The sequence below is a fragment of the Acutalibacter sp. 1XD8-33 genome (genome assembly GCF_003612555.1).
Taxonomy (GTDB): Bacteria; Bacillota; Clostridia; order Oscillospirales; family Acutalibacteraceae; genus Acutalibacter.
On sequence record NZ_RAZF01000002.1, the window covers coordinates 228,615 to 270,730 of the forward strand.

The 42,116-nt window shown below is 56.7% G+C and carries 36 protein-coding genes, 1 tRNA gene and 1 other RNA gene (1 of these 38 only partly in view); 12 read left to right on the top strand and 26 right to left on the bottom strand.

The annotated features are described in order from the left end of the window. Positions 1-757: the beginning of an NAD-dependent epimerase/dehydratase family protein gene (locus D7X94_RS03000; protein WP_120426215.1), read on the bottom strand. It extends 1,421 nt beyond the left edge of the window; only the first 757 of its 2,178 coding nucleotides appear in the window; it begins with the start codon at positions 755-757; the stop codon falls past the left edge of the window. Between the two features lie 232 nt (positions 758-989). Here D7X94_RS03000 and D7X94_RS03005 point away from each other — a divergent pair, with 232 nt between their 5' ends. After that, positions 990-1,565: an N-acetylmuramoyl-L-alanine amidase family protein gene (locus D7X94_RS03005; protein ID WP_120426216.1), complete on the top strand. Its 576-nt coding sequence runs from the start codon at positions 990-992 to the stop codon at positions 1,563-1,565. Positions 1,566-1,646: 81 nt separating this feature from the next. Here the strand turns inward: D7X94_RS03005 and D7X94_RS18310 are convergent, their stop codons facing one another. Then, entirely contained in the window at positions 1,647-1,814 is a 168-nt protein-coding gene (locus D7X94_RS18310; RefSeq protein WP_158590872.1) for a hypothetical protein, read from the bottom strand. A 77-nt stretch (positions 1,815-1,891) separates the two neighbouring features. Then, positions 1,892-2,071 carry a hypothetical protein gene (locus D7X94_RS03010; RefSeq protein ID WP_147401648.1) on the bottom strand — a complete coding sequence of 60 codons (180 nt, stop codon included), beginning with the start codon at positions 2,069-2,071 and terminating at the stop codon, positions 1,892-1,894. Between the two features lie 586 nt (positions 2,072-2,657). Between D7X94_RS03010 and D7X94_RS03015 the strand changes: the two genes are divergently transcribed. Genes D7X94_RS03015 through tsaD form a run of 3 tightly spaced genes read left to right on the top strand, consistent with a single transcriptional unit; the run spans position 2,658 to position 4,591 of the window. Beyond that, positions 2,658-3,104: an arsenate reductase/protein-tyrosine-phosphatase family protein gene (locus D7X94_RS03015; protein WP_120426218.1), complete on the top strand. Its 447-nt coding sequence runs from the start codon at positions 2,658-2,660 to the stop codon at positions 3,102-3,104. 20 nt (positions 3,105-3,124) lie between these two features. Continuing rightward, positions 3,125-3,547 carry a ribosomal protein S18-alanine N-acetyltransferase gene (gene rimI, locus D7X94_RS03020; RefSeq protein ID WP_243111118.1) on the top strand — a complete coding sequence of 141 codons (423 nt, stop codon included), beginning with the start codon at positions 3,125-3,127 and terminating at the stop codon, positions 3,545-3,547. A gap of 18 nt (positions 3,548-3,565) precedes the next feature. Then, the gene (tsaD, locus tag D7X94_RS03025; RefSeq protein WP_120426220.1) at positions 3,566-4,591 is read left to right on the top strand and encodes a tRNA (adenosine(37)-N6)-threonylcarbamoyltransferase complex transferase subunit TsaD; all 1,026 of its coding nucleotides are present in this window, start codon (positions 3,566-3,568) and stop codon (positions 4,589-4,591) included. Positions 4,592-4,879: 288 nt separating this feature from the next. On the opposite strand, the gene D7X94_RS03030 is transcribed toward tsaD, so the two are convergent. Beyond that, positions 4,880-6,172 carry a glycosyltransferase family 39 protein gene (locus tag D7X94_RS03030; protein ID WP_120426221.1) on the bottom strand — a complete coding sequence of 431 codons (1,293 nt, stop codon included), beginning with the start codon at positions 6,170-6,172 and terminating at the stop codon, positions 4,880-4,882. 463 nt (positions 6,173-6,635) lie between these two features. Next, complete coding sequence (locus D7X94_RS03035) at positions 6,636-7,004, bottom strand: metal-dependent transcriptional regulator (RefSeq protein ID WP_243111120.1); 369 nt, start codon at positions 7,002-7,004, stop codon at positions 6,636-6,638. Between the two features lie 474 nt (positions 7,005-7,478). Between D7X94_RS03035 and D7X94_RS03040 the strand changes: the two genes are divergently transcribed. Both D7X94_RS03040 and D7X94_RS03045 read left to right on the top strand, forming a co-directional pair. Further along, positions 7,479-8,525, top strand: coding sequence for a TRM11 family SAM-dependent methyltransferase (locus D7X94_RS03040; RefSeq protein ID WP_120426222.1), 1,047 nt, complete (start codon positions 7,479-7,481; stop codon positions 8,523-8,525). Between the two features lie 329 nt (positions 8,526-8,854). After that, the gene (locus tag D7X94_RS03045) at positions 8,855-9,637 is read left to right on the top strand and encodes a transglycosylase domain-containing protein (RefSeq protein WP_243111121.1); all 783 of its coding nucleotides are present in this window, start codon (positions 8,855-8,857) and stop codon (positions 9,635-9,637) included. Here D7X94_RS03045 and D7X94_RS03050 read toward each other — a convergent pair. The 7 genes from D7X94_RS03050 to D7X94_RS03080 form a co-directional block, all read right to left on the bottom strand. Beyond that, positions 9,558-10,433 (bottom strand): GNAT family N-acetyltransferase, encoded by an 876-nt coding sequence (locus tag D7X94_RS03050; protein WP_120426224.1) that lies wholly within the window; start codon positions 10,431-10,433, stop codon positions 9,558-9,560. The genes D7X94_RS03045 and D7X94_RS03050 overlap by 80 nt on opposite strands. A gap of 40 nt (positions 10,434-10,473) precedes the next feature. Then, a complete protein-coding gene (gene smpB / locus D7X94_RS03055) occupies positions 10,474-10,941 on the bottom strand; it encodes an SsrA-binding protein SmpB (protein ID WP_120426225.1) in 468 nt (155 codons plus the stop codon). A gap of 14 nt (positions 10,942-10,955) precedes the next feature. Next, positions 10,956-11,555, bottom strand: coding sequence for a recombination mediator RecR (recR, locus tag D7X94_RS03060; protein ID WP_120426226.1), 600 nt, complete (start codon positions 11,553-11,555; stop codon positions 10,956-10,958). Next, a complete protein-coding gene (locus D7X94_RS03065) occupies positions 11,555-11,905 on the bottom strand; it encodes a YbaB/EbfC family nucleoid-associated protein (protein ID WP_120426227.1) in 351 nt (116 codons plus the stop codon). Before D7X94_RS03065 ends, recR begins: the two co-directional genes overlap by 1 nt. Positions 11,906-12,307: 402 nt before the next feature. Continuing rightward, positions 12,308-13,978, bottom strand: a complete 1,671-nt coding sequence (dnaX, locus tag D7X94_RS03070; RefSeq protein ID WP_120426228.1) for a DNA polymerase III subunit gamma/tau — start codon at positions 13,976-13,978, stop codon at positions 12,308-12,310. Positions 13,979-14,047: 69 nt separating this feature from the next. Continuing rightward, positions 14,048-15,049, bottom strand: coding sequence for a tryptophan--tRNA ligase (trpS, locus tag D7X94_RS03075; RefSeq protein ID WP_120426229.1), 1,002 nt, complete (start codon positions 15,047-15,049; stop codon positions 14,048-14,050). A 469-nt stretch (positions 15,050-15,518) separates the two neighbouring features. Next, on the bottom strand, positions 15,519-16,706 hold the full coding sequence (locus tag D7X94_RS03080) for an aminotransferase-like domain-containing protein (protein WP_120426230.1): 1,188 nt from the start codon (positions 16,704-16,706) through the stop codon (positions 15,519-15,521). Positions 16,707-17,089: 383 nt separating this feature from the next. On the opposite strand from D7X94_RS03080, the gene erm reads away from it, so the two are divergent. Then, positions 17,090-17,863 carry a 23S ribosomal RNA methyltransferase Erm gene (erm, locus tag D7X94_RS03085; RefSeq protein WP_158590874.1) on the top strand — a complete coding sequence of 258 codons (774 nt, stop codon included), beginning with the start codon at positions 17,090-17,092 and terminating at the stop codon, positions 17,861-17,863. 39 nt (positions 17,864-17,902) lie between these two features. Here the strand turns inward: erm and D7X94_RS03090 are convergent, their stop codons facing one another. From D7X94_RS03090 to D7X94_RS03130, 8 genes are all read right to left on the bottom strand, one after another. Further along, the gene (locus D7X94_RS03090; RefSeq protein WP_120426232.1) at positions 17,903-19,261 is read right to left on the bottom strand and encodes a PFL family protein; all 1,359 of its coding nucleotides are present in this window, start codon (positions 19,259-19,261) and stop codon (positions 17,903-17,905) included. Beyond that, positions 19,258-19,758: a GNAT family N-acetyltransferase gene (locus D7X94_RS03095; protein ID WP_199714993.1), complete on the bottom strand. Its 501-nt coding sequence runs from the start codon at positions 19,756-19,758 to the stop codon at positions 19,258-19,260. The genes D7X94_RS03090 and D7X94_RS03095 overlap by 4 nt, the downstream gene beginning before the upstream one ends. Positions 19,759-20,102: 344 nt before the next feature. Then, positions 20,103-21,083: a Gfo/Idh/MocA family protein gene (locus D7X94_RS03100; protein WP_120426234.1), complete on the bottom strand. Its 981-nt coding sequence runs from the start codon at positions 21,081-21,083 to the stop codon at positions 20,103-20,105. A 13-nt stretch (positions 21,084-21,096) separates the two neighbouring features. After that, positions 21,097-22,251 carry a Gfo/Idh/MocA family protein gene (locus D7X94_RS03105; RefSeq protein ID WP_120426235.1) on the bottom strand — a complete coding sequence of 385 codons (1,155 nt, stop codon included), beginning with the start codon at positions 22,249-22,251 and terminating at the stop codon, positions 21,097-21,099. Between the two features lie 385 nt (positions 22,252-22,636). Then, entirely contained in the window at positions 22,637-22,918 is a 282-nt protein-coding gene (locus tag D7X94_RS03115; RefSeq protein WP_243111123.1) for an ACT domain-containing protein, read from the bottom strand. Between the two features lie 34 nt (positions 22,919-22,952). Further along, positions 22,953-23,231, bottom strand: a complete 279-nt coding sequence (locus D7X94_RS03120) for a DUF6171 family protein (RefSeq protein ID WP_120426237.1) — start codon at positions 23,229-23,231, stop codon at positions 22,953-22,955. A 104-nt stretch (positions 23,232-23,335) separates the two neighbouring features. Beyond that, positions 23,336-24,814, bottom strand: a complete 1,479-nt coding sequence (locus D7X94_RS03125) for an alpha-N-arabinofuranosidase (protein WP_120426238.1) — start codon at positions 24,812-24,814, stop codon at positions 23,336-23,338. Positions 24,815-25,132: 318 nt separating this feature from the next. Beyond that, complete coding sequence (locus D7X94_RS03130) at positions 25,133-26,287, bottom strand: aldo/keto reductase (RefSeq protein ID WP_120426239.1); 1,155 nt, start codon at positions 26,285-26,287, stop codon at positions 25,133-25,135. A gap of 463 nt (positions 26,288-26,750) precedes the next feature. On the opposite strand from D7X94_RS03130, the gene D7X94_RS03140 reads away from it, so the two are divergent. Next, positions 26,751-28,277 carry a Na+/H+ antiporter NhaC family protein gene (locus tag D7X94_RS03140; protein WP_199714994.1) on the top strand — a complete coding sequence of 509 codons (1,527 nt, stop codon included), beginning with the start codon at positions 26,751-26,753 and terminating at the stop codon, positions 28,275-28,277. 204 nt (positions 28,278-28,481) lie between these two features. Here the strand turns inward: D7X94_RS03140 and D7X94_RS03145 are convergent, their stop codons facing one another. From D7X94_RS03145 to ffs, 3 genes are all read right to left on the bottom strand, one after another. Then, a complete protein-coding gene (locus D7X94_RS03145; protein ID WP_120426241.1) occupies positions 28,482-29,438 on the bottom strand; it encodes a uroporphyrinogen decarboxylase family protein in 957 nt (318 codons plus the stop codon). Then, positions 29,438-29,947 carry a hypothetical protein gene (locus tag D7X94_RS03150; protein WP_120426242.1) on the bottom strand — a complete coding sequence of 170 codons (510 nt, stop codon included), beginning with the start codon at positions 29,945-29,947 and terminating at the stop codon, positions 29,438-29,440. The genes D7X94_RS03145 and D7X94_RS03150 overlap by 1 nt, the downstream gene beginning before the upstream one ends. A 95-nt stretch (positions 29,948-30,042) precedes the next feature. After that, positions 30,043-30,140, bottom strand: an RNA gene (gene ffs / locus D7X94_RS03155) — signal recognition particle sRNA small type. Between the two features lie 393 nt (positions 30,141-30,533). On the opposite strand from ffs, the gene D7X94_RS03160 reads away from it, so the two are divergent. Beyond that, complete coding sequence (locus tag D7X94_RS03160) at positions 30,534-31,664, top strand: aldo/keto reductase (protein WP_120426243.1); 1,131 nt, start codon at positions 30,534-30,536, stop codon at positions 31,662-31,664. A gap of 403 nt (positions 31,665-32,067) precedes the next feature. Here the strand turns inward: D7X94_RS03160 and D7X94_RS03165 are convergent, their stop codons facing one another. Both D7X94_RS03165 and D7X94_RS03170 read right to left on the bottom strand, forming a co-directional pair. Continuing rightward, on the bottom strand, positions 32,068-35,790 hold the full coding sequence (locus D7X94_RS03165) for an S-layer homology domain-containing protein (protein WP_120426244.1): 3,723 nt from the start codon (positions 35,788-35,790) through the stop codon (positions 32,068-32,070). A gap of 201 nt (positions 35,791-35,991) precedes the next feature. After that, positions 35,992-38,310 carry a LuxR C-terminal-related transcriptional regulator gene (locus D7X94_RS03170; protein WP_120426245.1) on the bottom strand — a complete coding sequence of 773 codons (2,319 nt, stop codon included), beginning with the start codon at positions 38,308-38,310 and terminating at the stop codon, positions 35,992-35,994. A 661-nt stretch (positions 38,311-38,971) separates the two neighbouring features. On the opposite strand from D7X94_RS03170, the gene D7X94_RS19765 reads away from it, so the two are divergent. Further along, positions 38,972-39,103: a transposase domain-containing protein gene (locus D7X94_RS19765; RefSeq protein WP_158590875.1), complete on the top strand. Its 132-nt coding sequence runs from the start codon at positions 38,972-38,974 to the stop codon at positions 39,101-39,103. Positions 39,104-39,307: 204 nt separating this feature from the next. On the opposite strand, the gene D7X94_RS03180 is transcribed toward D7X94_RS19765, so the two are convergent. Then, positions 39,308-39,390 (bottom strand) — tRNA-Leu (locus D7X94_RS03180). A gap of 190 nt (positions 39,391-39,580) precedes the next feature. Between D7X94_RS03180 and D7X94_RS03185 the strand changes: the two genes are divergently transcribed. After that, positions 39,581-40,135, top strand: coding sequence for a QueT transporter family protein (locus D7X94_RS03185; RefSeq protein WP_120426247.1), 555 nt, complete (start codon positions 39,581-39,583; stop codon positions 40,133-40,135). Between the two features lie 24 nt (positions 40,136-40,159). Further along, a complete protein-coding gene (locus tag D7X94_RS03190) occupies positions 40,160-41,548 on the top strand; it encodes a TrkH family potassium uptake protein (protein ID WP_120426248.1) in 1,389 nt (462 codons plus the stop codon). Positions 41,549-42,116: the final 568 nt, after the last annotated feature.

Below are 42,116 nucleotides of genomic sequence, written 5' to 3' on the forward strand. Positions count from 1 at the left end.
TACCTCCGCCCATGGCCCCCCGCACCAGCTCAGCCAGCCGGACGCCATTGATCTCTTCCATAGCGGAAATATGATATAAAGACTGACGCAGGGTTGACGCCGAAATGATTTTATATGTCAGTTCCACCGCGTCCTTGAGAAAAATCATGGAGAAAACTTCCCGGTTGCTGCCAAAGACCCTGCCGCTTTTCAGCGCCTCCAGACACACAGAAAAACAAGGGTCATCCTGGGGCCGGCCTTTTTGGGGAACACAGTACAAATTGTCAAACCGCAGAGTTACCATCTCCATACCCTGGTTTCTGCGGTAGTTGGCGCAGATATCCTCTCCCTGGGCAATCGCCATGGCTTTGAAGCCCTTCGGGGAGGCCTTTCGGGATTCCGGCACATTGTTCGGGTAGGATCCGCCATAAACCTCTTGGGAGGAACAATACACAAAGCGGCCCTTTCCCAGCATGGAATACGCGGACAGAATGTTGATCAGGGACGAAGTATACCGCACGGATTCCTGCCGCGCCTTCTGCCAGTCGAAGTTGCTGTCCCATGCGCCCAGAAATACGGTCACATCCGGTTTCACGCTTTCGAAGATGTCCTTCATGCTGTCGTCTTCATAAGAAAAGTCATATCTTTCAAAGACCTTTTTCCGGGACATGCCGTTTTCACGGCGTCCGCTCAGCAGATAGACCCGATCTCCGCTCTTGTTCAGCCTGTCGATCATGGCATCGGCTACCTGACCGCCACCGATCAGTAAAATATCCATATCCACCCCGCCTTCCCGCTACTTCTATCTGTAGTACACAATAGCCAACTATTTTTATAACTATATCATACTCTAAGAAAAATTGCAAGGTATTTTCCTGCCAAACAGCGCTTTGCTCCCTTGGAAAGACCATCTCGGAACCCAAAAGTATGGAAAAAAATTGGGGGCGGGAACTCTAGGGGCCGTGTCGGAATAGAATAGCGTGGTTATCAATTAATAAGGAGGCGGCATCATGCCAATACGCATATTCATCGACCAAGGCCACAACCCTCAGGGCGTGAACGCCGGCGCGGAAGGCAACGGCCTGCGGGAGCAGGACATTACCTATAACGTAGGCGTCATTCTGGCTCAAATGCTCAACAGCGACCCTCGCTTTGAAGCCAGGCTCTCCCGAAACAGCCCCAACGACTCTTTGGGAACCAGCAATGCCACCAGCCTGCAGGCCCGGGTATCCATGGCGAACTCCTGGCCTGCCAACTACTTTATCAGCATCCACTGCAACGCAAACCCCAACCCGGCCATCAACGGCAGCGAGGTGTATGTCTATCAGGCGGGCACCCAGTCTTATTGGCTGGCCCAACACATTCTCAACGGCGTGGTAGACCAGGCCGGCACCCGAGACAATGGGGTACGGGTAAATCCCTCCCTCTATGTGCTGCGGCGCACTTCTATGCCTGCCGTGCTGGTAGAGCTGGGATATCTGACCAATTCCTCTGACGCCCTGAAGCTGCGGGACGACCAGCGAGGCTTTGCCCGAGGCATCTATTACGGACTGCTCAGCTATTTCGGGTTCTCCCGCCCCGCCTGAGTCCTCCTCATGAAAAAGCATATCCCTCCAAACAGAGGGATATGCTTTTTATATATGGGAGTGACGAAAAACTTATGATCGTTAATTCATGGTCCAAAACAGAGCCTGGTCCTTTTTTTCTGTGACCTGGAATACGTCCGCCTTTTCCTGCATGAACCGCTCATAGTTAGCAGCCTGTCTGCGGGTCATATATTCGTGAACATTTTCCTTCCAGCTTTTGTTTATCTTTTTCGTATTGTACTTTTTCATAGTGAATTTCTCCTTATCAATTTATGAAATCTATGTGAATTTCTCTTGCCTCCCAGCGGCATGGCTGAGAGCGCCCTTTAGCTCATGGCCCAAAACAGGGTCTGCGCTTTCTTTTCCGTAGTCTGAAACACGTCCGCCTTTTCCTGCATGAACCGCTCATAATTGGCGGCCTGCCTGCGGGAAATTGCCGCATAGCCATTGTTTCCGCCATCTTTTGTCTGAATCCATTTTTTGCCAGTATAATTGTTGTGTTTCATCATGCTTTCCCCTTTCACAATTTATAAAGTTTATGGAATATTTTTAGCTGATTGTGCTGTTTCGCGCGGACCGGCTTGCAAATTCAAACCCCTCGCCATCAAAACTCTCCAGAAACCGGAAGAAACTCTGTTTCTGCCTGCGCAGACTCATTGCCTCCCGCCTTGCGTCCGGGCTGATTTCCTCGGTCAATGTTTTCCCCAGCATTTTCCTTGAGATTCTCACTGTGCCGCCGCCCGCCTTTCCCTGTGAATTTCTTTTTCTTTCCGCTATGGGTTCATTATATATCCAGCACAGATCAGAATCAACCCTCAATATCCATATAAGTGTCTGGATAATACTGTTCCTATATTTTGCATTTCCATTTCTTTCTCTCTCAACCTTATGGCTCTATTATAAACCTCGTTTATAAATTTGTCAAGCGATTTTTATAAATTTGTTGGAAAATTTTTCTTGTTTATAAATAGTGTAAATTGCTTATACAGAACACAAGAGAGAGGGGTCCTCCTGGAACCGGCAATTTCCTCTGTTGCTTTTTCCCGCTAGGTATACTATAATTATTTGAGTACATGCCGAGGAGGCTCTGCCATGAAAATCCTGTTTGTATGCACAGGCAACACCTGCCGCAGCCCTATGGCTCTGGGGCTGTTCCGGCTTCTGGTCCAGCAAAAAGACACGGCTGGCCGGTTTATCCTGGACAGCGCAGGTCTTTCCGCTGCGGAGGGCCTGCCCGCCAGTAAAAACGCCATACTGGTCTGCCAGGAATTGGGCATTGACATTTCCAGCCATCAGGCCCGGCGGATTTCTGGCAGCGAGCTCGACTTATGGGACACCTTTTTTACCATGTCCCGAACCCACGCCTACATTTTAGAGCAGGCCGGCGCTCCCAGCCAGAAGATCTACGTTCCCAGTTATATCGAGGACCCCTTTGGCCAGGATCTGGACGCCTACCGCCGCTGCCGGGACAAGCTGGCGGAGCAGCTGGAGCTATTCTATCAGCAGACTGCCGCTCCCTTTCTGCGCCTGGAGAGCTAGGCCCTATGGAGATTGTCCCTATGAGCGCTGGCCATCTGGAGGCTGTGGCAGAAATAGAGCGCGTCTGCTTTTCCTCTCCCTGGAGCCGCCAGGCCCTGGCTGAAGAACTATCCAACCCCAATGCCGTATATCTGGTAGCTGTAGATGAAGGCCTTGCGGTGGGATATGGTGGAATGCGCTTTGCCGCCGGAGAATTTTATGTAGATAATATTGCCGTCCTGCCGGAATGCCGCCGCCGGGGAATCGGGCGGCAAATCACCTCCGCTCTCCTTCAGGAGGCCCGCCGCCGGGGCGGATCGTTCCTCTCCCTAGAGGTCCGGCCCTCCAATCAGGCCGCTATAGAGCTATACCTCCGGCTGGGCTTCCTTTTGGAAGGCCGGAGAAAAAATTTTTATACAAAGCCCGCCGAGGACGCGCTCATTTTTACCCGGCGGTTCTTATGAAGAAAGGGTGGATCGCTCATGATCGTGCTGGGGATCGAAACCTCCTGCGATGAAACTGCCGCCGCGCTGGTGGAGGACGGACGCCGAATTCTCTCCTCTGTTGTGGCAAGCCAGATCGCGGAGCACAAAATATATGGCGGTGTGGTACCGGAAATTGCCTCCCGCCGCCACAGCGAAGCCATTTCCGCCGTTACCCAGGAGGCTCTTTCCCAGGCGGGCAAAACCCTGGAGGATGTCTCCGCCGTGGCGGTCACCTATGCTCCGGGGCTCATCGGTGCCTTGCTGGTGGGGGTGAATTTCGCCAAAGCTCTGGCCTTTTCCGCCGGACTGCCTTTGGTCCCCGTCCATCATCTGCGGGGGCATATCGCCGCCAATTATCTGAGCAATCCCCAGCTGGAACCTCCATTCTTATGCCTGGTCGTCTCCGGTGGGCACTCCCATATTGTGCAGGCGGAGACCTACACCCAGCTCCGAGTTTTGGCCCGAACCCGGGACGACGCCGCAGGCGAAGCATTTGACAAAGCTGCTCGGGCCATGGGGATTCCCTATCCCGGTGGGGTGGAGCTGGATAAAATTGCCGAGACAGGGGATGCGTCCGCCTATCGGCTTCCCCGGCCCAAAGTGACGGGTTCGCCTCTGGATTTCAGCTTTTCCGGACTCAAAACAGCCGTGCTGAATCTACTGCACAACGCCGCCCAGCGCGGGGAGGCTGTAAGTGTGCCTGATCTATGTGCCTCCTACCGGAAAGCGGTGGTAGAATACCTGGTGGACCATTTCCGCCTTGCCGCCCGGCAGCCAGGGACAAAGCAGCTTGCCGCCGCCGGGGGCGTTTCTGCCAACCGCCTACTTCGCCGGAATCTATCCTCCCTCAGCCAGGAACTCGGGCTACCTCTCTCCATCCCAGAGCTGAGCCTGTGCGGAGACAATGCCGCCATGATCGCCGCCCAGGGCTTTTATGAGCTGCGGGCCGGGCATACCGCCGGTACGGAGCTGAACGCTTTTGCCCAGAGGGAGATTGGCTTGGACTATAGTAAATTAACTTGAGAATTGCAAAATCAAATTCTTAAGTTAGGCGATTCCGCCGCCTGGTTCAAAAGACTCTTTGGATTCTTTTGAACTTAATTAGCTATACAGCCTATGCTGAGGCCCCGCCAACCCCGGCTTTTGCCGAATTTCGCTTCGCGAAATTCTTCCGAAGAGAACCCGGCTTCCAGGAAGCCGGGTTCTCTTCAAACCGAGGGTTTGCCCTTGGGGGCAAACCCTCGCAAAAGCCGGGACCCGCCTGAGGGCGGACGAAAGCCTTTCACTATTAAGTAAAGAAACCGCAGAGCTTTACATGATCTGTGCGCCGCAGGTATAGGCGTATAGATAAATCCCCAGAAACACCGCCTCCACGCCCAGAACAAGCCCCCGCAGCCGGGGAAATCTTTCCAACAGCGCCGCCGCGAAAATGAAAAACACAAAGCCGCAGGAAAGATATCGCCCCGCGCTGAGCAGCCAGGAGAGGGAGTAGTTGGCCACCAGATAGCAAAAACCGTAGACCAGAAGGCTGGGGGGATTCTCCCTTCTGAAGGCCGAGAGGGCCAGCGTCACGAAGAACACCACAAACAGCACCAGCGTAGGCAGCCAGACTGCCCAGCCCATGGGCTCGCCTATATAATTTCCCAGATAGTACCAAATGTATCCCAGCACCTGGGAAATCCACATCCCGCCCTGGCTCCAGTGCTCCTGGTGGACGGCAAAGGCAAAGGGAGATCCGTCCACATACCAGTTCAGGCCCAGATAGGCCAGAAAACCCAGCAAGGGCATGGCCAGCAGGGGCAAAGAGAGGAGCAGCTTTTTCCAGGATCGCTTCAGGCTCTCCCCCATGGGCGGGCGCAACGGTCCCAGGCTGTTCAGCAGCTCGATTACCGCCGGGACAATTACCAGAACGCCGGTCATGCGGGTAAGCGCCGCCAGAGCCCCCCATATCCCATAAGACAGCCATTTCCGCTTCATGGCATAATAGCACGCCGCCGCAGTGGTAAGCAAGAACAAGCCCTCGGTCATCACTGTGCCAAAAAAGAAGGAAAACGGAAACAGGGACAGAAGCAGAACAGCGTTTTCCGCAACGCTCTTGTTCCACTGATCCGCCGCCAGCCGGTACACCCAGCAACAGCCCAGAGAGTAGCTGAGGACAGATACCGTCACCCCGGCGGCGATGGTATTGGGCACAACCAACCGCACCAGCCGGGTGACCCATACATAGAGGGGGTAGAACACCAGGAAGAGGTGCTCACCGTTCTCCTGGTGGTTGGCGTAGCCCAGGTCCACAAGGTTTCCGTAATGCCGGGCGTCCCACATCTGGAATTTGGAGGGCAGCTCCTCCCAGCTACCCCCCGCCAGCATGGTGCAGGCAATCACCGCCAGCAACAGCAGCAGACGAAGCCCCAGGGCCCAGAGAAAAATTTTCAGCAGCTCCCTCCGAACCGGAGAAACACGCGAACCATCCTCCCCGGATCCTTCAGCCGGGGAGGCCTGCCCCAGGGGCAGGCGGACCGGCACGCCCCAGCCTGCAAAGCAACGTAGCGCTAGAAACAAAAACAGCAGAACTATTGGTGCAGAGAGCAGAATATTTTGCGGCATCACTTGATTCCTCCTGTGTTTTTTGGTATGCTTTTTTAAGACCTTGGGGACGCTGTCTCGCCTGCCGGCTCGGTCGGTTCGCGGCGTGTCTGCCACTGGCAGACGCTCACCCCCAAACCCCACAAACTTTTACCCACTCCTCATTTCATTCGTCGTGAAGATGTTATAATGGGGTAACATTGGCCGGTCCAGCGGGCCTTACGCTGGCGGGGAGTTTGAGGGCGCGCCGCCCTCAAGGTCTTATCCCTTGACCTTAAACTCCTGAGAAGCGTATTTTTGAAGGTGAATTGGCGCGAAGCGCCAAGAGGAAACTTTTTGCAAGAAAAAAAGTTTCCTGGGCCCCGGAACCAGCCAGCTACGGGCGTTCGCACCCAGCCCAGCAAAAGATAAACCGAGCAGAACAAGCGTTTATCTTTTTGACGCACTGACAAGACCCAGCTTTATCCTCTCGTCATTCTTGGCATCAGGCGCCGTCCACGTGCCGCTGGATGGCCCGGAAGGTCTCCTCGCTGATCACGTGCTCTATGCGGCAGGCATCCTCGGCAGCCACCTCCGGCGCCACCCCCAGAGAGGTCAACCAGCGGGTAAAAAGCAGATGCCGCTCGTAGACCGCCTCCGCGATCTCCCGACCCTTAGGCGTGAGGGTGATGAATCCCTCGGCGTCCATTGCGATGCACTCCCGCTCCCGCAGGTGCTTCATGGCTACGCTGACGCTGGGCTTGCTGAACTCCATTTCGGCGGCGATATCGATGGAGCGCACGGAGCCCTTGCGCTGGTGCAGGATCAAAATGGTCTCCAGATAGTTTTCCGAGGATTCCTGTATTTTTTTCAAGGCCGCCATCCTTTCCGTGGTTTTTTCTCTATTATACTTGTTTTTTGTGAATTTTTCAAGGCTGGGTTTGGGGGAGGACATAGAACGTGAGTTTTGAAGTAGTTGAAGGCCTCCGCCGCAAAGGGCGCGGCTACGGCAAGACCTTGGGCCTGCGCAGGTTTCACCTGCCGGTTCGGTCGGTTCGCGGCTTGTCTGCCGCTGGCAGACGCTCACCCCAAACCTGCGCCAGCGTAAGGCCCGCTGGACCGGCCAATATGGCTGGCTTTATCGCACATCACCAGCCAGGGTAAAAGTTTCGTAGACTTCGTTTTACGAAGTCTTACCTTTCTCAAAGGTGGTGGGTTTCTCAGGGGCGACAATCGCCAGTGGCGATTTCTCGTCGCCGACCGAACCGGCAGGTGAGAAAAAAACTGAGCTGCCAGCGGCCAAAACATCGTCCCACAAAACGCCAAATCATCCCACAGGAGGCCTGTCATGCGTTATTTCGGCCAATTCATCCCCGGGGCGGAGCCCATCGTCCGGGAGATCCTTCTGGAGCGCCTGGGCCCGGTCCCCCCACTCTATCTCTCTGGCGGCGCAGTGGAGTTTGAAACCCCTCTGCCCTATAGTGATCTGAACCTGTTTTGCTTTCACAATCTGTTCCAGACGCTGTATGTTTCTTCTGCGGAGCCCAGCCCGGCGGGGCTGGAAAAGTTCCTCCGGGCGCTTCCCGCCGCTCCCGCGGACTGGACCGCCGTCCAGTCCCACGCGGCCAAGTGCCGCAGTTTCCGGCTGGTGGCCTCCTGCAAAAACCAGCTGACCGCCGTGAGCCCCGCCGCCAGATCCGGCGTCGAAAAAAAGCTCCGCCAGGAGAGCGGCCTGAAAATCGACCGCAGCCTGCCGGACAGCGAATTCTGGGCCCTGGTCCGGGGTGACGGCCAGGCCTATTTCCTCAAGCGCCTCTCCCGCCACCGGGCCTACGACAAGCTCCTGCACCCCGGAGAGCTCCACCCCCAGCTGGCCCACATGATGTGCTGGCTGGCCCGGCCAAAGCACACAGATCTTGTGCTGGACCCCTTCTGCGGCTATGGAGCCATCCCCCAGGAGCTCGCCCGCCGCTTTCCCTTCGCCCGCCTGTGCGCCTTTGACCTGGACCCCGCCGCCCTGAAAATCACCCGGGAAAAGCTGCCCAGACGAGAGAATATCCTGGTGGAGAAGCGGGACGCCCTGCGGCTGGCCAAAGTTCTCCCCCAGGGAAGCGTCCACGCTGTAGTCACGGACCCGCCCTGGGGACTATACCAGGACGCGGGCATGGAGCTGGGGGCCTTTTACCGGGAAGTCCTCGCCCAGCTGGACCGGATTCTGGCCCCGGACGGGCGGATCGTCCTTCTCACCGCCGCAAAGCGGGAGCTGGAGGCGGCTTTGGAGGGACGCCCCGGCCTGACCCTCTCCGCCCGGTACGACATTCTGGTCTCCGGGAAAAAGTGCGGGCTCTTCCTGATCGCCAGGGAGAGGCCCGCCTCAAACCTTACAACAATGTAAGCCGCGCAAAGAATTCTAAAGAATTTCCGTAAGGATTTCGCAAGAAAGCTCTGGTATCATTTTCTTATAGTTTTGAGAGTGTGTTTTGGCCTCTGGCAGCTGGGGGTTTCACCCCCAGACCCCTGACCAGCTTAAGGCCAGCTGGACCGGCCAAAGCCGTCCAGGGTAAAAGTTTCTCCCGCCTTTTTAAAGGCAGTAGGGATGGAGGGGGCGAAGCCCCTCCCGCCGGAGCCGCCGAGAGTTCGCTTGCGAACTCTTTTGTGGCGGCGGAGGCCACACAGTATTCCTTTCAAAAACTATACGATTAAGAAATGCAAGGAGTGATACCTGTGAAAGCCAAGAAGAAACTGTCCTTTGTCCTCATCTTCCGCAACGTCTTTGTGACCGTGTTCCTGCTGGGCGTGTGCGCCGCCGGGGCGGTCACCCTGCGGGGGTATTTCCTGTACACCGCCGCCCTGGAGGACCTGCCTCCCCTTCAGGCCGCCCGGCAAGTCCGGGATCAGGAGGGCTTCACCCCTCTGGACCAGCTTCCGGACACCTACCTGGACGCGGTGGTGGCCGCGGAGGACCACCGGTTCTACGAGCACAACGGCGTGGACGTGATCGCCATCGGCCGGGCCGTGCTCAACGATATCAAGAGCTTGTCCCTGGAGGAGGGCGGCAGCACCCTCACCCAGCAGCTAGCCAAGAACCTGTATTTCACCCAGGAGAAGGAATTCACCCGGAAGATCGCCGAGGTGTTCATGGCCTGGGACCTGGAGAGCGAGTTCAGCAAGGACGAGATTCTGGAGCTCTATGTAAACTCCATCTATTTTGGCAGCGGCTGCTACACCGTGGGCGACGCCAGCCGGACCTATTTCGGCAAGGAGCCCGCGAAGATGACCGACGGGGAGGCCACGCTGCTGGCGGGCATTCCCAACGCCCCTTCGGTGTACGACCTCAACGAAAACCCGGATCTGGCCCGCCAGCGCCAGGAGCAGGTGGTGGGGCTGATGGTGAAGTATGCCGGCCTCAGCCAGGACCGGGCGGACCTCATCCTGGAAGGCTCCGCAGAGTATACTCCCGGCAATCCTCCAGCGTCTCAAAGCCTATCTTGCGGTACACCCGATTAGAGATGGGGTTCCGCCGGTCCACAAAGAGAGTGCAGTACTCCATCCCGGCGGCCAGCCTCTCCCGGCAGATTGCCGTCACAGTGTTCTGGGCATAGCCCTTCCCCCGGTGCTCCGGAGGCGTATAGACCCCACTGACGGCGGTGCCGTGGGCCAGCTGGCGGGAGGTCTGGGCCATGGACGCGGCCTCTCCCCCCGGCGGCTCCATAAGCCACAGGGTCCCACGCCGGATCAGCTCCCGGCGCTTCTCCCGGACCTCCTCTCTGTCCGGGTGCTGGTGGAGGGCCTCCTCGTAAAAGGCCAGGGCCCAGCGGGTAACGGTTTCCAGGTCCTCCTCCCGGGCTTTCCGGACCTTGCCCGGGACGGGTTGGGGCTCGATGAGATGCCGCAGCACCAGGATGTCCATGGCGCTCTTCTCCGTGAACTCGCCCCCGAAGCCCTCCAGAAAGGCCCGGCACAGCTCCTCCCGGCCAGTCACCCCGATAAGCTCTTCCCCCGCTTCCCGCAGATATCTCCCCAGCGCCCCGGCGGCTTTCTCCCCCAGGGGAAGGGCCTCCTCTGAGGCGTTCAGACATAGGTTCCAGGGGGCGGCGCGGCCAAAGACCAGTACCGGCTTCCCCGTCTCCTCCCAGCGGCCGAAGAGCAGCCCTGGGCCGCAGGGCCTGTCCCGGTTTGCCATGGCGTTGCCCTGGTTCAGCTGGGTGGCGGCCTCGTATTGCCGGAAAAAGGCTTCGTTATCTCGGAGGAATTTCCCCGGGCTCTCATAGAGTTTGATGTTCATGATCCCTCTTCTTTCCATATATTCTGATTCCCCGGAGCATGTGCTTCCGGGGAATTTTTTAACGGTTCTGTTCCTTCAGGGCGCGCTCAATGTCTCGCTTGACAGCTCTCGCCGCCATATCCGCCCGCTTATCGTAGAGTTTTTTGCCCTTACACAGGCCCAGCTGCACCTTCACCCGCGAGCCCTTGAAATACAGGGAAAGAGGGATCAGAGCATAGCCCTGCTGCTTCACCAGCCCATATAGCCGCATGATCTCCCGCTTATGCAGCAGTAGCCGGCGCACCCGCATAGGGTCCTTATTAAAGATATTCCCAAAATCATACTGGCTGATATGGCAGCCGTTCATCAACATCTCGCCGCCTACCACCGAGCACCAGGAATCCTTCAGATTGGCCCGGCCCTGGCGCAGGGACTTCACCTCTGTGCCCACCAGCTCGATGCCCGCCTCCAGAGTCTCTTCCACAAAATAGTCGTGATAGGCCTTTTTGTTCTGGGCGATGGTTTTCGTCCCAGTTTTTCCAGCCATGCCAGAGCCTCCTCTCAAAGTTCTTTTCTGCTTTCCAAAGACATTTGCAGGGTCACATTGTCGGCGTATTCCAGTTCTCCGCCCACGGGGACGCCATGGCCCAGCCGGGTGACCCGCACGCCCAGGGGCTTCAAGAGCCGGGCGATATACATGGCGGTGGTCTCCCCCTCCAAAGTGGCATTGGTAGCCATGATGACCTCCTTCACCTCCGGGGTAATCCTCTTCAGCAACTCCTGAATCTTCAGCTGCTCCGGGCCAATGCCATCCATGGGAGAAATGGCGCCATGAAGCACATGATAGCGCCCAGTAAAGTCCTTTACCCGTTCCAAGGCGAAAATATCCCTGGGATCCTCCACCACGCAGAGAATGCTTCCATCCCGCTTTTCATCCCGACAGATGGCGCAGAGCTCCCCGTCCGTCAGGTTACAACACACCGGGCAGTAGTGGATTTTCTCGTGGGCGTCGGTGATGGCCTTTACAAAGGCCCGGACCTTCTCCTCCGGCATCCGCAGGATATGGTAGGCCATTCTCTGGGCGGATTTGGGCCCGATTCCCGGCAGGCTCTCCATGGCGTCCATCAGGGCCTCCAGCGGGGCCAGATGATAGGAGGCCATCAGAACACCCCCGGAATCCCCATGCCGCCGGAGACCGCCGAGAGCCGTTCGTCCTTTTCCCTGGCTGCGGCCCGCAGGGCCTCGTTCACGGCGGCGGTGACCAGATCGCCCAGCATTTCTGCGTCGTCCGGGTCGATGACCTCGGGCTTGATCTCCACGGACTTCACCTCTAGCTTTCCGGTGACCGTGGCCTTTACCGCGTCGCCTCCGGCGGCGGCGGAATACTCCTTCTCCTCCAGCTCGGCGGTGATGGCCTCCATCTGCTCCTGCATCTTCTGGGCCTGACGGGCCAGCTGCTGCAGATTGGCGGCTCCCGGCGTATTGTATCCCTGGGGCAGTCTTGCTTTCATGAGAATCGATCCTTTCGTTGAAAATATAGTATTTTTTGAGTATTGGAAGGCCTCCGGCACACCGCGCCAAGCGAGGCAAAATGAGCAGGCTGGGTTTCGCGGTGTGTCATGAGTTTTGCTTCGCAAAACTCTGCCCAGCTGGGTGCGGATGCTCTCAGCTGGCCAGGGGCCTGTCTCACCTGCCGGTTCGGCCGGGTCAGAACGAGAGTTCATTCCTACATGAACTCTTCGCCACTGGCGATTTTCCCCGCCCCTTGACCGCGCAATGTGTTGTGGCTATGCGAAAACCGTAAAACGTTCACGACGAGCAAAGCGAGGAGTGGGTAAAAGTTTTTGATCAAACTTTTTTCAAAAAGTTTGCGGGGTTTTTAGGGGCAGAGCCCCTAAACCGCCGGAGGCCCCTCACGTCTCCTCCACAGGTACGCCGGCCTCCTGGGCCCGGCGGGCCAGCTCCTCCAGGGGGTCCTCCTCCCGGCCACCCTCCTCCGGCTTTTTGTAGGGTCCCAGCTTATAGACCCTTCCGGTCACCCGCTGGACCGCGTCCCGGAGCATGGCCCGGTGTTCCGGCCTGCGCAGCAGCTCGAAGGCGATCCCCGGCGCATCCACCAGCAGATAATCCCCGGTAATATACGCCCTGCTGCCCTCAAAGGCCTTGGCAACGCTCTTGGACGCGCTGCCCACCGCCTGTAGGATCTCCGGCCACGCCCCGAAGCGCTCCGCCTGGGCGGACAGCCCCGCCACGTCCACCTCGTCCCTGGCGGGCCTGGGGGCTTTGGGAGTGGGCTTCTCCTCCGGGGGCTTGGGCGGCGGAGAGGGTTCTTTTTTGGAAGGGGGCTCGGGGGGGCCATCGTCCAGGAGCGCGGCAATTCCGTCCTCCTCCTCTTCCTGGTTGGGCGCGGGGGGATCCTCCCAGGCGGGGACGGCCTGCCTCACAGCAGGCCCGGCGGATTCCAGAGCCTCCAGCCGCCGGAGCATAGCCCCGGGACTCTGGTCCAGTTCCGGAGAGCACAGCCGCACCAGAGCCATCTCCAGCTGGACCCGCTGGTTTCCAAAGCGCATTTTGTTCAGGGCTTCCTCAAATACGTCCAGCCCATGGAGGATATCCGGCAACGTCATAGTCAGGGCCTGCCTCTCCATCAGCCGCCGTTCTTCCCCAGAGGCCTGAATCATCTCTCCCGGGTCCCGCATGGTTTTGCACAGCATGAGCCCCCGAAAATATTCCGCCAGCTCCCCGCACAGGCGGTTCAGGTCCTTGGACTCCCGGTGGAGCCGGTCTACGCCTTCCAAAGCGGCGGCGGGATCCCGGTCCGCCACCGCCTGGGCAAAGGCGCCTAAATACTCCCGGGCGGCCAGGCCCGCCGCTTCGTATACGGTTTCTACCGTTACCTGCCTGCTCCGGCCCAGACATTGGTCCAAAAGGGAAAGGGCATCCCGCAGGGCACCGTCGGCGGTGCGGGCAATAAGCAAGGCCGCGTCCTGGTCCAGCTGGGCGTCCTCCTGGGCGGCAACCTCCTCCAGACGGCCAGCCATCACCTCCGGAGCGATCCGGTGGAAGTCAAAGCGCTGGCACCGGGAAAGGATGGTAGGCAGCAGCCGGTGGACCTCCGTGGTGGCTAGGATAAACACCACATGGGCGGGGGGCTCCTCCAGGGTTTTCAGCAGGGCGTTGAAAGCCTGCACCGAGAGCATGTGCACCTCGTCAATGATATAAACCCGGTATTGGGCGGCGGCAGGGGTAAAATTCGCCTCCTCGATAATGGCCCGTACGCTCTCCACGCCATTGTTGCTGGCCGCGTCGATTTCCACCACGTCGAGAATAGAGCCCTCCTCCAGCCCCCGGCAGATCTCGCATTCTCCACAGGGATCTCCGTCCACAGGATGCAGGCAGTTGACGGCTCTGGCCAGTATTTTGGCGCAGGTGGTTTTCCCCGTTCCCCGGGAGCCGGTGAACAGATAGGCATGGGCGACCCTCCCCCGAGTAAGTTCGCTGCGCAAAGTCACTGTCACCTGGGGCTGGCCTACCACGTCCGCAAAGCGCTGCGGCCGGTATTTCCGATATAGAACCTTATACATGCTCCACCTCCCCGCTCTCTTTGCAGTTGGCACACACGGTCAATACGCGGAAAAACTCGATTCGCGGGCTTATTGCACCAGCCCAACCTTTTTCATTACCTTGGAGAGGGTCCGCTGGGCGATGGCCTGGGCCCGCGGCGCTTGCTCCCGGTAGGTCTGCTCTAAAAAGGCCTTGTCCGCCACGATTTCCCGGTAACGCTCCTGAATGGGCCTCAGCTCGGCGATGACCGCCTCAGCCACAGCGGGCTTGAATTCGCCGTAACCCTTGCCCTCAAATTCCCGCTCGATCTCCTCAAAGGTCTTGCCGGTGACAGCGGCGTAAATACCCATCAGATTGTTCACGCCGTCCTTGCCCTCGCCAAAGCGTACCTCGCTGCCACTGTCTGTCTTGGCCCGCTTGAACTTGCGCATAATGGTGTCCGGGTCGTCCAACACAGAGATATTGCCGTTCTGGTTTTCATCAGATTTGGACATTTTAGAGAGGGGATTCTGCAAAGACATCACTCTGGCTCCGTGCTTGGGAATCATGGGCTCCGGCACGGTAAAGGTGTCCCCGTAGATACCGTTGAATCGCTCGGCAATGTCCCGGGCAATCTCTACATGCTGCTTCTGGTCCGCGCCAACGGGAACATAGTCCGCCTGATAAAGGAGGATATCAGCAGCCATCAGGCAGGGGTAGGTAAAGAGCCCGGCGTTGATATTGTCCGCGTGCTTTGCGGATTTATCCTTGAACTGGGTCATCCGGGAGAGCTCCCCAAACTGGGTGTAGCAATTGAGGATCCAGGCCAGCTCCGCGTGCTGGGGAACTTGGCTCTGAATGAAGAAAACGGTCTTTTCCAGATTCAGCCCCATAGCCAGCAAAAAGGCGTAAGCCTCTTTGGTGTACTTGCGCAGCTCAGCCGGAACCTGGCGCACAGTCAGCGCATGAAGGTCCGCCAGAGCATAGACGCAGTCATAGCCCTCCTCCTGGAGTTTGATGTGGTTGCGCAGAGCCCCCAGATAGTTTCCCAGGGTAAAAGTGCCGGTGCACTGGTACATACTTAAAATTCGCTTTTTCTCTTGGTTCTCCATATACTTTCCGCTCCTTTATTCTTGAGAGACCGCGTGTATCGTTAATTCCCTATATACAGCCGTTTTCTCAGTCATATGATATGATGCCCGAGGGAGGGGCAAAAAGCCCCCGCCCCGGCAGAGTTCTGCTGGGACAGGGGCGAAACGTTCTGCTCCTGCGGTACCACCCGGCCTGACGCGTTTTCCGCGTCCACTCAGCGCGCGCCCAGAGCCTGTGCAAGAGGCGCAGACCTCTTTTGCGCTAGCTTTTTTCACGGAGCGCCACTCCGTCTCGCCTACTCCGCCCGCTCCATGCCCGCGCGTTTCGGTCCGCCCTCAAAAGCCCATTCGGTTAGGGTGTCCCGCCGCGCTCCCACCGATACGCGGCTCTCTGACTGAGCGCCGCCCCAGCCTACTTACACTTTCTCACAGGTTTCTGCTTTCATTATAGCGGACGCCGCCCTGGTTGTCAAGCGGAACGGGAACAATCTCAGGCCATCTCCCGGGCCAGTTTTCCCAAAATCTCGATGCCTTCTCTCAACTGCTCATCTGTGGGCGTGGAGAAATTGATCCGGAAGCTCTGGCAGGCCTCGCTCTCATCCGTCAAAAACGCTGTGCCCGGCACCGCGCATGCCTTTTGCTCCGTACCCCGCCGGATAAATTCCAGCATATCGATGCTTTCTGGCAGGGTGCACCAGGCGAAAAGCCCGCCCTCAAAGGAGTTCCAGCTGATTAAGGGGGCAAAATGCTCCTTCATGGCGGCAGTCAACACGGCGGCCTTTCGGCGGTAGATGTCCCGCAGCCGCTGGAGGTGGGCCTCGTAACCGCATTCCGTCATAAAGCGGTGGCATACGATCTGCGCCCAGATATTGGAGTGTACATCCTCCCCCTGCTTGCAGACCACCATTTTCTGGATGATCTCCCGGGGGCCAATGGCATAGCCCACCCGCATGCCCGGGGAAACTACCTTGGAAAAGGACCCGGCATACATCACCACGCCCTCCTGGTCAAAGGACTTGATGCTGGGCAGGTCCTCCCCGGCAAAACGCAGGTCGCCATAGGGGTTATCCTCCAGAACGAGGACATTGTGGTCCCGGCAGAGCTCATAGACCTTTTTGCGCTTTGGAAGGCTCATGGTGATGCCAGAAGGATTCTGAAAGTTAGGGATGGTATAGAGGTACTTAATGTTCTTCTCTGTATCCAGGGCGTTTTCTAACCCCTCAATGGAAATGCCATCCGCTTCCATGGGAATCCCCCGGAGCTTGGCCTGATAAGAGCGAAAGGTGTTCAGAGATCCAATAAAGCTGGGGGCCTCGCAAAGCACAGTATCGCCCTCATTCAGGAGCGTCTTGGTGAGCAGATCCATCACCTGCTGAGCCCCGCTGGTGATGAGCACCTCATCGCTCTCTTTGCCCACTCCATGCTTTTCAGACATATACTTTTTCAGGTGCTCCCGCAAAGGAGCATACCCCTCGGTCACGCTGTATTGGAGGGCCTCGATAGGCGTGTCCGCCAAAAGGGAAGCGGAGATTTTCCGGATATCCTCATAGGGAAAAGCGTCTGGGGCGGGATTTCCGGCGGATAGGGGGATCATGCCGGGCGTGGAGGAATTCTTCAATATTTCCCGGATGGCCGAGGGCTTGAGGCTCTTGACCCGTTGGGAAAACTCATATTTCATGGTTATCTCTTCTTTCATCGGTTTTCATCAAATTATATTCTTTCCCGGCGAGAATGTCAACTTTTTTACGTTCTGTCGGCTTACAGAGAATTAGCTTTAGAACTGGCAAACTCGGTCCTAAAGTTAGGCGGCTTAGCCCCCTAGTTCAAAATATCTTTTTGAACTTAATGAACTATATGCCCTTGACAAAGCCACCCCGGCCGCTTATAATAAGACCATTCCTACTAGGAGGTCGCACGCTCCATTATGATTATTTGCACCGTCGCGAAATTGAGGAACGAATAAGGCTGGCGAATACAAAGAGCGGCTCTCTTCCGGAGCCGCAGATGTGTTTGCTGTGCCTTTTTTCGGGATTTCTATTTCACGAAAGAGGTGCTTTTTTCATGCCTGAAAATAAAAGACGCAGTCATTCCGCGCCCCTCTGGGCCTCTCAGAATTTTCTCACTAGCGGCCTGGTCATCAGCCGGCTGTTGGATACCGCCCAGATTTTCCCAGAGGACCTGGTTCTGGAGATCGGCCCGGGAAAAGGGCACATCACCCGCCAGCTTCTGGACCGGTGTAGCCAGGTAGCTGCCATAGAGGCCGACCCGGTCCTCTGCACCCGGCTTCGAGAGCGTTTTGCCGGAGAACCCCGCTTTTCCCTGCGCCAGGGAGACTTCCTGCAAACCCCTCTCCCCAAAAGGCCCTATAAGGTATTCGCCAACATTCCCTTTTCCCTGACGACCGCCATTATCCGACGCCTCACCTCCGCCTCCAATCCCCCCGCTGGGATCTGGCTGGTGGTAGAGCTAGGCGCGGCAAAGCGTTTCGCCGGCCAGCCCAGAGAGAACCTGACTTCCTTGAGCCTGCGCCCCTTCTTTCAGGTGCGGGTAGTGGCTGGCATCCCCCGCCGGGAGTTCCACCCGGCTCCCAGAGTAGACGCGGCCCTTTTGGAAATCCTTCCCCGGCAGATGCCGGACCTGCCTTTAAGCGAGCGGGAAGCCTACCGGAAATTTCTGGACCGCAGCTGGAAGCAGGGTCTGGAGAGCACCCTGACAAAACGCCAGATTTCTACCGCCCTGCGGCTGGCAGGCCTGCCCTCGCCAGGAGTGGATCAGAACATGAAATACGTTCAGTGGCTTTGCCTGTTCCGATGCTGGCGGGAGCGGGGCCGGTAATAGGCGGCTTTTTGCCCCAGGCAATCCGCCGGGCCAGGATCAGTTTTTCAGGCTCTGCAGAGGTGCGGGGATTTTCCCGCCTCTGCGGATAAATTTCTCCGGGGAAGCCATGTTTACGGGCATCACCGGGCCCTGGCCCAGCAGCCCCCCAAAGTCCAGCTCCTCTCCCGCCTGCTTGCCTACGGCCGGGATCACCCGCACGGCGGTGGTCTTGCTGTTCACCATACCAATGGCCGCTTCGTCCGCGATAATCCCCGAGATGATCTCCGGCGTCACGTCCCCGGGGATCACAATCATGTCCAAACCCACGGAGCACACCGCCGTCATAGCTTCCAATTTGTTCAGGGTCAAGCAGCCGCTACGAGCGGCGGCGATCATCCCCGCGTCCTCAGTTACCGGGATAAAGGCCCCGGAAAGCCCTCCCACGCTGGAAGATGCCATCACGCCTCCCTTTTTCACCGCGTCGTTCAAGAGGGCCAACGCCGCCGTGGTGCCAAAGCCCCCGCACTGTTCAATGCCCATTCCCTCCAGAATATAGGCCACGCTGTCCCCAATGGCCGGGGTGGGCGCCAGGGACAGATCCACGATGCCGAAGGGCACGTTCAGCCGGCGAGAAGCCTCCTGGGCAACCAACTGCCCCATACGGGTGATCTTGAAGGCTGTGCGCTTGATGAGCTCGGCAATTTCCGTCAGCGTTTTGCCCTCGCCCTCCTTGGCAATTGCCGCCCGCACCACTCCCGGGCCGGAGACGCCTACGTTGATTACGCAGTCCGGCTCGCCGGGCCCATGGAAGGCTCCAGCCATAAAGGGATTGTCCTCCGGAGCGTTGCAGAATACTACCAGCTTAGCCGCGCCGATGCACTCCCGGTCCGCGGTGAGCTCTGCCGCCCGCTTCACGATCCGGCCCATCTTCCCTATGGCGTCCATATTGATGCCCGCCTTTGTGCTGCCTACATTCACTGAAGAGCACACCAGCTCCGTTTCAGAGAGGGCTTGGGGGATACTTTCTATCAGCGCATAGTCTCCGGGGCCGAAGCCCTTCTGCACCAGGGCCGAGTAGCCCCCAATAAAATTCACCCCCACCGTGCGGGCGGCCCGATCCAGGGCTTTGGCGAAGCGAATAGGCGAAGCCCCCGGGCGGGCTCCCGCTACCATGGCGATGGGCGTCACGGAGATCCGCTTGTTGATGATGGGGATACCATACTGACGGCTGATGTCCTCCCCGGTTTTCACCAAATTTTCCGCGTACCGGCAGATTTTGTCATAGACCCGCCGGGCGGCGGCCTCCGGATCCGGTCCGGCGCAGTCCAGAAGGGAAATGCCCATGGTGATAGTGCGCACATCCAGGTTTTCGTTATCGATCATATTGATCGTCTCTAATATCTCATTGGTATTCATGCTTGACTCCCTCTCATGGTAATTTTCGATTGGTCCGGTGGACCCCAGGCCTTTTCCATCACATCCCAGCAGAGCACATCGCCATTTTCCTGGCGCTCCGTCCGGCAGTCCGTCACCCGGTAGCCCCGCTTCCAATAGAGGGCTTCCGCGGGTAGAGAAGCCTCCAGCCAAATTCTCCCCCAGGCCCTGCCGATGGTCCGCTCCGCGAAGTCCAGCAGAGCCCTGCCATAGCCCTTGCCCTGGCACTCCGGCGGCACATAGAGCCGGGTGATTTCGGCTCCGTGGAGAGTGACGGTGCCCACAGCGGTTTCCCCGTCAAACAGCAGCCAGACCTCCCCCGCCAGAATGTCCGGTAGAATCCTCTCGTCCTGGTGCCAGCGGAGGAAGAAATCCACCACGCCCTGGGGGTAATAGTGGGGATACACTGCCCGAATGGTGCGCCGGGCGAGTCCTCCCACCAAAGCCAGGTCCCCGGGGCCCGCTTTTCTGATATCCATGAACCTCTCCTTCCACATATAACGCCGCCGGGCTCCCCACACTTATCTTTCAAAAAGTACACTTTCTAAGAAGCTGTACCGATAGGATTTGTGTTATAGTAAGCACACTTGAAAATCGGTATACCTCTTTTGAGCTGCGTTAACTATACGATTTTCGAGCAAATTCAGTGGGGAGAAGCAATCTGGCGATCGGCAAGTTTTCACAACGCCACTCCCCGGCTGAATTTGCCGGAAAGGGAAATACAAACGCCTATTGGTACGACTTTTTAGAGTATGCGTTAGCCTCCGGGCACACAGTTCGTGCCCTTCGGCGACGCAGGGGCGTTGAATCTCGGCTCTCGCCGCTATCCCCGAAGAGCCCCTAGGACCAGATCCGCCTTCTCCGCGAAATCTAAAGCATCCGCCAAGGGAATCCACCGGCTCTCTGTTTTTCCAGAGCGGAGTAGGTCCACAAAATGGGCGATCTCATGGACGAAGCCCTCCTCCTGAGAATCCTGAAATTCCTCCAGCAGCCGGTTCTGATTGTCAAAAAGCCGCGCCTCCCGGGCACCGTAGAACACGCTCTGCTCAATATATCCCTTTGTCCCGCTGATCCGGGCGGTGGTGTCCATATGTCCCGCAATGGAGGCAAGACATTCGGCCAGAGCCCCGGGATATTCCAGCGTCATGGCCACGGTGGCATCCACCCCGGTAGGCCCTGGCAGCACCGTATAATGGAATTTCTCCGGTGGGGCCTCCAGAATGCCCGTTACATACTCATAGGGGTACACGCCGATGTCCAGCATGGCACCGCCTCCCACCTCCGGGTTCCAGATCCTATGGGACCGGGATTGTTCTGTACAGGGGTTACAGAAGCAGAACGCCGCCCGAATCAAGGTGACATCCCCAATCTTCCCCTCCCGGATCCATTCCTTGGCCTTCCGGTAGGCGGGCAGGGTCCGGGTCCAGAAGGCCTCCATCATGGGCACAGACTTCTCCCGTGCCAGGGCGATGACCTCCCTGGCCTCCCTGCTGTTGGTGAAAAAGGGCTTCTCGCAGAGCACCGCCTTGCCCACCAGAATGGCCTGCTTTGCGATCTGGGCATGGGTGGTATGTACCGTGGCAATATACACTGCGTCCACATTTGGGTCCTCCATCAGCTCCTGATAGTTCCCATAGGCCCGCACCGGTTTTCCTTGGCCGTGGGCCTGGGCAAAGGCCTGAGCCCGGTCCAAATTCCTGGCCGCGCAGGCGGCCAGCTCCGTGCCGGCAGAGAGCACCAGGGCTTTGGCGAACCGGGCGGCAATGCCCCCGCAGCCCGCGATTCCAAATCGAATATTCTCCATGGCTTTGCTCCTCTTAATAGGTCCCCTCGGTGGAGAAGGTGATGTCCGCCCCGGCCTTCTTCCGGGAGTTGGCCCGGCGTTTATTCAGCTCATTGAGGAAAAGCTCCTCGTCGAAGGGGATCCCCACCGGCTTTTGGAGCCAGCTGGAAAGGTGCATGGCGTTGGAGAGGGTCAGGCCGTTGATGCCCTCCCGGCCGTCCGCCACCAAAGGTTCTCCCCGGAGGATATTGGCTGCGAAAGCGTTTAGCACCCTCACATGCTGGGGATTCTCCCCATCGGTCTCCACCTGGAGCTTCTCCATCTCCGGCATGGCGAAGCCCTCTTTGGCCTCCCGGCAGAAGGTGCGCTCGTCCTCCTTCAGCTTCCAGAAGGTGAGTTTGCCGTCCTCGCACACCAGCTTGCCCAGGGTGCCGCTGACCTCGAACCGGTTGGTGCCTGGCGCGTCTCCGGTGGTGGTGACGAACACGCCTGTGGCTCCGTTTGCAAACTCCAGATAGGCGGTGACGTCGTCCTCCACCTCGATGTCGTGCCATTTTCCCTCCTGGCAGAAGGCCTGAACCTTTGTGGGCAGGCCGCAGATCCACTGGAGAAGGTCCAACTGGTGGGGGCACTGGTTCAGCAGTACGCCGCCTCCCTCCCCGTCCCAGGTGGCCCGCCAGTCTCCGGAATCATAATAGATCTGGGTGCGGTACCAGTCGGTGATAATCCAGTTCACCCGTTTCAGCTCCCCAAGCTCCCCCCCCTGAACCATGCGGCGCATCTCTCGGTACAGGCAGTTGGTGCGTTGATTGAACATCATACCAAACACCCGACCGCTCTCGTCCGCGGCGGCGTTCATCTCCCGCACGGCCTTGGTATATACCCCGGCGGGCTTTTCACACATCACATGGAGACCCTGCGCGAAAGCCTCCTTGGCCAGCACCGGATGCTGGTAATGGGGCACGGCAATGAGCACCGCGTCGCACAGGCCGCTCTGAATTAGCTGGCTGCCCTCGGTAAAAACCGCCACACCCTCTCCTAGCCGGCCTTTGGCCCAATCCCTTCGGGCTTCCCGCCGGTCCGCTACGGCGGCAAGACGAATTTCTGGGGTTTTCCCCGCAAGGATGTTCTCGCAATGCCCGCTGCCCATATTGCCTACGCCGATGATTCCCAGTCTCACTTGTTCCATTGTTCTGACCGCCTTTCGTGTATTGTTATGTATGCTTTTGGGGAGTGATGCGGAGTGGCCTTCGTACGCACAGGGTCTCGCCTGTCGGATCGGTCGGTTCGCAGCGTGTCTGCAATAGTTGGCTTTGTCAAGTATTCGGCAGAACGCTCACCCCACACCCTGCGAGCTTTTGAAAAAGCTCGACCAAAACTTTACGCGGGCCAGCTTTGCCCGATCCAACTGGCCTACGTAAAACTTTCGTGGTTTTTCGCCCATGACGTCAAGTTGCATACAACGCACTCCAAGGTTCACACTCATCCAAAAGTTCTGCGCTTTTGCGCAGCAAAATGATGTTCCCTCGAACAGCAAGCGAAACTTGGAGATTAGAAAAATGCTCCGCATTTTTCTATATCTTGTGCATAGAGTTAAAGATGTCCTCGTGCATCACATGGATTTTTAGCCCTAGTTCCTGTCCCAGTCCGTCCATCTGTTCCGAGAGCGCCGCCACGTCCGCCTGGGCTTTTCCCATATCTACCAGCATTACCATCACAAAAAGATCCTGTAAAATAGACTGCGTCACCTCTAGCACATTGATGCCGCTTTTGGCGCACATCTCCGACACCTTGGCCAGGATCCCCACCATGTCTTTGCCGATCACTGTGATAACCGCTTTCTCCATTTTTTCCATACTGTTTTCCTTTCTGATTCCAGAGGGAATCCCGCTATTCTTCCTGCTGTGGCCCCCATCGACTGTTGGGACAGGTCTGGCCCTTTTTCGCCGCCCTTACCTCCGCAAAGCAGCCGCATTGGGCGCACATGCCGTTTTTCAGGTCACCGCAGCTTTTGCAGATTGCCAACCGCCGGACGTATTCCTCGGTTGGGGCCTTCTGCTCCCGAGGGATATTATTAATGTACTGATAGATGGACTTAAAGTATTCGCCGTCCAGCTCGTTCAAAAAACAACGCTTGCAGGCGGGCCTGCTCTTTTGCTGAAAATCCATTGCGTCCTCCCGATGTGTCAGGTGTGTCAAGGAATATAGGGGGATAAAAAATTGTTCTTTTTATAGAGGGGCTTATTTTACCTGGCACACCTCGACACACCTTTCTACTTCACTAGGAACGCCGCCACGGAGCAAGCGGGTAACTTGGCCCTGAAGCCGTCCCCGGTCAACTCTGCGGCCAGGGGCGCGGGCTTGACAGCCTCTTCATTGCCGAAGTCATTGTACGCACCGCAGGCCCCGCTCAGCGCCTGGCTTTTCACCTCGCTTATCTTGCCCAAACCGGAAAGCGTGCAGTCCAGCTCCGCGCTGTCGGTATCGCTGAGGTTGGCCACGGTGACCAGCACCCCGCCCCCGCTCTCGCTGGCAGAGATGTGTAAGTTGGGGGCCTGATTCTCCCCCTCGCCAATGAGGGCAGTCTCCACATAGCTCTCCAGCTGCTTCGCGCCCTGATGGCCCTTGTACATCTCGAAAACGTGATAGGTGGGAGTCAGCAGCATTTTCGCGCCCTCAGTTAGGATGACAGCCTGCAAGACGTTCACCACCTGGGCAATGTTGGCCATGACCACCGTATCACAGTGGTTGTTGAAAATGTTCAGGTTGATGGCGGCTACCAGCGCGTCCCGCATGGTGTTCTGCTGATAGAGGAACCCCGGATTGGTCCCCGGCTCCACATCAAACCAGGTGCCCCACTCGTCCACGCACAGCCCCACCTGCCGGTCGCCCTGGTACTGCTTGATAATGCGGCTATGATTCTCCACCAGCTCCTCCATGCGCAGAGTCTTTGCGAGCGTGGAGAAGTACTCCTCCCGGGAGAAGCCCGTGGCTGGGCCCTTGTCGTTCCAGTCCCCCTCCCGGGGCACGGTGTAGTAGTGCAGGCTCACCGCGTCCACGCAGTGCCCGGCCCGTTCCATCACCGTCTTGGTCCAGTTGTAGTCCGCCACGTTGGCCCCGGAGGCTATCTTGTATATCTTGTGGTCGTTATCATAGTTGCGCATATAAGTAGCGTACTGGCGGCAGAGGTCAGCGTAAAACTCCGGGCGCATATTGCCACCGCAGCCCCAGGCCTCGTTGCCGATGCCCCAGTATTTCACGTTCCAGGGAGCATCCTGGCCGTTGGCCCTGCGTTCCTCGGCCATAGGGGACTGCCCGCCCATGTTGCAGTATTCGATCCAGTCGGAGAACTCCTGGACCGTGCCGGAGCCCACGTTGCCGGAGATGTAGGGCTCGCAGCCCAGCTGGCGGCAGAGCTCCAGGAACTCATGGGTGCCGAAGGAGTTGTCCTCGGTGACGCCGCCCCAGTTGGTGTTGACGATTTTCTTGCGATTCTCTTTGGGGCCAATGCCGTCCCGCCAGTGGTAGGTATCCGCGAAGCAGCCGCCGGGCCAGCGGAGCACGGGGATCTTCATGGCCTTGAGAGCCTCCACCACGTCGGTGCGCATCCCGTTCACGTTGGGGATATCCGAATTTTCCCCCACATAAATGCCGTTGTAGATGCACCGTCCCAGATGCTCGGAAAAGTGGCCGTAGATGTTGGGGTTGATGGCGCCTTTGGAGCGGTTTCCGTTGACAATTGCTTTTACCATAGTGATGTCTCCTTTTTATATTTATATATATTTATGTAGTTATGTAGTATTGAAAGGCCTCCGCCGCAAAGGGCGCGGCTACGGCAAGGTCGTGGGGTTTCGCCCCCACACGACGACCAGCTTAAGACCAGCTGGACCGGTCAATGTGTCTGGCTTTATCGCACACAGCCAACCAGGGCAAAGTTTTCGTCCACCTTTTTCAAAAGGTGGTGGGGGTGGAGGGGGCAAAGCCCCTTCCCCGCCGGAGGCCGTAAACATCGTCCCCAAAAACCCATTGGTCTTTCCCCTTGCGCCGGGCCCTTGTTTCTGATATAATGCTTATGCGCCAAAAATTTCCTTCGCCCTTTTCATATGCGCTATGACCTTCACTCCAAAGGGGCACCGGGCCTCGCACTGGCCGCAGGCCACGCAGTCTCCGGCTTTGGCGGAGAGGTCCCCGTAGTGCTCCCGCACCGTCTCGGGCACCGTGCCCTGGATCTCTGCCAGATCCGCGTACTTGTTCACCACGGCGATGTCGATACCGGCCGTGCAGGGGGCGCAGTGTCCGCAATACATACATCTGTCGGTGAAAGGGTGGGCCGGGCAGCCGCTGAGCAGGGCGCTATAGTCCTTTTCCTCCGGGGAGAGCCCGCAGTAGCCCACAGCCTCCCGCAGCTCCTCCACGGTGGCGGCCCCAGGCAGAACCGTAGCCACGGCGGGCCGGGTCAGGCAGTAGTGGAGGCATTGGGCCACGGTCATGGCCGCGCCAAAGGGGGAGGCGGTCTCGTTCAGCAGGGCCCCGCCGCCGAAGGGCTTCATCACCGTCAGGGCCACGCCCTGGCTCTCGCACAGGCTGTAGAGCTCCCGGCGTTCCGGGTCGGTGCAGGAGAGCACGTCCGGCGCGTCGTAGCTCCCCTTGTCAAACAGCACGTTGATGTCCTCGCTGGGGGGCAGGATGTCGTAGGCCGGGTTCACGCTGAACATGATCACGTCGATGAGCCCGGTTTTCACCGCCTGAATGGCGATTCTGGGGTTGTGGGTGCTCAGGCCCAGATGCCGAATCCTTCCCGCGTTCTTTTGCTTCCGGGCAAATTCTATCACCGGGCCCTGGAACACCGCGTCGAAATCCTCCTGCTGGTCGATAAAATGGATCATGCCCACATCTATGTATCCGGTGTCCAGGCGGGACATTAGGTCCTGGAACGCCGCTTCCACCTGGCCCATCTCCCGAACGCGTTTGTACTGGCCGTCAACCCAGGCGGAGCACAGATGGGCCTGGAGAATAAACTTTTCCCGGCGTCCCCGCATCCCCTGGCCGAAAGCGTCCCGCACATGGGGCTCCGGGCTGAACAGGTCAAAATAGTTGACACCTGCGGCAATGGCCGCGTCCAAAATTTTCTGGATAGCGCCGCCGTCCATCTTTGCCAGATACTCACAGCCCAGGCCGATCTCGCTGACCCGCAGACCCGTGCGCCCCAGTACTCGGTAGTTCATGAAACCATCTCCTTTGTGTGAAATGCTCGGAAACTATTTGATTATTTTTTTGTAGTAATACGGTGTGGCCTCCATGCGCACAGAAGAGTTCGCAAGCGAACTCTCGCGCATTCCGGCAAGGTCGTGGAGCTCTGCTCCACACCTCGCCAGGGGCCTAATGCCCCTGGACCGCGTAACGCAGTATAGTTGGTTTTATCGCACACAGCTAACCAGGGTAAAAGTTTTTGAGACTTACCGAAGGTAACGTCTTAAACTTCTTTTCAAAAAGTTTGGCGGGGTGAAGGGGGTGAGCGTTCTGCCGGATACTTGGCAAAGCCAAGTATTGCAGACAAAGCTGCGAACCGACCGAGCCGGCAGGCGAGACGAACCCCTCCCCGCCAGAGGCCATCATCACCTCTCAACCAGTATACGGCAAATCCGCATAAAAAACAAGCCTCAATCCAAACATAAGGAGGAATTGCAGATGGGTTTGGAAATGATCCACGCGGGCTGGCTGTCCATTCTGCCGCCTGTGGTAGCCATTGTTCTTGCTCTGCTCACAAAGGAGGTCTACTCCTCCCTGTTCCTGGGAGTGCTGACCGGGATGTGCATCTACAGCTTTTCCACCAAAGGGGGGATTTTGCAGGCGGTCACCTATGTGTTTGACATGATGGCCGGCAAAATCGGCCAGAATGGATACATGATCATCTTTCTGGTTCTACTGGGCTCCCTAGTCGTAATTGTCACCCGGTCCGGCGGCACAGCCGCCTATGGGCAGTGGGCCATCCGGCGCATTCAGACCAAGCGCAGCGCCAAGCTGACCACGGCCCTTTTGGGCCTTCTGATCTTCCTGGACGACGGTTTCAACTGCCTGACCGTGGGCACCGTTATGCGCCCCATCACCGACAAGCACCGGATTTCCCGAGAAAAATTGGCCTACCTTCTGGACGCTACCGCCGCGCCCATCTGCATCATCGCCCCCATTTCCAGCTGGGCGGTAGCCGTTGCCTCAGAGGTGGAGGAGGCCGGGGGACTTAATGCCTTTGTCCAGACCATCCCCTATAATCTCTATGCCATCCTTACGATCGCCATGGTGCTGTTCCTCAGTGCCACCAGCTTCGATTTCGGCCCCATGAAAAAGGCTGAGGAGGAACTCCAAAGCCTGCCCCAGCCCACAGAACAGGAAAGCGTCCAGGCCCGGGGCACAGTGCTGGACCTTGTTCTGCCTATTGCAACCCTCATTGTCACGGCAATCCTCGGCATGGCCTATGTGGGAGGTTTCTTTGAGGGCGTGGGCTTTTCGGAAGCCATTGGGGAGAACCCTGTGGCCGGACTGACTCTGGGCACCTTCGCGGGGCTTTTGGTGGCGCTGTGCATGTATCTGCCCCGGAAGCTCATGACCATGCAGGAGTTCGTCGCCGGCATTCTGGACGGCATCAAAACCATGATCCCCGCCCTGACCATCCTGATTCTGGCCTGGGCTCTGGGGGGTGTATGCCGGGAAATGATCGGCACCGGCAATTTTGTCAGCCAGGTGGTATCCGGCGGGGGCCTCTCCTTCAGCCTGATTCCCGCCATCGTATTCGCGGTGGCGGCGTTCCTCAGCTTCTCTATGGGCACGGCCTGGGGAACCTTTGGCATTCTGCTTCCCATCGTCTCCATGCTCTGCACCGGCCCTGAGGGCGCAGAGGTGCTGATCCCCTCCCTAGGGGCCACTCTGGCGGGCTCCGTCTATGGCGACCACTGCTCCCCCATCTCCGACACCACCATTCTGGCCTCCACCGGGGCCCAGTGCGACCACCTGCGCCATGTAGAAACCCAGCTGCCCTATGCCACACTGGTGGCGGTGGTCTGCTTCTTCGGATATCTGGCGGCTGGGTTTGCCCGGAATCCTGTTGCCGCCATTGCTGTCTCGCTGGCTCTGCTGGGCCTGGCCTTCGCCGCCATCCACTTTTTGCAGAAGCGGGCGGACCGTGTTGGCCAAACCGCTGGAAGCGGCCTTAAGCAATGATATCATAACCGCACTTGAAAATCGGCAAATGCGATTTTCAAGCTGGGCGGCTGAGGAGGTCACGACCTCCCCGCCGGGTTCAAAAGAGGTGATTCTACCTTTTTTGAACTGCGTTAACTATAATCTTAGAAGCCGAAAAAGCCCTCCCAAATGGGGAGGGCTTTTTCTATAGTCATTTTTGATGGGGCCGCGTATGCAACCCTCTCAGACCCTTTCCCGGGCCAGCTCTCCCACCCGGCGGATGACTTGATAGGGTGTGGAGGCGGGCAGGGTGCAGTCCGCTCCCAGAAGGAAGCCGCCTTCCCGTCCTCCCGCGATCAGTTCCCCAGCGGCCCGCTCCAGCTCTGGCAGAGCGGAAAGACTCCACTGACTGCTCCGGTTGCCGAGGCCTCCCATCACCGCCTTGCCGGAAAACAGACGCTTCCCCTCGTCCAGAGCAAGAGGGGCCTCGTAGACGCCCCAGTTCACCACATGGGCAGGGTAATCCCGGTAGCGCTCCATTACCAGGCCGTCCTTGCAAATGTGCAAAAAGGCATGCATTCCTGCTTTTTGGATCTCCAAGAGAATCCGCCGGTCAAAGGGCTCGATCCACCGGGCAAATTCTTCGTCTGTGAACCAGCGGCTTTCCCCGCCCAAAGCCGCATAGTAGACTCCATGGATCCCCGCCTCTGCGTATTCTCTCACCAGCTGGCACTGGCGCCGGGTAAGCTCCTCCATGGCCTCCAGCACAGGCCTTTCCTCCTGACGCAGGTGCTCTGCCAGCCGGGTGCGGGCCCCCTCATATCCATAGAACTTCTCCATGGGGTGAATAGCAGAGGCAGTGATTCCGTGGAGGGTGCCTAGAAAATAGGCGTCCTCCTCCACCCGGGCCAGGATTTTCCCGGTAAATTCTCCCTGGGCCTCCACAAACCGGCTCTCCCGGCAGGCGGCGGCTACTTTGGACCAGTCTCCGGGGGAGGGGATTTCTCCCACATAGGGAGCAAGATTTTCATTCATAATTTTGCAGATATCCAGATCTGTCTCTTGGAAAAAGCGGAGATGGCTCTCCACCCCAGCCTCTCCTGCCTCCTCCCCTTTGGGGAAATGCATGGAAAAACCCGCCGGAACATGATCCGGCCTCTGACCCTGGATTACAGCCAGTACTCGTTCCCGTTTTGTCATCAAGACGCCCTCCATTTCAGCACTCTGGATTTCAGTTTTTCCGTAGCTTCCTCATCAATAAGAAAAGAATACCCTCTGGGAAGCTCGGCAATCGAGCTAGCGTACTTCAGAAAATTTTTCTGAGAAGTTTCGTTGCCCTTGTTAATGTATCCTCTCATGGTGCGGAAGCTGTGGCTTTCTGTTTTGAAAAGAGTCTGGAAAAGTCCCAGCAAGAGGATGGGATTCCTTCTGGAGTCCTTCTTGATCTCAATGTCGCACACGGTCAGCTGGTGATTTTCAATGGTATAGATCAAAAAGCCCCGGCGCCGGCCGTTTTTGCCTTCGGCAATCATCCTCCAATGGGGATGCTCCGTCCGGAGATTATACTGAATCCATTCATTCCTGTTCTCCTCCGTACCCATGTCCTCGCCAAAAATGTAAGACAGATTGTCCACGATGGTATCCAAAAGCTCCTTTGTCAGCGCTTCCTGCGAAAGGACCTCTTTCTGACAATAAACGTGAAAATCCATAAGCGCCTCCCTTCCTATATGAAAACCGGCTTCCGCTGTCTCGAGCACGGCCTCAGCACATGCCCCCAGGGAACTGCAAAAAAGGGGAATATGTGGACGGACAGGCAACCTGCGTCGCCCAAGAGCTTCCGCTTAATGCTGCTCGGTTCCCCGTCTGACATGGTTCACGGCTTCCTGCCGCGCAGACCTGTCCGCCCACATATTCCCCCAGAGCTTTGCCCCAGATTGAATAAAAATATTATAGCACCTTTCTTTCTTTTTTGCAACTGGATTTTTTATGGAGGAGCGTCCAAAAGAGGAGTTAACGAAAAAATTTCATGGTCCCTCAAATACTGGTTTTGGACCCTCCCCAACGGCAAAACCAGTTGACGCCGCGCAATCTTTAGTGATATAATATAGTTAATTTCCTATAGACGCCTGTGAAAAGCCTACCGTTCAAAAGGCTTTTATGGCGTCAGAATTCAGGAGACCAGCGCCATGAGGAAACGTGTCTTTTTAGAAAGCCGTAGCTCCGAGTTGCCCTTCGTATCGCCGCAGTGCTATGAAAAGCCGCAGTATAAAACCATTATGAATAAGGAGAATTGCCATGATCTACAAACCATTCAAAGACCTGAAGCTCTCTGCCCTGGGTATGGGCACGATGCGTCTGCCCACGACCGGCGGAGACGATGCCCAAATAGATGCCGCCGCCACCCAGGAGATGGTAGACTACGCTCTCTCCCACGGAGTAAATTACTTTGATACGGCCTGGGGCTATCATAGCGGAAACTCCGAGCTGATTATGGGTGAGGCCCTAAAGCAGCATCCCCGGGAGAACTTCTACCTGGCCACCAAATTCCCCGGCTATGATCTGGCCAATATGCCCAAGGTCAAGGAGATTTTCTCCCAACAGCTGGAGCGCCTGCAAACCGATTATTTCGACTTCTACCTCATCCATAACGTCAATGAAATGAACATCGACGCTTACTTAAAAGAAGAAGAATACGGCATCTACTCCCATCTTCTGGAGCAGAAAAAGGCTGGAAAAATCCGCCATTTGGGCTTCTCCGCTCACGGCAGCGTGGAAGTTATGCGCCGGTTTCTGGAAGCCTACCACGAAGGCATGGAGTTCTGCCAGATCCAGCTAAACTATATTGACTGGACTTTACAGGACGCCCAGGCTAAGATGGAACTGCTGCGGGAATACGATATCCCGGTATGGGTTATGGAGCCTGTACGGGGCGGGCGGCTGGCAAAGCTCTCGGAAAAGGACGAACAGACCCTTGCGGCTCTTCGTCCCCAGGAAAAACCGGTAGCCTGGGCTTTCCGGTTTTTGCAGAGCATGCCTGAGGTGGTCGTTACCCTTTCCGGCATGTCAGACCTGGAACAGATGAAGGAGAACATCGCGATCTTCGAAGAAGAAAAGCCTCTGACCGACTCTGAGATGAACTCCCTTCTCCACATGGCGGCGGGGATGATGGACGGTCTTGTTCCCTGCACCGCCTGCCGGTACTGTGTGGCCCACTGCCCCAAGGGGTTGGACATTCCTAAGCTCATCGGGCTTTATAACGATCTCAAATTCACCGGCGGCGGGTTCATTCCTCGCATGGTGGTTGGCACTTTGCCGGAAGATAAGAAGCCTTCGGCCTGTGTCGGCTGCCACAGCTGCGAAAAGCTCTGTCCTCAGCAGATCAAGATCTCGGAGGTCATGACAGATTTTACGGACAAGCTGAAGTAGACTCAAATGCCTGTCAGTTATTAAGGCTGAACATGCTCTGTTATATTGACTATATCTGAGCGGCCCACACAGCATCCGCGCATCTTCCAAGGCTGCTCGGCTAACGCATAGAAATATGTCTGAAAAGCACTCATTCTTGCCTTATCTCAAAGGTCAAGAATCGGTGCTTTTTTCTTTGAAAACAGGGCCGCGTCAGGATAATCTCATAGCGGTAAGCTGCCTTGCCCTTGACAGATCGGCTGATATAAAAAAGCGAGGCCGCCGCCTTGGCGCCTCGCTCTTTGTATACTCTTAAAACCGATAGTATAAGTTAACGCAGTTCAAAACAAGCAGAATACCTTTTTTCGACCAAGCGGAGCGGTTACTGTCCCCTGAGCCGCTCCACTTAAAAACCGGAAAGGACTCATTCGTTTATGACGATATACTTCATCACCATCTGTGCCGCTTCTGCCCGGGTTGCCTCTCCTTTGGGGTCCAGGATTTTACCTGGCTTGCCGCCGACAATGCCCTTCTCTGTGGCCCAGCACAGCGCCTGTCGGGCGTAGCTGCTGGCCTTATCCGCGTCTTTATACTCAAGCGTGGTATTGGCAGGCTCGGGACTTCCTGCATACCGCCAGAGCATTGCCGCCAGCTGTTCTCGGGTGATGGGGTCGTTCGGCCCAAATTTCCCGTTGCCGTATCCGCCAACGATCCCCTTTGACGCAGCCCAGCTTATTGCTCCAGCATACCATTGTTCGGGGGCCACATCCGTGAACTTGCCTGTGACGCTTCCGCTGGGCCTGCCCTCTTTGTTGTAGAGGAGCTGGGCAAACTGGGCCCGGGACAGGCTGTCGTTTGGCCCGAACTTTCCGTTGGCGTAACCTGCCATCAGGCCCTGCTTGCAGACAAACTCAATGGCCTCGATATACCACTCGGTATCGCTCACATCCGGGAAGGGGTTCTCCCAGGGCTTGGGCGAGGGCGAAGGCGTGGGAACCGGGGTGGGCGTCGGGGTGGGCGTCGGGGTGGGAACAGGCGTGGGCGTGGCCGCCTGAACCGGCGCGAATTCTCCCTTGACGGTCACGTTCCGGCCGGGCATCCGGAAGGTGTATTTGCCGTCTTTTTCGGCAAACCCTATGGCGTTGCCCTGGCTGTCTGTGACGGAGAGGCTCTCCAATTTCCAGCCGTCCTCCGGGGCGGCGGTAATGGTCACCGTGCCTCCCGCGTAAATACTGGCGGGGCTGGCCTCCAGGCTGCCGTGGGCGCTCTCCTCCACGTTCACGCTATAGTAGCTGACAGGGGGCGGGTTCCCGCCGCCGCCACCGCCTCCGGTGCTCTTCAGCTTGTAGCCGATGGCCACGGGGCAGAGGGTGGTAAACTTGCATCTAAGCCCGTTTTCGGTGGGGGTCACGTCCTCCAGGGTCTCCATCTCGCCATACCGGTTGTTCGCCTTGTCAACCGGCAGGTGGGCCACGGTGTATATGTAGCTGCTCCACTTGCTTGTGTCAACCCCGGGCGGATATGGGAGAAGGGTCACGATCCCGTCCGGGGGGATTTCTGTGGCGTCCTGCCAGACCCCGTGTTCGTCTTTCTCCTGCAGCGTTACATCGTAATAGGCAATGCCTACCCCCTGGCCTGTGAGGACTTTCTTCACCTGTGTCTCCAGCGCCGCTTCAATCTTCTCCTCGGTTCCATATTCCGGATCGGCGGTGTTTAATGGCGTCACGCCGGGCGCTACCTTCACCTGCTGGCCCTCCTGGGGCGGCTCCAGGGGATACATCTTGCTCACAAGGAGGGTCTGCCCATAGCTGGCCGTGCCGGTGTAGTTGCCAATGCCGGTAACGGTGATGGTATACTCTCCAAAGGTGGTGATCTCCTTTGGGGAAAGGGTGTAGTCAACGTCCTCTGCCAGCTTCAAAGCGCCGACGCCGCTGCCCAGCGTCACCTCCACCTCCGGGGCAAAGCTGGGGTTTTCATTGTCAAGGGTGATGAAGCTGCTCTGGGCGTTCTTCAGGCTCACCGCGGCCTCGGAAATGTCCTTGGGCCTTATCTCAAGGCTGCCGGTGGCCTTGCCGGTATAGTTGCCCTTGCCGGTCACCGTCACCGTGTAGACGCCGGCGCCGCTGGTCAGGAGGCCGTCAGCCGCCACAGGCGCCCCGTCTTTCGTGTAGGTAACGTCATAGCCCGCGGGCTCTACCTTTTGGCCGTTCAACGTAACGGTCTGGATGACCTTTGCAGGATCGAAATTGCCGTACTCCCAACCGGGTGCTGTCACCTCCGCGCGGGAGATGTCGCCCTGGGTGACATTAACCGAGAAGCTGATACCATCTATGTATACACCTGTTTCTGCTTTGCCAAGAGGGTATACCTTGCACCTAACGCTATAATACTTGAACCCACTATCGCCCACATCCATGCCAGCCGTCGTGGTGTCCAGAACAAGGAAAGAATCGTCAGCGGCGAAGGTAGCACCATCCCACCTTGTCCACTCATATTCCCAGCTATCGGTTCCCTCGCCGGGGTTTATGCTCAGGGTTACCTTCTTGCCATACTCCACCGAGGGATTTGTGGTCGGCTGATAGAATCCCTTGTTCAGCACTTTCCCGCAGTCCTTGCACTCTACGGAAATATATGGAAGATCGTAGATTGATTGTTTGTTGCTGTGGGGGCAGGGGATTACTTTAACCCGATTTATACCTGCATCTGTGGCTGTCTCTAAATTCTGGACTTCAGAACCAGTGGAGCTTTTTACCAATTTGCAGCCTTCGGCCAGGATATCCTTCAGGAAGGTGTTTGTCTTCTCTATTTTTATTTGGAGGAACGTCCCGCCGGAAAGGGATACTTCGCCGTCCTTTATCAGAAGGCCACAGCCATCATTAGATCTAGTTACTGCAATTTTCCCGCCGGAAACGGACAGGCTGCCGCCTTGGATCACAAGCCCATTTTGGGAGGTGGAACTCACAGTCCCGCCAGAGACTGTAACGTTTCCCGAAGATATTATTGCATCCCCCCGGGATTGCAAGGTGCCGCCCGCCACGTTCAGCGTGCCGCCCGCCTCCACATTGACAACGGTTCCCCGGAAGTCCTCTGGCAGGTTTAAAAATGTGCCGCTTTTCAGGGTGAGGGACGCGCCGCTTTTCACATTGATGGTGGTTTGGGCGCCACTGGCGTCTACCTCGTGTTCGCCGCCCACCAGAATAATCCTCTTGCCGGCCGGGATATCCAGGGGACTGCTCCCCACATCCACGTCGGCCAGAAGGGTGATAGTGGCAGGTTCGCTGCCACTTGAGGAACTCTGTACAGAGTTGACGGCCTCTTGCAGGGTGGAGAATGTCTTGTCGCCGATCTGCGCCACGGGGTCGCTTTCCACCGGGGCCGGCGCCACAGTGACCGTAAGGGTGACGGGGGCGGCGGTGATGGCGGAAAAGCTCACCGTGCATTCAGCTGCCCCAGCTTCCGGAATTTCGCTTGTGGTTGCTGTGGCGTTTCCGGCGGTCACGGCCTTAATGACATAGCCCGAGGCGGCGGTCAGCTTCGCCGGAGTGGATGTGTTGACAAATTGATTGTTATCTCCCTCTAGACCGGTCGATTTCGCCGCAAGCGCGACGTTTGCCGTGCCGTCGGCCAGCTTTGCATGGTAGTAGACTACACCAGGACCATAATACCCTACGCCAACTGTACCATTTTCGAGATTATAGACAGTCCCAGGGGTAGAGCCATAGCCGTCTGAAGTACTATTTTCTCTGACTGTAGCTTCGTTATTATATATGATGCCGTAGTTTTGCGCCACAGTACCCTTATTGGAAAGAACAATACCGTCAGCAAGATTATTTATGATATATTTGCTGTTCGTTTCAACTGTATCCTTGTTATCTGTTATATTCCCCGCATTGGTGGTAACAGTGCCATTGTTCGTCTCAATAACCCCATTAAATGTAAACATATCGTTTGCTTCTTTAAAATTGTTGACAATCGTACCATTATTGGTGTTAATCTTTCCTAGGTTCTTTTGCACAGTGTCCCCCTCGGCAACCACGTCTATTGTGGCATCTTTTGGGTTTTCACCATTATCTGCTGCCCCCGCGCCAACCGGCAGCATGCCCACGCAAAGCAGCAGGCTGAGCAAAATACTGACGAGCTTCTTCATGATGATACCTCCTGAAATTTTTTAGAAGCTGTACCGATAGGATTTGTGTTTCGATTTTCGAGGAAATTCAGTGGGGAGTAAGGCGTGAAAGCGCCGGCAATCAGACCATTTATGGTCTTGCGATTCGGCAAGTTTTCACAACACGGCTCCTCGTCTGAATTTGCCGGAAATGGGAATACAAACGCCTAATGGTATGGCTTCTTATATCAACCCCAAGCTCTTTGCCGCGGCAATGGCCTCCACCTTGTCGCAGGCCCCCAGCTTGCGGTAGTTTTCCTTGATGTGATAGCGCACGGTGTCCGGCTTCATGGAGAGCCGCTCGGCAATCAGGGTGGCGGTCAGGCCCTCGGATTGCAGCCGCAGCACCTCCCGGGCGGTCTTTGAGAAGTTCCCCGCGCTGGTGGACTGGGGCTTCAGATAGCGGGGGTACTGCTTCGCCGTCAGCCGGACCTCCTCCATCACCTGCCGGAACCAAGGACTGTCCCGGCCCTGGGCCTTGAGCAGCGGCAGAACGGCCGGACCCAGCTCTGTGATAAGCCGCACAAAGTGATAGCTCTCCGCCTCGTCCAGGGCGGCCCGGAGCAGAGGCTCCCAGTCTGTCCCCAGCCTGCGCCGGGCAATAGCCCCTAAAAACCCTGCCTCCATGCCCACATAAGTCCGCTGGCAGCGCTTCGCATACTCGCTGAGCTTTTCCAGCAGGGCCAGAGCTTTCAGGTTTTCGCCTATCGCCAGGTAGCATCGCACCTTGGTGAAGTAGCGATAGCGCTCCATGGTGATGAACTCCTTGTCCTCGTCCGGGGCATTGGCCAGCCATTGGCTGACTGCCTGTAAATCCCCGGCATATAGGGACAGCCTGCACCGCGTGGCCTGTATATTGGGCATCAGCTGTACCGCCTTTTCTTCCTCCACAGCCGACTGGAAGGAGTTCAGCAAAGCGTTGGCGCTGGCCAGTTCCCCTTGCAGCACCATCAGCCGCACCCGCTGGCCCACCGCCGCAAAGGCGATCTCCTGCCTGCCGCCGCACTCAGTCTCCAGCTGCGCCCGGGCGAGCAGGGTCAGCACCTCATAGTTATCCTCTCCTTTCTCATAGAGACTCTCTCCCAGAGCGGCTTTCACCAGCCCCTTGCCGTACCTGCCCAGCACCCGTTCCACCAGGGGGCCGACTGTACGTGCCAGCGTCCGGTCCGACCGGCTCCACTTACAGAAGTCCTTACCCCCGCTCATGATGCTGGGCACATTGCTGGTGGCGGAGAACTCCGGCAGGTGAATCCCCTGGTCCAGCAGCATAGCCGGGGCCCGGAGCATAATTTTCAGCACATCCCGGCTCCCCCGGTGGGGCAAGCCGATATCAAGATAGCAGAGATAGCTCTGGGCCTCCCGCATGGCCCCACCCTGGGCTGTCTTGGCAAACTTCGCCAGTTTACCATACCAGAACTCGCTTTTTTCCGGGTCCATAAGCATGGAGTGCAGCATGGAAAGCCCCGCCATGAGCACTGGGCTCTTCTCCGCTTCGTCCTCGCCTATGCGCAAATAGTAGCGGCGCAGCTCGTAATAGTGGCCCGCGCCGGGATTCATGCGGGCGTTGCGGATGAGAAGCTCCCGTATCTGTCCCTGGTTGCCGCTGCGCTCATACATCTCCAGGGCCAAAGCGAACTGGCCGTTCATCTCGTAATAGATCCCGGCATTTTTGGCGCAGGTCTTTACCTGCTCTTCTCCCAGGACCTGCACGGCCTGCTCCCGCAGCGCGTGCAAAAGCACCGGCCGCAAACGGTACACCCCGTCCTCTTGAAAAAGGAAATTCCCCGTTTCCACCGCCTTTTGCACCATGACGGAGGCCAGCCGGCTGGCGGTGATCAGCTCTGCCAAGGGGAGCGTGAACTCCTCCACCACGCTAACCTGCATCAGAAACTCCAGCAGCTCGCTGTCCCACTGCACCATGATGTTTTCTTCCAGATATCGGGAGAAAGCGTTGTGGATCTCCTGGTACATCTTTGGCCCGGGGGACAGCCCCTCGGCCATCCGCAGGGCCGCGTGGCGCACAATGTAGCCGTTCCCCTCGGCGGTATCTACCAAATATCGCAGACCCTCTTCGGTGTAGCTGAGGCCCAGGCTGTCCAGGTAGCTCCGGATCTCTTTCTTCCCCAGGCGCATATCATTTTCGCTGAGAACAATAAAACCCATATTGACGTACTCGGGCATGAGCCAGGAGGGCACCGGGCTGCGGCTCACCAGGACCAGCCAGGTATCCAGGTGGGCTATCAGACCTTTCACCGGCTTCCGACGCTGCTCATCCAGCAGGTGCAGGTCGTCAAGGACTACAATTCCTTGGCCCCAAAGGGCGCTTTCGTCCCAACGACGGTCCCCGCAGCTTAAATAGACATGACGGCGCTTGCCGAGATACTTCTGTACAAAGGCGGTCTTGCCATAACCGGTAGCGCCATAAATATAGGCCGTCTGGCCCAGGCTTTTTGCCGCTTTCAGCTTGCGGCACGCGCCCTCCGGCATGATATATTTCTCCAAATTTCAGACTCCCTCTCTCAAAACGCGTGCAAGAAAGCCACAGTGACCACCTGCGTGTTCCTGCGGCTACCTATTCGATAAAGGGGCAAAGCAGGCACAACTATTGCTTGCTAAACAATTATACATGCACATCGTAAAATCACAACCCCTTTCCAGTAATTTTTGTAACTTTTCTGCCTGCATATGAAACATCCTTATTGACTTTATCACATTATACAGGCTTTAAATGGCTTTGTACACTCCCCGGATTGGGTAGGACAGAATTATCAGGTCAAAGAAAGGCTGCTATGGGCTCGATTGCCACCGGAGCCGAGAGGTAGCGCAGCCTTTTCAGATGCTCTTTGGCAGGGCACTTACGAGTAGCAGGCCGTACAGCGCCTGTGCTTCCCGCGATACGCCCTTGCAGCGGTGACCGTTCAGCAGGATTTCAGCAGGATTTTAGGGATACAGTAAAAGCTGTACTAGTTAACATGCGTTAACTATAGCAGAAAGAGTGAACTGATGCATGTGTTTCTGGACGGACGCTTGGAACTATCCACAACAACCGCACGGAACGGCCTTTTGCGGTGGGTCGGAAAAACTAGCTGTTTTATAATTCGCCCAGAGGAGCAGAGGCCGGCGCGGGAGTTCGCGAAGCGAATACCCACGGCGTCATTCTATTGTGGAGACTGCTAAAACCAATCGACTGCGACCTTTCCGGTATTTTCAGTTTTTGCTGGAGCGGCTGTCTGTGGGGACTCCTATTGAAGATTGCCTGCTCTGGGGACAGACGGCCCAGACTTTGTGCAGGTAGCTTGGCGGCTCATTTTGCTTAATATTTCAAATAGCATCCCCCTTTTGAGAATTGCTCTTGTTTCCTTCCTGTCACGAGGGTTCGTTTCTATTTTTCGCTTACTTTCATCTACATTTTTGACTTTCCAAATCCAGCCTTTTGGGATGCAAAAAACCGCGTGGTTACGCGGTTTTTTGCCCAAATATCTTTTTGGTTTTCCTAGGATGGTGCGGGCGACAGGACTCGAACCTGCACAGTTTCCCACCAGAACCTAAATCTGGCGCGTCTGCCAATTCCGCCACACCCGCATTATTTGTTTATTATACTCCTTTTTCCCTAAAAGCGCAAGGAAATTTTCTTTTTGTGCTTGCTTTTTTCCCTGAAATATCGTATTCTATTTTTGCAGCCCTTTTTGCTGCGGTCAGTCGCGAAATCCTGACCTTAAAAAATACTAGAGCTTTCGCCCTTGGCGGAAGCTCCTCTTAGGAGGAAATCAAGATGTCAAGTTCTAAGAAAGTTTGCTTCATCGCCCTGAGTGCCGTGATCGCCGCGCTGTATGCTGTGCTTACCTATGTATCCGCCGCCATGAACCTGGCCTATGGCGCCGTGCAGTTCCGTGTTTCAGAAGCCCTCACGGTCCTACCGGCCTTTACGCCTGCCGCCGTTCCTGGTCTGGCTCTAGGCTGCTTTTTATCTAACCTTACCAGTCCCTTTGGCATTGTAGACTGGGTTTTTGGCACTGGCGCATCCCTTTTGGCCGCTTTAGGCACCCTGGCAGTTTCCCGGTTTCGCTATAAAGGCATTCCCCTGCTGGCGCCGCTGCCGCCTGTCCTCGCCAATGGTATAATCGTCGGTCTGGAGCTCTCCTTCTTTTCTGAGGCCGGGGCTTTCTCTTTTGCCAATTTCTCTCCCGTTGCTTTTGCCGCTGGAGCTCTTTCCGTTGGTTTAGGAGAATTGGTTGTATGCTATGGGTTGGGTTTGCCTCTGATTATTGTTTTGCAAAAAATGCGGCTTTTCGACCGGTTCAGCGCTCTATTCTCTGGAAGAATCTGAAATTTAGCTGTAGGAGGAAGAGAAATGCCTGATCTCAGCCAAATGAAGCGGCATCTGGATGAAAGAATAAAAACTATGCCCCCTGTGCGGATTATTGTTGCCAGCTTCTTTCTGCTGATTGCCCTAGGTACGCTGTTCTTGACCTTGCCGGTTGCTTCTGCCTCTGGCGCTTTTACCCATCCTTTGGACGCCCTTTTTACCGCCACTTCAGCAACCTGTGTAACCGGACTTTCTGTTGTGGATACGACTTCCCATTGGAATGTATTCGGACAGGTTGTCATTCTGTTGCTTATTCAAATGGGTGGTCTGGGACTCTCGACCTTTGCCACAGGCTTCTCGCTTCTGGTACACCGGAGGCTGAGGCTCCGGGAAATGGTCCTTACCGGGGAGGCCTCCGGTGGCAATATGCCTGATGCTGCCTCTCTCCTCAAGCTCATGTTAGGATTTACATTTGCCTGTGAACTTGCCGGGGCTGGACTGCTGATGTTCCGTCTTGTACCGGAATACGGTATAGGAGGAATCTGGCCCGCAATTTTTGTCTCGATTTCCGCATATTGCAATGCGGGGTTTGATATTTTAGGTTTTATTCCCGGCAATTCCAGCCTAACAGCTTTTGTGGGTGATCCCCTGGTCTGTCTTACAATTTCCGGGCTTATTATCACCGGTGGTCTGGGTTTCGTGGTGGTAAGGGATATTTATCAGTCTAAATTCCTTTCCCCCATGCGCCACCAGGGGCGAAAGCGCCTGAATTTCCATTCACAGATTTGTCTGCGTGCTACCTTAATCATACTCCTTTTTAGTACGCTGGGATTTTTCCTATTGGAATATAGGCGAACGATGGGCAATCTGTCTCTTTTCGAAAAACTGAATGCCGCCTTCTTCCAGGCGGTGAACACGCGTACCGCCGGATTTGCCTCAGTAGATATCGCCGCGCAAGACAGTTTTACCAAGGTTCTTTCTGTAGCCCTGATGTTTATTGGCGGCTGTCCCGGCTCTACCGCTGGAGGCGTAAAAACGACCACTTTGGTTGTCCTCCTGGTTACAGTGCTCTCTACCCTGCGGGGCCAGGAGGAAGCTGTGGTGCTCAGGCACCGCTTTTCTCATAGAGTTGTCTACAAGTCCCTTACGGTTGTTCTCTTGGGGCTGGCTGTGGTCTTTGCCGACGCCTGTGCGCTTACTCTGCTGAATCCCCAACTCCACTTCGTAGATCTGCTCTATGAGTCAGCCTCCGCCCTGGGAACCGCCGGGCTTAGCGCCAGTATTACCACGCGGCTGGAGCCTGTTTCCCGTCTGATTCTCTGCGTAACCATGTTCATCGGCCGGGTTGGCCCATTGTCCTTTGGTCTATCTATTCTGATGCGGGCAAAATCCTCCCCCTCTGTTTTACCAGAAGGCCGCATGCTGATCGGCTAAATTACTGAACTGCTTTTCAAACGTTGCTTCTAAAATTTTAAGAGCTTATGGGCTGAAATTTTGCCAGCCTATAAGCTCTTTCTGTTTCTCAAATACTGCTTGCTACATTCCCTATCTTCGGAAATTTTTTCTCAACTTTTTATCCATGTCTCCCAGCGCCATCCTCACTTTTTCCTCTCCCAGGAAATTTTTTCAGTAGCAAACAAGGAAACCAAGGGATTATTGACACGGAGTCTCTCCCAGCCACTGGAGTGGGCTCCGGCGGCCAGGGCAGAAGTTTCGTCGTCTCACCTGCCGGTTCGACGTCGGCGCTTGACGGTCTCCATCGGAGACCAGCGCTCTTTTCAAAGGTGGTAGAGTATGCCTTAGCAACGTCCCACGGTCTTGACCTTAAACTTCTAAGAAGCGCAATTTTTGCTGGTGGGGAATCATAGGTTAACACTCGCTTCGCTCGGTTAACAAAATCCCCGTTTCGCGAAGCAAAACTCTTGCAAGAGGTAAGCGAAAAATAGATTCGAACCCTCGTAAAAAAGGAAAAAAGCAAGAGCGGTTCCCATAAGGAGCCGCT

What these genes read in the sequence shown, in the direction of transcription:
- D7X94_RS03105 (WP_120426235.1), bottom strand. Translation starts at nt 22,251, where the DNA reads ATGGAACAAGTGAGACTGGGAATCATCGGCGTAGGCAATATGGGCAGC.
- D7X94_RS03130 (WP_120426239.1), bottom strand. Translation starts at nt 26,287, where the DNA reads ATGAACTACCGAGTACTGGGGCGCACGGGTCTGCGGGTCAGCGAGATC.
- D7X94_RS03010 (WP_147401648.1), bottom strand. Translation starts at nt 2,071, where the DNA reads ATGAAACACAACAATTATACTGGCAAAAAATGGATTCAGACAAAAGAT.
- recR (WP_120426226.1), bottom strand. Translation starts at nt 11,555, where the DNA reads ATGGCCTCCTATCATCTGGCCCCGCTGGAGGCCCTGATGGACGCCATG.
- D7X94_RS18310 (WP_158590872.1), bottom strand. Translation starts at nt 1,814, where the DNA reads ATGAAAAAGTACAATACGAAAAAGATAAACAAAAGCTGGAAGGAAAAT.
- D7X94_RS03150 (WP_120426242.1), bottom strand. Translation starts at nt 29,947, where the DNA reads ATGGATTTTCACGTTTATTGTCAGAAAGAGGTCCTTTCGCAGGAAGCG.
- D7X94_RS03100 (WP_120426234.1), bottom strand. Translation starts at nt 21,083, where the DNA reads ATGGAGAATATTCGATTTGGAATCGCGGGCTGCGGGGGCATTGCCGCC.
- D7X94_RS03125 (WP_120426238.1), bottom strand. Translation starts at nt 24,814, where the DNA reads ATGGTAAAAGCAATTGTCAACGGAAACCGCTCCAAAGGCGCCATCAAC.
- D7X94_RS03120 (WP_120426237.1), bottom strand. Translation starts at nt 23,231, where the DNA reads ATGGATTTTCAGCAAAAGAGCAGGCCCGCCTGCAAGCGTTGTTTTTTG.
- rimI (WP_243111118.1), top strand. Translation starts at nt 3,125, where the DNA reads ATGAGCGCTGGCCATCTGGAGGCTGTGGCAGAAATAGAGCGCGTCTGC.
- D7X94_RS03005 (WP_120426216.1), top strand. Translation starts at nt 990, where the DNA reads ATGCCAATACGCATATTCATCGACCAAGGCCACAACCCTCAGGGCGTG.
- D7X94_RS03040 (WP_120426222.1), top strand. Translation starts at nt 7,479, where the DNA reads ATGCGTTATTTCGGCCAATTCATCCCCGGGGCGGAGCCCATCGTCCGG.
- D7X94_RS03015 (WP_120426218.1), top strand. Translation starts at nt 2,658, where the DNA reads ATGAAAATCCTGTTTGTATGCACAGGCAACACCTGCCGCAGCCCTATG.
- D7X94_RS03140 (WP_199714994.1), top strand. Translation starts at nt 26,751, where the DNA reads ATGGGTTTGGAAATGATCCACGCGGGCTGGCTGTCCATTCTGCCGCCT.
- D7X94_RS03080 (WP_120426230.1), bottom strand. Translation starts at nt 16,706, where the DNA reads ATGAAATATGAGTTTTCCCAACGGGTCAAGAGCCTCAAGCCCTCGGCC.
- D7X94_RS03065 (WP_120426227.1), bottom strand. Translation starts at nt 11,905, where the DNA reads ATGAAAGCAAGACTGCCCCAGGGATACAATACGCCGGGAGCCGCCAAT.
- smpB (WP_120426225.1), bottom strand. Translation starts at nt 10,941, where the DNA reads ATGGCTGGAAAAACTGGGACGAAAACCATCGCCCAGAACAAAAAGGCC.
- D7X94_RS03145 (WP_120426241.1), bottom strand. Translation starts at nt 29,438, where the DNA reads ATGACAAAACGGGAACGAGTACTGGCTGTAATCCAGGGTCAGAGGCCG.
- D7X94_RS03030 (WP_120426221.1), bottom strand. Translation starts at nt 6,172, where the DNA reads ATGCCGCAAAATATTCTGCTCTCTGCACCAATAGTTCTGCTGTTTTTG.
- D7X94_RS03115 (WP_243111123.1), bottom strand. Translation starts at nt 22,918, where the DNA reads ATGGAAAAAATGGAGAAAGCGGTTATCACAGTGATCGGCAAAGACATG.
- D7X94_RS03095 (WP_199714993.1), bottom strand. Translation starts at nt 19,758, where the DNA reads ATGGATATCAGAAAAGCGGGCCCCGGGGACCTGGCTTTGGTGGGAGGA.
- trpS (WP_120426229.1), bottom strand. Translation starts at nt 15,049, where the DNA reads ATGGAGAACCAAGAGAAAAAGCGAATTTTAAGTATGTACCAGTGCACC.
- dnaX (WP_120426228.1), bottom strand. Translation starts at nt 13,978, where the DNA reads ATGTATAAGGTTCTATATCGGAAATACCGGCCGCAGCGCTTTGCGGAC.
- D7X94_RS03165 (WP_120426244.1), bottom strand. Translation starts at nt 35,790, where the DNA reads ATGAAGAAGCTCGTCAGTATTTTGCTCAGCCTGCTGCTTTGCGTGGGC.
- D7X94_RS03185 (WP_120426247.1), top strand. Translation starts at nt 39,581, where the DNA reads ATGTCAAGTTCTAAGAAAGTTTGCTTCATCGCCCTGAGTGCCGTGATC.
- D7X94_RS03160 (WP_120426243.1), top strand. Translation starts at nt 30,534, where the DNA reads ATGATCTACAAACCATTCAAAGACCTGAAGCTCTCTGCCCTGGGTATG.
- D7X94_RS03050 (WP_120426224.1), bottom strand. Translation starts at nt 10,433, where the DNA reads ATGGAAAGAAGAGGGATCATGAACATCAAACTCTATGAGAGCCCGGGG.
- D7X94_RS03190 (WP_120426248.1), top strand. Translation starts at nt 40,160, where the DNA reads ATGCCTGATCTCAGCCAAATGAAGCGGCATCTGGATGAAAGAATAAAA.
- erm (WP_158590874.1), top strand. Translation starts at nt 17,090, where the DNA reads ATGCCTGAAAATAAAAGACGCAGTCATTCCGCGCCCCTCTGGGCCTCT.
- tsaD (WP_120426220.1), top strand. Translation starts at nt 3,566, where the DNA reads ATGATCGTGCTGGGGATCGAAACCTCCTGCGATGAAACTGCCGCCGCG.
- D7X94_RS03090 (WP_120426232.1), bottom strand. Translation starts at nt 19,261, where the DNA reads ATGAATACCAATGAGATATTAGAGACGATCAATATGATCGATAACGAA.